The organism is Sinobaca sp. TMA16-18 (assembly GCF_059510535.1).
The window spans coordinates 342,209-398,558 of the sequence record NZ_JCAKFM010000001.1 but is presented as its reverse complement, the minus strand read 5'-3'; the positions used below and the strand labels follow the sequence as shown (position 1 = coordinate 398,558).

The 56,350-nt window shown below is 42.1% G+C and carries 58 protein-coding genes, 1 tRNA gene and 1 pseudogene (2 of these 60 cut by a window edge); 40 read left to right on the top strand and 20 right to left on the bottom strand.

Features of this window, described 5'->3' with window-relative positions; all coding sequences use genetic code 11:
* Positions 1-46 carry the start of an alanine/glycine:cation symporter family protein gene (locus AC5W14_RS02050; RefSeq protein WP_496193585.1) on the bottom strand. 1,301 nt of this gene lie to the left of the window's left edge, so only the first 46 of its 1,347 coding nucleotides appear in the window; the start codon lies at positions 44-46; the stop codon falls past the left edge of the window.
* A gap of 269 nt (positions 47-315) precedes the next feature.
* Here AC5W14_RS02050 and AC5W14_RS02045 point away from each other — a divergent pair, with 269 nt between their 5' ends.
* On the top strand, positions 316-870 hold the full coding sequence (locus AC5W14_RS02045; RefSeq protein ID WP_496059262.1) for an NADPH-dependent FMN reductase: 555 nt from the start codon (positions 316-318) through the stop codon (positions 868-870).
* A gap of 42 nt (positions 871-912) precedes the next feature.
* Here the strand turns inward: AC5W14_RS02045 and mbcS are convergent, their stop codons facing one another.
* Together mbcS and AC5W14_RS02035 are read right to left on the bottom strand one after the other, a co-directional pair.
* Complete coding sequence (gene mbcS, locus AC5W14_RS02040) at positions 913-2,487, bottom strand: acyl-CoA synthetase MbcS (RefSeq protein ID WP_496059263.1); 1,575 nt, start codon at positions 2,485-2,487, stop codon at positions 913-915.
* 147 nt (positions 2,488-2,634) lie between these two features.
* Positions 2,635-3,018, bottom strand: a complete 384-nt coding sequence (locus tag AC5W14_RS02035; protein WP_496193584.1) for a hypothetical protein — start codon at positions 3,016-3,018, stop codon at positions 2,635-2,637.
* Positions 3,019-3,203: 185 nt separating this feature from the next.
* Between AC5W14_RS02035 and AC5W14_RS02030 the strand changes: the two genes are divergently transcribed.
* Complete coding sequence (locus tag AC5W14_RS02030; protein ID WP_496059265.1) at positions 3,204-3,536, top strand: metal-sulfur cluster assembly factor; 333 nt, start codon at positions 3,204-3,206, stop codon at positions 3,534-3,536.
* A 102-nt stretch (positions 3,537-3,638) separates the two neighbouring features.
* On the opposite strand, the gene AC5W14_RS02025 is transcribed toward AC5W14_RS02030, so the two are convergent.
* Both AC5W14_RS02025 and AC5W14_RS02020 read right to left on the bottom strand, forming a co-directional pair.
* The gene (locus AC5W14_RS02025) at positions 3,639-3,785 is read right to left on the bottom strand and encodes a hypothetical protein (protein ID WP_496193583.1); all 147 of its coding nucleotides are present in this window, start codon (positions 3,783-3,785) and stop codon (positions 3,639-3,641) included.
* Between the two features lie 63 nt (positions 3,786-3,848).
* Positions 3,849-5,075, bottom strand: a complete 1,227-nt coding sequence (locus tag AC5W14_RS02020) for a DNA polymerase IV (protein ID WP_496193582.1) — start codon at positions 5,073-5,075, stop codon at positions 3,849-3,851.
* Between the two features lie 147 nt (positions 5,076-5,222).
* Between AC5W14_RS02020 and AC5W14_RS02015 the strand changes: the two genes are divergently transcribed.
* From AC5W14_RS02015 to AC5W14_RS01990, 6 genes and pseudogenes are all read left to right on the top strand, one after another.
* Positions 5,223-5,417 (top strand): hypothetical protein, encoded by a 195-nt coding sequence (locus AC5W14_RS02015; protein ID WP_496193581.1) that lies wholly within the window; start codon positions 5,223-5,225, stop codon positions 5,415-5,417.
* 21 nt (positions 5,418-5,438) lie between these two features.
* Positions 5,439-5,687 (top strand): annotated as a pseudogene (locus AC5W14_RS02010) (OsmC family protein); the annotation flags it as partial.
* 213 nt (positions 5,688-5,900) lie between these two features.
* Positions 5,901-6,836 (top strand): YsnF/AvaK domain-containing protein, encoded by a 936-nt coding sequence (locus AC5W14_RS02005; RefSeq protein WP_496193580.1) that lies wholly within the window; start codon positions 5,901-5,903, stop codon positions 6,834-6,836.
* A gap of 194 nt (positions 6,837-7,030) precedes the next feature.
* A complete protein-coding gene (gene purT / locus AC5W14_RS02000; protein WP_496193579.1) occupies positions 7,031-8,212 on the top strand; it encodes a formate-dependent phosphoribosylglycinamide formyltransferase in 1,182 nt (393 codons plus the stop codon).
* 103 nt (positions 8,213-8,315) lie between these two features.
* The gene (locus AC5W14_RS01995; RefSeq protein ID WP_496059271.1) at positions 8,316-8,510 is read left to right on the top strand and encodes a hypothetical protein; all 195 of its coding nucleotides are present in this window, start codon (positions 8,316-8,318) and stop codon (positions 8,508-8,510) included.
* 68 nt (positions 8,511-8,578) lie between these two features.
* Complete coding sequence (locus AC5W14_RS01990) at positions 8,579-8,764, top strand: hypothetical protein (protein ID WP_496193578.1); 186 nt, start codon at positions 8,579-8,581, stop codon at positions 8,762-8,764.
* Here AC5W14_RS01990 and AC5W14_RS01985 read toward each other — a convergent pair.
* On the bottom strand, positions 8,761-9,582 hold the full coding sequence (locus tag AC5W14_RS01985; protein WP_496193577.1) for a YihY/virulence factor BrkB family protein: 822 nt from the start codon (positions 9,580-9,582) through the stop codon (positions 8,761-8,763). The two genes, AC5W14_RS01990 and AC5W14_RS01985, sit on opposite strands and share 4 nt — an antisense overlap.
* A 348-nt stretch (positions 9,583-9,930) precedes the next feature.
* Between AC5W14_RS01985 and AC5W14_RS01980 the strand changes: the two genes are divergently transcribed.
* Positions 9,931-10,593, top strand: a complete 663-nt coding sequence (locus AC5W14_RS01980) for a M50 family metallopeptidase (RefSeq protein WP_496059274.1) — start codon at positions 9,931-9,933, stop codon at positions 10,591-10,593.
* Between the two features lie 322 nt (positions 10,594-10,915).
* Positions 10,916-11,857, top strand: a complete 942-nt coding sequence (locus tag AC5W14_RS01975) for a nucleoside hydrolase (RefSeq protein WP_496193576.1) — start codon at positions 10,916-10,918, stop codon at positions 11,855-11,857.
* A 38-nt stretch (positions 11,858-11,895) separates the two neighbouring features.
* On the opposite strand, the gene AC5W14_RS01970 is transcribed toward AC5W14_RS01975, so the two are convergent.
* The gene (locus AC5W14_RS01970; protein WP_496059276.1) at positions 11,896-12,240 is read right to left on the bottom strand and encodes a hypothetical protein; all 345 of its coding nucleotides are present in this window, start codon (positions 12,238-12,240) and stop codon (positions 11,896-11,898) included.
* Positions 12,241-12,431: 191 nt separating this feature from the next.
* On the opposite strand from AC5W14_RS01970, the gene AC5W14_RS01965 reads away from it, so the two are divergent.
* The 3 genes from AC5W14_RS01965 (at position 12,432) to AC5W14_RS01955 (ending at position 15,571) form a co-directional block, all read left to right on the top strand.
* Entirely contained in the window at positions 12,432-13,889 is a 1,458-nt protein-coding gene (locus tag AC5W14_RS01965) for a phospholipase D family protein (protein ID WP_496193575.1), read from the top strand.
* 59 nt (positions 13,890-13,948) lie between these two features.
* A complete protein-coding gene (locus tag AC5W14_RS01960) occupies positions 13,949-14,794 on the top strand; it encodes an N-formylglutamate amidohydrolase (protein ID WP_496193574.1) in 846 nt (281 codons plus the stop codon).
* Positions 14,795-15,127: 333 nt separating this feature from the next.
* The gene (locus AC5W14_RS01955) at positions 15,128-15,571 is read left to right on the top strand and encodes an SgcJ/EcaC family oxidoreductase (RefSeq protein ID WP_496193573.1); all 444 of its coding nucleotides are present in this window, start codon (positions 15,128-15,130) and stop codon (positions 15,569-15,571) included.
* Between the two features lie 272 nt (positions 15,572-15,843).
* Here the strand turns inward: AC5W14_RS01955 and AC5W14_RS01950 are convergent, their stop codons facing one another.
* On the bottom strand, positions 15,844-16,383 hold the full coding sequence (locus tag AC5W14_RS01950) for a cupin domain-containing protein (RefSeq protein WP_496193572.1): 540 nt from the start codon (positions 16,381-16,383) through the stop codon (positions 15,844-15,846).
* Positions 16,384-17,038: 655 nt separating this feature from the next.
* Between AC5W14_RS01950 and AC5W14_RS01945 the strand changes: the two genes are divergently transcribed.
* From AC5W14_RS01945 to AC5W14_RS01935, 3 genes are all read left to right on the top strand, one after another.
* Positions 17,039-17,395, top strand: coding sequence for a helix-turn-helix domain-containing protein (locus AC5W14_RS01945; protein WP_496193571.1), 357 nt, complete (start codon positions 17,039-17,041; stop codon positions 17,393-17,395).
* A gap of 147 nt (positions 17,396-17,542) precedes the next feature.
* A complete protein-coding gene (locus AC5W14_RS01940) occupies positions 17,543-19,465 on the top strand; it encodes a site-specific DNA-methyltransferase (protein ID WP_496193570.1) in 1,923 nt (640 codons plus the stop codon).
* Complete coding sequence (locus tag AC5W14_RS01935; protein ID WP_496193569.1) at positions 19,462-21,798, top strand: DEAD/DEAH box helicase family protein; 2,337 nt, start codon at positions 19,462-19,464, stop codon at positions 21,796-21,798. The genes AC5W14_RS01940 and AC5W14_RS01935 overlap by 4 nt, the downstream gene beginning before the upstream one ends.
* Positions 21,799-22,234: 436 nt before the next feature.
* Here the strand turns inward: AC5W14_RS01935 and AC5W14_RS01930 are convergent, their stop codons facing one another.
* Entirely contained in the window at positions 22,235-23,233 is a 999-nt protein-coding gene (locus tag AC5W14_RS01930) for a hypothetical protein (protein WP_496193568.1), read from the bottom strand.
* A 225-nt stretch (positions 23,234-23,458) separates the two neighbouring features.
* Here AC5W14_RS01930 and AC5W14_RS01925 point away from each other — a divergent pair, with 225 nt between their 5' ends.
* The 3 genes from AC5W14_RS01925 to AC5W14_RS01915 are packed head-to-tail and all read left to right on the top strand — an operon-like array spanning position 23,459 to position 25,395.
* On the top strand, positions 23,459-24,043 hold the full coding sequence (locus tag AC5W14_RS01925; RefSeq protein WP_496193567.1) for a helix-turn-helix domain-containing protein: 585 nt from the start codon (positions 23,459-23,461) through the stop codon (positions 24,041-24,043).
* Positions 24,036-24,227: a helix-turn-helix domain-containing protein gene (locus tag AC5W14_RS01920; protein WP_496193566.1), complete on the top strand. Its 192-nt coding sequence runs from the start codon at positions 24,036-24,038 to the stop codon at positions 24,225-24,227. The genes AC5W14_RS01925 and AC5W14_RS01920 overlap by 8 nt, the downstream gene beginning before the upstream one ends.
* 19 nt (positions 24,228-24,246) lie before the next feature.
* Positions 24,247-25,395 carry a tyrosine-type recombinase/integrase gene (locus AC5W14_RS01915; RefSeq protein WP_496193565.1) on the top strand — a complete coding sequence of 383 codons (1,149 nt, stop codon included), beginning with the start codon at positions 24,247-24,249 and terminating at the stop codon, positions 25,393-25,395.
* A 137-nt stretch (positions 25,396-25,532) separates the two neighbouring features.
* Here the strand turns inward: AC5W14_RS01915 and AC5W14_RS01910 are convergent.
* Positions 25,533-25,608 (bottom strand) — tRNA-Val (locus AC5W14_RS01910).
* Positions 25,609-25,722: 114 nt separating this feature from the next.
* On the opposite strand from AC5W14_RS01910, the gene AC5W14_RS01905 reads away from it, so the two are divergent.
* Both AC5W14_RS01905 and AC5W14_RS01900 read left to right on the top strand, forming a co-directional pair.
* Positions 25,723-26,868, top strand: coding sequence for an amidohydrolase (locus tag AC5W14_RS01905; protein ID WP_496059299.1), 1,146 nt, complete (start codon positions 25,723-25,725; stop codon positions 26,866-26,868).
* Positions 26,869-26,970: 102 nt separating this feature from the next.
* Entirely contained in the window at positions 26,971-28,116 is a 1,146-nt protein-coding gene (locus AC5W14_RS01900; RefSeq protein ID WP_496193564.1) for a mechanosensitive ion channel family protein, read from the top strand.
* Between the two features lie 48 nt (positions 28,117-28,164).
* Here AC5W14_RS01900 and AC5W14_RS01895 read toward each other — a convergent pair whose 3' ends face one another.
* Positions 28,165-29,037, bottom strand: coding sequence for a LysR family transcriptional regulator (locus tag AC5W14_RS01895; RefSeq protein ID WP_496193563.1), 873 nt, complete (start codon positions 29,035-29,037; stop codon positions 28,165-28,167).
* 122 nt (positions 29,038-29,159) lie between these two features.
* On the opposite strand from AC5W14_RS01895, the gene AC5W14_RS01890 reads away from it, so the two are divergent.
* Together AC5W14_RS01890 and aceA are read left to right on the top strand one after the other, a co-directional pair.
* Positions 29,160-30,374 carry an MFS transporter gene (locus tag AC5W14_RS01890; RefSeq protein WP_496193562.1) on the top strand — a complete coding sequence of 405 codons (1,215 nt, stop codon included), beginning with the start codon at positions 29,160-29,162 and terminating at the stop codon, positions 30,372-30,374.
* 184 nt (positions 30,375-30,558) lie between these two features.
* Positions 30,559-31,851, top strand: coding sequence for an isocitrate lyase (gene aceA / locus AC5W14_RS01885; protein ID WP_496193561.1), 1,293 nt, complete (start codon positions 30,559-30,561; stop codon positions 31,849-31,851).
* Positions 31,852-31,916: 65 nt separating this feature from the next.
* On the opposite strand, the gene rraA is transcribed toward aceA, so the two are convergent.
* Positions 31,917-32,396 (bottom strand): ribonuclease E activity regulator RraA, encoded by a 480-nt coding sequence (gene rraA, locus AC5W14_RS01880; protein ID WP_496193560.1) that lies wholly within the window; start codon positions 32,394-32,396, stop codon positions 31,917-31,919.
* A gap of 142 nt (positions 32,397-32,538) precedes the next feature.
* Between rraA and dapD the strand changes: the two genes are divergently transcribed.
* The 3 genes from dapD to AC5W14_RS01865 all read left to right on the top strand — a co-directional run bounded on the left by dapD (position 32,539) and on the right by AC5W14_RS01865 (position 35,678).
* Positions 32,539-33,261 (top strand): 2,3,4,5-tetrahydropyridine-2,6-dicarboxylate N-acetyltransferase, encoded by a 723-nt coding sequence (gene dapD / locus AC5W14_RS01875; RefSeq protein WP_496193559.1) that lies wholly within the window; start codon positions 32,539-32,541, stop codon positions 33,259-33,261.
* A gap of 99 nt (positions 33,262-33,360) precedes the next feature.
* Positions 33,361-34,572 carry an aspartate aminotransferase family protein gene (locus tag AC5W14_RS01870; RefSeq protein ID WP_496059306.1) on the top strand — a complete coding sequence of 404 codons (1,212 nt, stop codon included), beginning with the start codon at positions 33,361-33,363 and terminating at the stop codon, positions 34,570-34,572.
* Complete coding sequence (locus AC5W14_RS01865) at positions 34,563-35,678, top strand: N-acetyldiaminopimelate deacetylase (protein WP_496193687.1); 1,116 nt, start codon at positions 34,563-34,565, stop codon at positions 35,676-35,678. Before AC5W14_RS01870 ends, AC5W14_RS01865 begins: the two co-directional genes overlap by 10 nt.
* Positions 35,679-35,733: 55 nt before the next feature.
* Here AC5W14_RS01865 and AC5W14_RS01860 read toward each other — a convergent pair whose 3' ends face one another.
* Positions 35,734-36,588, bottom strand: a complete 855-nt coding sequence (locus AC5W14_RS01860; RefSeq protein WP_496059307.1) for a mechanosensitive ion channel family protein — start codon at positions 36,586-36,588, stop codon at positions 35,734-35,736.
* 181 nt (positions 36,589-36,769) lie between these two features.
* On the opposite strand from AC5W14_RS01860, the gene AC5W14_RS01855 reads away from it, so the two are divergent.
* A complete protein-coding gene (locus AC5W14_RS01855; RefSeq protein WP_496193686.1) occupies positions 36,770-37,315 on the top strand; it encodes a peroxiredoxin in 546 nt (181 codons plus the stop codon).
* A gap of 143 nt (positions 37,316-37,458) precedes the next feature.
* Complete coding sequence (locus AC5W14_RS01850; protein ID WP_496059309.1) at positions 37,459-38,124, top strand: potassium channel family protein; 666 nt, start codon at positions 37,459-37,461, stop codon at positions 38,122-38,124.
* A gap of 86 nt (positions 38,125-38,210) precedes the next feature.
* Here the strand turns inward: AC5W14_RS01850 and rnjA are convergent, their stop codons facing one another.
* The 3 genes from rnjA to def all read right to left on the bottom strand — a co-directional run bounded on the left by rnjA (position 38,211) and on the right by def (position 41,010).
* Entirely contained in the window at positions 38,211-39,878 is a 1,668-nt protein-coding gene (gene rnjA, locus AC5W14_RS01845; RefSeq protein ID WP_496059310.1) for a ribonuclease J1, read from the bottom strand.
* Between the two features lie 3 nt (positions 39,879-39,881).
* Positions 39,882-40,091: a DNA-dependent RNA polymerase subunit epsilon gene (locus AC5W14_RS01840; RefSeq protein WP_496059311.1), complete on the bottom strand. Its 210-nt coding sequence runs from the start codon at positions 40,089-40,091 to the stop codon at positions 39,882-39,884.
* A 400-nt stretch (positions 40,092-40,491) separates the two neighbouring features.
* Positions 40,492-41,010: a peptide deformylase gene (gene def / locus AC5W14_RS01835; protein ID WP_496059312.1), complete on the bottom strand. Its 519-nt coding sequence runs from the start codon at positions 41,008-41,010 to the stop codon at positions 40,492-40,494.
* 258 nt (positions 41,011-41,268) lie between these two features.
* On the opposite strand from def, the gene AC5W14_RS01830 reads away from it, so the two are divergent.
* The 5 genes from AC5W14_RS01830 to lpdA all read left to right on the top strand — a co-directional run bounded on the left by AC5W14_RS01830 (position 41,269) and on the right by lpdA (position 47,313).
* The gene (locus AC5W14_RS01830) at positions 41,269-41,919 is read left to right on the top strand and encodes a YkyA family protein (RefSeq protein ID WP_496059313.1); all 651 of its coding nucleotides are present in this window, start codon (positions 41,269-41,271) and stop codon (positions 41,917-41,919) included.
* Positions 41,920-42,443: 524 nt separating this feature from the next.
* Entirely contained in the window at positions 42,444-43,484 is a 1,041-nt protein-coding gene (gene pdhA, locus AC5W14_RS01825; protein WP_496193685.1) for a pyruvate dehydrogenase (acetyl-transferring) E1 component subunit alpha, read from the top strand.
* 3 nt (positions 43,485-43,487) lie between these two features.
* The gene (locus AC5W14_RS01820; protein ID WP_496059314.1) at positions 43,488-44,465 is read left to right on the top strand and encodes an alpha-ketoacid dehydrogenase subunit beta; all 978 of its coding nucleotides are present in this window, start codon (positions 43,488-43,490) and stop codon (positions 44,463-44,465) included.
* Positions 44,466-44,581: 116 nt separating this feature from the next.
* Positions 44,582-45,898: a dihydrolipoamide acetyltransferase family protein gene (locus tag AC5W14_RS01815; protein ID WP_496193558.1), complete on the top strand. Its 1,317-nt coding sequence runs from the start codon at positions 44,582-44,584 to the stop codon at positions 45,896-45,898.
* A 2-nt stretch (positions 45,899-45,900) separates the two neighbouring features.
* Positions 45,901-47,313: a dihydrolipoyl dehydrogenase gene (gene lpdA / locus AC5W14_RS01810; RefSeq protein WP_496059316.1), complete on the top strand. Its 1,413-nt coding sequence runs from the start codon at positions 45,901-45,903 to the stop codon at positions 47,311-47,313.
* A 101-nt stretch (positions 47,314-47,414) separates the two neighbouring features.
* Here lpdA and AC5W14_RS01805 read toward each other — a convergent pair whose 3' ends face one another.
* The gene (locus AC5W14_RS01805; protein WP_496059317.1) at positions 47,415-49,004 is read right to left on the bottom strand and encodes a glycine betaine uptake BCCT transporter; all 1,590 of its coding nucleotides are present in this window, start codon (positions 49,002-49,004) and stop codon (positions 47,415-47,417) included.
* A gap of 294 nt (positions 49,005-49,298) precedes the next feature.
* On the opposite strand from AC5W14_RS01805, the gene AC5W14_RS01800 reads away from it, so the two are divergent.
* Together AC5W14_RS01800 and AC5W14_RS01795 are read left to right on the top strand one after the other, a co-directional pair.
* Positions 49,299-50,111, top strand: coding sequence for a polysaccharide deacetylase family protein (locus tag AC5W14_RS01800; protein WP_496193557.1), 813 nt, complete (start codon positions 49,299-49,301; stop codon positions 50,109-50,111).
* Positions 50,112-50,254: 143 nt separating this feature from the next.
* Positions 50,255-50,380, top strand: coding sequence for a GapA-binding peptide SR1P (locus AC5W14_RS01795; RefSeq protein WP_496059319.1), 126 nt, complete (start codon positions 50,255-50,257; stop codon positions 50,378-50,380).
* Positions 50,381-50,406: 26 nt separating this feature from the next.
* Here AC5W14_RS01795 and AC5W14_RS01790 read toward each other — a convergent pair whose 3' ends face one another.
* Positions 50,407-51,357: a DMT family transporter gene (locus AC5W14_RS01790; protein ID WP_496193556.1), complete on the bottom strand. Its 951-nt coding sequence runs from the start codon at positions 51,355-51,357 to the stop codon at positions 50,407-50,409.
* Positions 51,358-51,427: 70 nt separating this feature from the next.
* On the opposite strand from AC5W14_RS01790, the gene AC5W14_RS01785 reads away from it, so the two are divergent.
* On the top strand, positions 51,428-52,003 hold the full coding sequence (locus tag AC5W14_RS01785) for a helix-turn-helix domain-containing protein (protein WP_496059321.1): 576 nt from the start codon (positions 51,428-51,430) through the stop codon (positions 52,001-52,003).
* 25 nt (positions 52,004-52,028) lie between these two features.
* On the opposite strand, the gene AC5W14_RS01780 is transcribed toward AC5W14_RS01785, so the two are convergent.
* A complete protein-coding gene (locus AC5W14_RS01780; RefSeq protein WP_496193555.1) occupies positions 52,029-53,504 on the bottom strand; it encodes an aminotransferase class I/II-fold pyridoxal phosphate-dependent enzyme in 1,476 nt (491 codons plus the stop codon).
* A gap of 95 nt (positions 53,505-53,599) precedes the next feature.
* On the opposite strand from AC5W14_RS01780, the gene AC5W14_RS01775 reads away from it, so the two are divergent.
* Together AC5W14_RS01775 and AC5W14_RS01770 are read left to right on the top strand one after the other, a co-directional pair.
* Positions 53,600-54,562 carry an NAD(P)H-dependent flavin oxidoreductase gene (locus AC5W14_RS01775; protein ID WP_496193554.1) on the top strand — a complete coding sequence of 321 codons (963 nt, stop codon included), beginning with the start codon at positions 53,600-53,602 and terminating at the stop codon, positions 54,560-54,562.
* A gap of 1 nt (position 54,563) precedes the next feature.
* The gene (locus tag AC5W14_RS01770; RefSeq protein WP_496059324.1) at positions 54,564-54,842 is read left to right on the top strand and encodes a UPF0223 family protein; all 279 of its coding nucleotides are present in this window, start codon (positions 54,564-54,566) and stop codon (positions 54,840-54,842) included.
* A 43-nt stretch (positions 54,843-54,885) separates the two neighbouring features.
* On the opposite strand, the gene AC5W14_RS01765 is transcribed toward AC5W14_RS01770, so the two are convergent.
* A complete protein-coding gene (locus AC5W14_RS01765; RefSeq protein WP_496059325.1) occupies positions 54,886-55,527 on the bottom strand; it encodes a YktB family protein in 642 nt (213 codons plus the stop codon).
* 198 nt (positions 55,528-55,725) lie between these two features.
* Between AC5W14_RS01765 and AC5W14_RS01760 the strand changes: the two genes are divergently transcribed.
* Together AC5W14_RS01760 and AC5W14_RS01755 are read left to right on the top strand one after the other, a co-directional pair.
* The gene (locus AC5W14_RS01760; protein ID WP_496059326.1) at positions 55,726-55,914 is read left to right on the top strand and encodes a YkzI domain-containing protein; all 189 of its coding nucleotides are present in this window, start codon (positions 55,726-55,728) and stop codon (positions 55,912-55,914) included.
* Positions 55,915-56,098: 184 nt separating this feature from the next.
* On the top strand, positions 56,099-56,350 hold the beginning of the coding sequence (locus tag AC5W14_RS01755; protein ID WP_496059327.1) for an inositol monophosphatase family protein. 546 nt of this gene lie beyond the right edge of the window; the window shows 252 of its 798 coding nt (coding positions 1-252); it begins with the start codon at positions 56,099-56,101; its stop codon lies beyond the right edge, outside the window.

Sequence of the window (56,350 nt, the reverse complement as noted above, 5' to 3'; positions counted from 1 at the left end):
CCCAGACATATCCGCCGACGGTTGCTAAAAAATCGTTAATTCCCAACTATAACCCTCCTATGTATTATTTATTTCTATTTAACGGGCCATTTGGGTAAAATACTATGTAGGCCCGTAGGAATAGCGGTAATTGTGATATTATTCAGATAAAGTGATTAGAACAAATTAAGTATAGCAGATGACTATTATCATAACAAAGAAATTTTTGCAATATATGGTACCTTGTTACTATTTCTTTCATAGTTTTTTTCAATCAGCATTGTTGCGGGGCAGAATGTAAATCTGTAATGTAGAAATGACGGGAGGAATGTAAAAATGAAAATAAAAATCGCTGCAATTGCCGGGAGTCTTCGCAAAGAATCTTTAAACAAAAAAGTGCTGCATCACATGATAGAACAGGCAGACAGCAAAGTAGAGTATGAATGGATTGATCTGGCAGATATTCCTCTTTTTAATGCGGATGAAGAAGTAGGCGGAGATCCCGACCACCCGGCCGAAATGAAAAAAAAGCTCAAACAGGCAGACGGTATATTGATCGTAAGTCCGGAATACAGCCACGGCATGCCGGGAGTTATGAAGAATGCGCTGGATTGGGCGGGCAGTGTAACAAATGAAAACGTTCTGGATAAAAAGCCTGCCTTTGTTTTAGGTGCTTCTCCTACCATTCTGGGCACGGCTTTAGGACAAGTACAGATAAAGCAGACGCTGGCTGCGTGCGGCAGTTTGGTATTGCAGCAGCCGGAAGTATTTATAGGCGCTGCTCCTAAAAAAATCGATGACAACGGAGTTATTACGGATGAACGGCTTCAGAGGACGTTAAAAAAAGCGGAAGCTGCTTTTATTGAATGGATCAAACAACAGCAGACATAAAAAAAAGCAGAACCCCTGCAGGGGTTCTGCTTTTTTTGTGACCTAGCGGCTCTGCTTGCGCAGGTCCACTCTTCTGATTTTACCAGACGTGGTTTTTGGCAGTTCTTCTATAAATTCAATGCGACGCGGGTATTTGTAAGGCGCTGTCATTTGTTTAACATGGTTCTGCAGCTCTAGTACAAAATGATCTTTATCCGCTGGCTGATCACCTTTTATAACAACAAATGCTTTTACGATATTTCCTCTGACTTCGTCAGGGGCAGCCACAACGGCGCATTCCTGCACCTGTGGATGCTTAAGAAGAGCGTCTTCAACCTCGAATGGCCCAATCGTATAGCCGGAGCTGATAATAATATCATCACTGCGGCCTTCAAACCAGTAATAACCGTCCTCATCCATAGAGGCCTGATCTCCTGTTAAATACCAGTCGCCTCTGAATGAGCCTGCTGTTCTTTCCGCATCTCTGTAGTAATGTTTAAAAAGAGCCGGGCAGTCTTTATGCACCGCAATATCGCCTACTTCTCCGATGCCGGCAGGTTCAGCCATATCATTAATAATAGCGACCGGATTCCCGGGTGTCGGCTTGCCCATCGAGCCGGGCTTTACGTCCATACCTAAAAGTGTTCCGACCAGAAGGGTATTTTCCGTCTGGCCGTAACCATCTCTTACGTCTACATTAAAAGCCTGTTTAAACGCTTCAATCACTGGTCGGTTCAACGGCTCTCCGGCTGATACGGTGCTCCGGAGATGAGGGAGGCTGTATGAGCCAAGGTTGTCGACTTTTGCCATTAAGCGGTACTCGGTAGGCGTGCAGCAAAGTACTTGAATATTCTCTTCCTGCAGAAGCTGTAAATAAGTATCCGGCTTAAATCCGCCATGATAAACAAAAGCAGTAGCCCCAAGCATAACGGTAGAAAGAAATGGGCTCCATACCCACTTCTGCCATCCCGGCGCTGCAGTGGCCCAGACGATATCATTTTCCCTGACACCAAGCCATTCTTTAGCTGCAGTCCTTACGTGGGCATATGCCCAGGCATGAGTATGGATAACGCCTTTAGGATTTCCGGTTGTACCGGAAGTGTAGGATAAAAAGGCTACATCACTGCTGTTTGTATCTGCTGTAGGAAGATTCTTTTCTTTTGTTTCAGCAAGGGCATCTGCGTGAAGCCATCCGTCCACCGCACCTCCAAGGGTCATCTTAAACTGCAGGTGAGGCAGCTCTTCAGTGATAGCATCCACTTCTTCTGTCGAATGATGATGTGCGATAATTCCGACAGCTTCAGAGTGATGGAGACGATAAATCAGATCTTTGGAACGAAGCATTTCCGAACTCGGAATAGCGACCGCTCCGACTTTCAAGCAGGCAAGATACATCATATAAGCTTCTGGAAGCCTCGGAACAATAATAAGGATTTTATCGCCTTTTTCTATTCCCTGCTCGAGAAGCACCCCGGCAAACTGGCTGGCTTTTTCCAACAGGGTTTTGTAGGAAACATCACGCCGTTCTTTTTTTTCGTTCATCCACCGAATGGCGGTTTTCTGATCATCATTTTTGTATGCGTCCAGCTCATTTACGATATTGTATTGAGCCGGTGCAAGTAGATCCTCTCTCTTCATATGTGCGGCCTCCTTTAGTGGAATTAATGCAAGTATACTAGAATAGGTAAAAGAAAGGTAGAGAATAATGAACAGCTGTTCATTTGTATAACGAAAAAAGAAAACAACTGAGTAATTAGCTGCTTTCTATTGAAAGTATTCGTGATACTAATTACATGGAGCTTTAAGCGGCTGTCCTCCATGTGTGCTGCGCTCCACAATGGTATAACGGGCAACATGTATATTATTTCTGCGCAGCATCCGAATAGCGAGGTTTTTTGAAACCTTGTCTGGAGCTATTAGAAAAACATGCTGCTTTTTAATAGTAGGCAGATACCTTTTTAAATACGGATAAGGAAGCACCTGTGCCTCGGATACCGGATTGTGTGCGGCATCCTGATATTCCCGGATATCTAATATAACAGTATCTCCTGAAAGAAGAGCCTTGTCCGGGAGATCGGTGCAGGATGCCCGGCCGGCTGGAACCCATCGGGCCGATAAGTGATAAGCGGCCGCGAGGCCAAGGATAATGGCAGTAATCCATAGCAGCATGATGGTTTGTTCTCCTTTCATTAAGGAATAAGTGCAAAATACAAATGCAGGCTTTTAAAGTACATGATGAAGTATACTATAAATAAGCCGGTATTGAACAGTTATCTGCTGGCCAAAAGCAGAAATTTGTTCTATTCAGCTGGATTTTGTTATACTTTTTGTAGAAAGAACGGGAGGTAGATAACATGACAGATGAAAAACAGGAAATGATTGACCGCGTCTATGCAGAACTCGAAAACGTTATTGACCCGGAACTGGATATTGATATAGTCAATTTAGGCTTAATATACAATGTAGACCTTGATAATGAAAACAATGTTAAAATCACCATGACATTAACCGCGATGGGATGTCCTTTAGCAGCCACGATAGTAAGCGACATAAAAAGCTCGCTGGAAGAGCTGCAGGAATTCGGTGAAATCAAAGAAGTCGACGTCGACATTGTATGGAGCCCGCAGTGGGATAAGAGCATGATGTCCCGTTACGCAAAAATTGCGTTAGGAGTCCACGAATCGTAAGAAACAAAAGAAAGCCAGGCAGCTGCCTGGCTTTTTCTATGGAAAGATATGGTGCGGTTACATCGCATAAATGTAGTATAAAAATGAGGGCGGTCATACAAATCAGCGGATAATTTTACGAATCAATCTTCCAGCCTGTCTTCCAACAAGACGGCGGGCAATTCTTTTTCCTATGGTACCGTTGCGGACGGCCTGGGCATCACCCATCGTTCTTGATGCCCTGAAAAGCAGACGGCTCAGTTTATGCATACAAATTCCTCCCTTAGCGGCTGATGTCTACTTATACCACCTTTTATAATAGAAGAAACAAAATTATTTATAATGGCCGCCGATTTTTTTGGCACGGATCACAGCCTGTCCGGCAGGAGAAAGAGAGGAAGCGTAGAGAACGGCATCCATTCCGTACTTATCTTTCAGCTGATCAATGGTATGATACAGAACTTCCGGAACCTCTTCACTGTTAAATAAACTTAATTGCTTATACTCATCCGGCTGAAGGGCACTCAAGGAAATACCGAGGCTTCTAATCGGGGTGCCGTCCCAATAATCTTTAAATAAAGCGGACGCTGTTTCAAAGATAACCTTCCCGCTGTTTGTCGGTTCAAAAAGGCGCTGCTGCCGCTGGAAAGACCGTGGAAACCCATGTTCCTGCCCGACGGCTCCTGTACTGACTACCTGCCCTAAGGAGGCCTGCTGCCTGCACCGTCTGCTTACTTCTTCACTCAGTTCCCGAAGCACTACTTTGACTTCCGACCAGTGGTAATAATCGCGCGGCAGAGTCATATGATGGCCGATGGATTTTCTTTTTTGATGAGTAGCAGGGGAAACCGGGGAAGCGTCCCGGCCGTGTGCGGTCTGCCAAAGCAGTTCTCCGTTAATACCCCATCTTTTCTTTAAGTCGTGGAGCGGAAAACCGGCCAGCTGGCCGATGGTACGAATTCCCATATTAAGAAGGTGCGCTTCCCTCCGGCTGCCTACGCTGAACAATTTTCTTATTGGAAGAGGCCACAGCTGTTCGGCGACATTCGCATCGCATAAAACAGCGGTACCTGTTTCGTTTTCTTTCGCAAAATGATCGCAGGCCATCTTGGCATAAACCTTTGTCGGGCCAATGCCAATACGGGCCTGAACGCCAATTTCCCGAAGCAGGCGCTGCTTTATGTGCCGGGCAAGCAGTTCAGCTTTTTCGTAAGACATGGCGGGAAGATCAAGAAATATTTCATCAATACTGTAAGGCTCGACGGCCGTGCTGTACTGCTCCAGAAAAGTGGAAATCGTAACGGATACATCAACGTAAAACTGCATATGGGGCTTGAGTATATGTACGTGCGGACACTTGTACTGCGCCTGCCAGATTGGTTCCGCGGTTTGAATTCCGTAGGATTTAGCAGTCGGACAGGCAGCTAAAATAACACCACTCCGAATAGAAGGGTCTCCGGCAACCACGACAGGCTGTTCTGTTAATAAAGGATGGGCCAGCTTTTCCAGGTTGGCATAAAAAGACTGCATATCGATTAAAAAAATAATCCGCTCATCCACCGCGCAGCACCCCTTTTCCGATATGGAATAGAAACGTTTGTTCGTATAAAAGTATAGACTACTTTATCAGCAGAAAAAAGAGGCTATGCTTAAAAGAATGATAAAAAGGGAACAGTTGATCACCACCAACTTCAAGGAGGGAAATCAATGAGTAAGCCTATTGAATTAACGACAATTAATATTGAGCAGCATGAACCGCCTCACCGTAAAGCTTATATTGAAGGATTCGAGGCGCCGTTTCATTACGGCGTGCATGGAGGAGTGAAAGAGTTTTACGGTGTTTCTCCTGAAACCGAATATCCATCAACACTCGATCATATTGTTGCCTCAGCAGGAGGCTGACTTACCGGCACTTTATCCGGCGCGCTGGATGCGCGCGGTATACCACCTTATCCGAATAAATTAAAAGCTGTTGCCAAAGGAACAATTGAAGCGCCGGAAGGCGTACTGAAAATCACAAAAATTGACGTCCATTTTGAACTAAGCATTCCGGCAGGCAAAAAAGAGCCGGCTGAAAGAGCACTTCAAGTGTTTGACAGAGGCTGTCCGGTAGCCCAGACATTAAATGGATGCATTGACTTCCGCTATACATGGGACATAACGGAAGAGTAACAGCTGTTCGAGGTTCTCCTATAAAAAAGGAGGACCTTTTTACGTTTTACTAGGCCGTAGGATAGAGATTGTTTCCAGAAGGAATAGTCTTTTGTCTTGAGTTTGCTGTGATACAAGAGAATTTAGTTTCAAAAAGCCTTAGAAGGGAAGGTAAACCATAGCATACTAAATAAAGAACAAACAGGTACCTACATTAAACGGAGGTTTTATAAAATGGAAACAAGAGTAATTGGATCTTACCAGAACGAACAACAGGCTATTGGTGCAGTAGCCGGACTAAAAGAACAAGGACTTGAATCCAATGATATTTCGATTGTATTGAACAACAAAGACAGCGCTACTTATCTTTCCAAAGAAACAGGAGCAAATATTCATTTAGAACATACAAAAGAAGGCAGCAGCGGCAGAGGCCTTGTAGAGAACTTAAAAGAAGCGCTCTCTCCAGAACATCAGGCAGAAGAATCAGATGTCACCTTAATCCGTCTTGGGCTTACAGGAGAAGAGGCTGAAAAATACGACACGGACATTAGAGAAGGCAATATTATTGTCGTGGCTCACGAAGGCACAGCCGTTACATCGAGAAGCTTTACCGAACATACAGCGACTGCGTCATCAGCACAGGAAAAAGAAACGCATACAACAGAAAAAAGATCTCCATCTTTAAAAGCGGTCCCATCCGAGAGCAGACCTGCAGCACAGCCTTCGGAAACAGCTTCTTCAAAACGTGAAGGCGATGCAGAAACAGAAGAACAGCAGGCCCTGCGTCTGCATGAAGAAAAGCTGGATGTGAGCAAGAAAAAGGTAGAAAAAGGCGAAGTAGAAGTTAGAAAAGAAGTAGTAGAAGTTGAAAAAACGATTAAAGTACCGGTACAGCGTGAAGAAGTGTATATTGAAAGACGCGCGGTTTCCGAAGCAGATCAAGATGCAACAGGCACAAAAATCGGAGAATTTTCAGATGAGTCCGAAGAAATCCGGGTGCCTATTGTAGAAGAACAAATTGAAATCAAAAAAACGCCGGTCGTAACAGACGAAGTTGTAGTCGGCAAAAGAAAGTACCAGGAAACAGAGGAAACAACTGAAAAAGTAAAGCGTGAAGAAGCCCGTATTGAAGGGGAAGAAAATATTAAGCCGGAAAACAGAGAGAAGTAATAGAACAGAAACTGCCTGTAATGAGGGATAGTCCTCCTTGCAGGCAGTTTTTTGCAGGTAAGGAGAAAAACACGATATAGCCCCTCAAAAACGAATAATAAGTAAATAATTTTAAAATTTGTTCGTATTCTTGTTGAAAAAAACACAGAACAGGTTGTAAGATGGGAAGGACTACGATTTCTGGGAGGAAACGCATGAATATAGGAGCACCTTTACAACAAAAAGGAATAAAGTTAATGATTTTAGGATCCGGTGAACTCGGAAAAGAAGTTATTTTGGAGGCCCAGCGTTTAGGTATAGAAACGATCGCCGTGGACAGGTATGATGGAGCTCCGGCAATGCAGACTGCCCACCGCTCTTACGTCATTAATATGCTTGAAGGTGACAAATTAAAAGAAATTGTACGCTGGGAAAAACCGGACTACATTGTTCCTGAGATTGAAGCGCTGGCAACAGAAGCGTTGATTGAGCTCGAAGAAGAGGGGTTTCACGTTATTCCAACAGCCAGAGCTGCCCATTTGACGATGGATCGGGAAGGCATCCGCCGTCTGGCAAGTGAAGAACTGGGGATACCTACAGCTTCTTATCAATTTGCAGATAATCTGGAAGAACTTGAACTGGCAGTAAAAGAAATCGGCACGCCCTGCGTGATTAAACCAGTAATGAGTTCTTCAGGGAAAGGGCAGACCGTGTGCCGTTCTGAGTCAGACACAGAAAACTCCTGGGAGGAGGCGGTCGGCAGTGGAAGAGGGAAGAAAAATCGAGTGATTGTCGAATCGTTTATTCCCTTCGAGTCGGAGATTACACTATTAACCGTCCAGTCTGTTTCCGGCACGTCTTATTGTGAACCTATTGGACACGAGCAGAAGGATGGAGACTATATTCAGTCCTGGCAGCCTCACCCAATGCCTGATTCCCAGCTGGAAGAAGCAAAAAGAATAGCTGAAAAAGTAACCGCTGCTTTAGGCGGGTACGGATTGTTTGGCGTGGAGCTCTTTTTGACGAAAGACGGCGTATATTTCAGTGAAGTATCGCCTCGTCCCCATGATACCGGAATGGTGACGCTGGCTACCCAGCATTTATCAGAATTTGCCCTTCATGTCCGTGCCGTGCTCGGTCTTCCGATTGAAGATATTGTATTTCACCGTGCCGGAGCTTCTTATGTAGTGAAGGCTGAAAAAGAATCCAAAAACTATCATATTGAAGGTGCCGCGGAAGCGCTGCGAACCGCGGAAACCGAGCTTCGGATTTTTGGTAAGCCGGAAACAAAGCCGGGACGGCGGATGGCTGTAACAATAAGCCTCGGCGCCGATGTGGAGGAAGCTAAACGGCGTTCTAAACAGGCAGCAGAAAAAATAACCATTGTGGAAGAATGATATTGCAATCAAAACGTAATAGTATTTTTTGTTATAAGGTCTTCTTCTCTTAAAAATATGTGGTATTGTAAAAGCATAATCGAGCAGAATGGGAGAGGAACACATGCTTAAATCAATATCAGCTCTGGGCCTGGCTGTCGTAATCAGCGCAGCAAGTGCAGCAGGAGCATCTACAGTAACCGCTTTGGAAAAAGATGGCGACAAGAATATAAAGCAGGCAGCGGAAAGCGTTCCTTACGAAGTGGATGTTGATATTTCATCGGATGAAATAACTGCTTCTGCCAAGAAAAAACTATAAATAGACGAAAACCCCCGCGTTCCAGAGGAACATGGGGGTTTTGGCCATACAGGGAAAGGAAGAGGCCTGTGGATGTTGAACAAAAGTATCACTGTTGTGCTACGTGCAGATGGTTCCGGATAGAAAAAAAGCCCGGGCAGCCTTCGCTGAAAAGCTGCATCCGGCTTGGATTTGAAACAAAGCCGCACTACCAATTCAACTGCTGGGATCCGCGGGAAGACATTAAACAGAGGATAGCGGAAGAGAGCTCCTAGGAAAAAGAACGCTCGGAGCGGAAAAGTTTGCTGTGGCGGTGCAGAATAGCGTTCACTTCGCCGCCTATAATAAATGTAAAACCGGTTAAATACAGCCAGAGCATTAAGACGATGATACCGCCGAGACTGCCGTAAGTAGCCGAGAAGTTTCCGAAATTCGAAATGTAGATGGAGAAGCCGAAGCTGACTCCCTGCCACAGGATGGTTGCTACGAGCGCCCCGGGGATAACGTGGCGGAGCGGAAAACGCATCGACGTGGCAAAGTAGTAAAGAAAAGACAGCATGGTGGAAACAATAATAATTAACAGCGTCCATCTGAACACATTAAGCAGTAAGGCGGTACCCTGTTCAATATTGAGCCAGTTGGTCAGCGTTTCAATAATCAAGTTGCCGAATACGGACAATACTAATGTAACCACAAGCGCAAGAATCAAGGCAAGGGTCAGCGCGATGGAAAGCAGGCGCATCATAATAAAAGAACGGGTTTCTTCTAAATTAAAGGCTGTGTTGGCGGCTTCCATAAAGGCATTTACCCCGTTCGAAGCTGTCCATATCGTGCCGATAATGCCAAAAGTAAGCAGCCCTCCCTGAGGAGTTGTAATAACATCAATAACGTTATCCTGTATCAGCTGTAAAAAAGATTCGGGGAGCGCACTGCCAAGTAGTTCAAATACCTGATCAACATCAAGATTGAGGTAAGGGAGAATAGATAAAACAAGTATGATCATAGGAAATAAGGACAAAAGATAGAAAAAAGCCTGCTGGGCGGCAAGGCCTGCAGCCCGGTCATTTATTATTTCCTGAATCAGTGTTTTCATAAAGTGAAAAAAACGGCCCATAATGGCTTTCTCCTCCTGCTGTATTAAAAAATAAACGCATTGATGATAATTATTCGACAAAATCAGCAATAAGGGTTTTAAAGGGCTGACTAATAGGGAATACGTTAATAGTGCCTATTATAGAAGGGGTGAAGAATATGATTAGAACGATTTTAATGATTGTTGGACTTGTAGTAGTAATTAGTATCATCCTATCGTTTATCTAAATGATATAAAATTATGTATAATGACATCATGAATAATATCATACTTAAAAGTTCCCTAATCGTTTAGGGAGCTTTTTCATATAGAAAAAAATAGAAGAGAGGGCCGCTTATGTATGAAGGAATGCTCGTATTATTTCTGCTCGGATTCACAGCGATGCTGCTGCGTCTCCCTGTTCTTGGTTCCTTTTTATCATTATTTCATACATTGATCCATGAAAACGGCCATGTGGCAGCAGCCAAATGGACGGGCGGCAGAGCCCATGCTGTCTCGTTGTTTTACAACCGCAGCGGCCTGGCTTTGACGAGCCACCAGGGGAAAGTAGGAGCCGTGCTTACAATCGTGGCAGGGTATGTATTTGCTTCTGTAGTGAGTGTCCTGTACATTTACGCTTTAATGATGCAGTGGTACACACCGATGATGATTGCACTGTGTTTACTGCTTCTCTACAATATCATGTTTCTTGTAAAGAACATAGTTGGCATCCTTTGGCTTGTTAGTGTATTTTTATTAATTGGCGTTTTGTATGTGAATCAGGCGTATGAAGCGAGCGTTTATCTGCTGTACATTATTGGCGCTACACTTCTTGTTCAGGCTTTTTTATCGAGTTTATTTGTATGGAAAATGAGCAGATATCATGCTGCAGCTTCCGGAGATGCCGTTCTTCTTGAAAAAGCTACCAGAATCCCGGCTTCTTTTTGGGGGTTTTTCTTTTTTGGGCAGGGAACGGTGTGCTTTATCGCGGGAACATGGATGCTGATAAGAGAGGGACTGCCTTTTTTATAAAAAGCATCTTGATGCTGATAAAGAAAAAGCTTCCACCTTAAGGCGGAAGCTTTTTATATTGTATTTAATTCATCAAAAGGAACGTTCCAAGACCTATAATAATGAGAATAATAAATGCTATAATCATGTAAGTCGTTAATCTGCTCATGTCATCACCCGAACTTTCTATAAGGAAGTTACTGCATCACTGTAATGATATAAATATATCCCTATATTATAGCGTATATGCAGAAATCAAATAAGAAATTTTCTTATATTTAGAAAAAGTTTCGAAAAATGTCATAAAAAAGATATAATAGAGTCACAAAATGAGGTGATTAGTATGAAAAGCTCAAGAAAAATTATTATGGATATGGATCCGGGGCATGATGACGCAATGGCTCTCATTGTGGCGGCTGCCTCCCCGGTGCTTGATATTCAGGCGATTACTACTGTCTCCGGAAATGTTTCAGTAGACAAAACAACAACTAATGCCCGGCGTATCTGCGACTTGATTGGGCTTAGTCATGTGCCGGTGTATAAAGGAGCCTCCAGACCGCTTTTCCGCACGCCGGAGGCTGCGGAAACCATCCACGGTGAATCGGGTCTGGACGGCCCTGAGCTTCTGGACCACCCGAAAAAAACCATTGAAAAAGAGCATGCATCAGATGCGATTATACATATTGTGCAGCAGTCAAAGACGCCTATAACGCTTGTTCCTACCGGACCGCTCACGAATATTGCGCTTGCGCTTATAAAAGAACCTTCTATTGCGGGCAATATAGAAGAAATTGTATTAATGGGAGGCGGTACTTTCGGCAATTGGACTCCTACAGCTGAATTTAATATATATGCTGATGCAGAAGCAGCGAAAGTCGTTTTTGAAAGCGGCGTTTCTATCGCTGTATTTGGTCTGGATGTGACGCATCAGGCACTAATTACATCGGAGATTCAGCAGTATATAAGCAGCCGCCGTCATCCGACCGGCCGATTTGTGTTCGATATGCTGGATTTTTTTATGGAAGCCTACAACAGCACATTTCAAATGAAAGGGGCACCGCTTCATGACGTCTGCACGGTCGCTTATTTAATTGATCCGGAGATGTTTACAATGGAGCATGTCCACGTTGGCATTGAAACAGCCGGCGAATATACATACGGCGCTACTGTGATTGACCTGCTGCATGTTACCGGAAGAAAGCCGAATGCCTGGTTTGCCAGAACTCTTCAGCCGGAGGCTTTGTGGGAGCTTATCAAAGAAGCAGTGGATTCGTATGAACAATAAAAAAAAGAGACTGCCGTGGCGGTCTCTTTTTGAAACAATTAGTATAAAGAAAAATTCCCCGCCCGTATGTCTGATTTCATTGATAGTTTTTTAGCCTGGACGACTTTATAGTAAGATTCCAGAATGCCAATCTCGCGGTAAATTTCATCCCGCGTTGTTTCCGGTTTAAGAAGACCGGACCAGAATACAGCGCCGATATCACTTTGAAATAACAGGGTGAATTTTTTCTGGCGGTTAAACATATCCGATTCCTCATCAAAGTCAAGAATGTTAGACCCTCTTGCATCTACTAAATGAAGAAGAATAAGACCTTTAGCGTCTACATCCTTAGCTTCTCTAATATATGTTTTAAAGTCTTCAAACGTTTTAATTTCAATATACAAGAATGACACCTCCATGGTTGCTGTACTGCATATAGGGGAAATAAGAAACGAGATGGGCACGCTATAGCAGCATACTTCTCTATTTTAGCAAAAGCGGGACAAAGTTACGAGTTCAATTTACATTGGGAAGGAAAAAGGAACAAGCCCTGCAGACGCTCCTGTCACATAAATGGAAATAGGAGGGATACGCTGTGTTAACAAAAAGACTGGAACAAAAACCTTTAAAACGATACCAGGCCGCTAAAATAGTCGGCGTGCTTCTTGCAGTCTACGGGGCCGTAATGATCTATCATTTATATAAACCGCTGCCTGAAGGCATTTCCTACAAAGGAAAAGAGCATACAGGTATACAGTCAGAATTTCTGTTTGATCTTACATATGAAGAGGAAGACTCTGTTCAAAGAGACCAGGTTATATTTGATACTATTTTTCAAATGATTGAAGAGGCCGATGATTTTATCGTTATGGACATGTTTTTGTTTAATGATGAATACCCAGGCGGCCTTGAATTTCCGGAGCTTTCACAGAAACTCGCGGATGAATTGATACAAAAAAAAGAAGCAAGGCCTGATATGCCTGTGTTTTTTATAACAGATCGTATAAATAGTGTATACGGCTCAAGAACGCCCGGGCATATCCAACAGATGGAAGAGGCGGGAATTGAAATCATATGGACCGATATGAAGCCGCTGCGGGATTCCAATCCGATATACAGCGGTTTATGGCGGACGGCCCTGCAATGGTTCGGCACGCCTGAAGGAGGATGGCTTCCGAGTCCATTTTCTGATACAGCGGATTCTGTGACACTGCGCTCTTATTTAGATTTACTAAATTTTAAAGCAAACCACCGCAAGACGGTCATTACCGAACAGGAAGCACTCGTTACATCTGCCAACCCGCATGATGCAAGTGCTCATCATTCCAATACCGCCTTTACTTTTCAAGGGGAGATGGTGGAAGAGTTGTTAAAAACGGAGCAGGCAGCAGCGGAAATGTCCGGAGTCGATCCCGCTCTGTTTGAAGATTTGGTCAACCGGATAGAACCTGCAGAAGCGGAAGGCGGGATTCACGGGCATTTAGTTACGGAAAAAGAAATAAAAAAGCAGCTGCTTGATGACATATCTGCTGCACAGGCCGGTGATAACGTCTGGATGGGAATGTTTTATTTATCGGACCGGGACGTTATCGAGGCGCTTAAAGATGCCGGGCAGCGTGAAGTGAACGTCCGGCTCATACTGGATATTAATCAAGATGCCTTTGGCCGGGAAAAGATAGGCATCCCCAACAGGCCGGCAGCAGATGAATTAGTAAACAGTTCGGAGCATGTGCAGGTAAAATGGTACCGGACCCACGGGGAGCAGTACCATGCAAAAATGACGTATATCGAAAATGAAGAAAATGCTGTTATAAATGGTGGGTCTTCCAACCTTACAAGACGTAATCTGGATGATTTTAATTTGGAGACAAATATAGTGCTCCGGGGATCAGTGGATGAGCCGCTTCTGATAGAAGTGGAAGAGTACTTTCAGAAAATATGGAATAACGAAGGTGCTCTTTATACAGATGAGTACGAAGAACATGCAGAGGATACGGCCTGGAAATACTGGCTGTACCGTTTTCAGGAAGCTACAGGTATGTCTTCTTTTTAAAAATTTCCAAGGTTGTTTCACTGCAGCAAACGATATATTCCAGAGAAGGTCGTGTCACAATGAAATCAATAACGTATCTCGTGCTGCCGTTTTTATTTATGAACGCCCAGCCGGCAGAAGCAGTAGATGCATTTAAGGAATCTACTATTGATAGGGAGCAGGAATTTGCCGAAAATCAATATGAAGGAAGCGGAGAACCGGTTGTTTATATAGAAGGAACGTCTCCTTTTGTTATTACAGTACCGCACGCGGTCAAACATATCCGCGGAGGTTCCCCTAAAGATGCAGAGATTTATACAGGCGCTCTGGCCAAATGGCTTCATGAAGAAACCGGTGCCCATATTGTTTACAGCTCCAGCATGACCGACGATCCACATGACAATATAAATAGCGCCTTTAAAAAGAGGCTGGCGGATGTTGTGAACAGCCATGCTGTAGAAATGGTTATCGATCTGCACGGAGCTTCCGGAGAACGGAATTTTGATTTAGATATTGGTACGATGGGCGGGGAAAGCATAAGCCGCCAGGTGATGGGGCATCTGCGGGCCTCTATGAACGAAGCGGGAGTAAAAGATATAAAAGAAAATCATACGTTCACCGCCGAAAGTCCGTTAACGATTACAAATTATGCCTATAAAGAGCTGCAGGTGCCGGCTGTACAGATAGAAATTAATCAGCAGTTCCGTGATCCAAGGCATGACATAACGTCTTTTCAGAAGCTGTATAGTGGTCTGCATGCTTTTTTGACAACGTATGAAGCCCAGTATTTTTACCAGCCGGTTTCTCCCTGCCATGATGGGGAGCTGTCTTCTGCTGCCTGGAAGAACAGCTACTACGACAGCATCAGCTTCCAGTTATTAAACCGGGCTTACTTTATGGCGGAGAGGGAATGCAGTGAAAATTGAACTAATAAGCAAAACAACATATTAAAAAGCATAAAACAATGGCCTCTGCGCTTCAAGAACATATCGAGCAGGCTTTGGAAGAACAGAATATATAAAAGCGACTATAAACCCCCTTCTGTTGAAGGGGTTTTTATATGGATAAGAACTTTTCTTATAATTTCATTTACTATATTATTTTATACTATTTAAATCATCATAAACATTTAGAAATGATTATGTATAATCGAAAACATGGGAATAGGTGTCCAAAGTTACAAGAGTGTCCTTCTTAAGGTTTAGCTGTGTAGTGACGGTGTAATAGGAGCTTTATTACATGAAAAAGGAGTGTTATTTATGGATAAAGAGGCGGGTGTTAAGAAAGTATACGGACAGTTAATCAGAGCATGGAACGATCGTGATGCAGAAAAAATGGCGGATCTATTCACTGAAAGTGGTAATATAATAGGGTTTGATGGAAGTCTGTCCAAAGGCCAAGAAGAAATTCTTACTCACTTGAAGCCTATCTTTAAAGACCATCCTACGGCGCCTTATATTTATAAAGTAAAGGAAGTAAAATTCATTGGAGGTCAAGCAGTGATTTTAAGAGCCATTGCCGGGATGATTCCACCTGGTAAGACTGATATTAAATCAGATGTAAATACGTACCATACTCTCGTTTTAGTACACGAAGGAGAGAAATGGAAAATAGAATTATTTCAAAATACACCTGCACAATTTCATGGAAGGCCCGAATTAGTGGAGGAGATGACAGAAGAATTGAGAGAAGCAATGAATTAACTTTATGTCTGATTAACAGCGGACACCGTATTACAAATATAAACGAAAGCTTTATAAGAATGACAACGAAGATTTTCTAAAGCATAAGACAAACCCTTCCTCCCGGAAGGGTTTGAATGATTATATAATTTTGCCCCAGTAACAGCGAAAGAAAAGTCTTCTATTGAAAAAAATAAAAGTAATCCAACAATGAAGTGACCATATTTTTTTGGAAGTATACGTTGGAAGGAAAACGAATGATGAAATTGGGTCAAATGGATGCCGTAAAAATGTTACAACTCATACTCCTTCGAATTGCCAAAAATTTTCCCAATAAGTGCAAGTATTAAATAGAAAATTTTTTGAATCATCCAGGGCGGTTTCAGAATACGGATATCATTTTGATGCCTTAACCCTAAACGGGCTAGGGGCAGCAGAGACGGAATACCTTTGTTATTTAGCTTTCCGGCTTGTGCTAATGCAAAATACGACTTAAAAAAACGATCAATAGTTTGCGCTGGGAAAAAATAGTTAATCGCATGGGCTTCGAGTGGACCATCATTCCAAAAGAAATGTGGTACCCCAGGAGGAATTATTATTTTTTCCCCTGGTCCGACGACACGAATTTTTCCATCAATTGAAAAATGCAGAAATCCGGAAAGGACTTCTGTGGAACTTTCTTGTTTAGGATGAATATGTTCCGGCTCTTTTATATCGGAAGGTGGATTAAATGATTCAATTTCGAGAAAAGCTCCGTTAGTGTCTTCTGCAGTTTTACGGAAAATCATCCTTTGGCCGCTGCGAGGGTTGGTAATGGTTGGAGTCAAAGCCATGTTAACAACCTCCCTGTAAATTTAATGGATCGGCATTATGCTTATTAGCCATTCAACTAATAAAAATAGAAAGGGATGGCATGTTCATCGAGCCAGATTGTCGGAAAAGGTAGTTTTTAATTCTGTATAAGTTTATTATAGGACGGTTGTTCCAGCATTTCTATAGGATTCCATCTTATACATGGATTATTCCCTGTTTTTTTAGATCTAATATATTTCGATATCGGATTCTTACAAAAAGAAACATATACAAGAATTACAAAAAAGTAATAATTCTTTATCGGATTGATTGTATACATATGAAAGAAGTATACATTGTGATAATTTCACAAGATTTCTCCACGATTCCCCCCAGTTAGGCTGTATCAGTCAAAAATTCATCCACTGTATTGGTTTTAGACATAAAAAAAGCCCTCTATACGAAGGCTTGTAGCGTTTGTGTTATGGTGCCCCGTACTGGGCTCGAACCAGTGACCTCCACCCTGTCAATTCTAATTGAATGTATCCTGCAATTTCCGATAATGATTGGATATCCTCTCTTGTCAGTATGAAAGAGGATTTCATGTGCCTTTAATACACTTTGATTTCCTAAAGTTATCAAAGGTATGTGACCAATAAGTGACCATTCAAATTATCAAATCAGGAGGGATACATTATGCTACAGAATAGGGGTAGAATACCAGATCATGTCTCAGATGAAGAATTGATAGACATCATGGGAATTGATGAATTTTTAGATAGAAAGCATAATAAGAAAGGGATACATGAATTTGAAATCTATCATGATGAATATCGCCCTCATAAAGATGAACTTCGCGATTTCCCGCCAACTTTGCCAATCTCTGAACTGTTGTTCGAAAAAAGGAATGCAGAGATGTTGACTCAAAAAGATTTATCGGAGCTTATCGGATTGAGCGTTAGTTCAATATCGAAAGTCGAAAAAGGTGAAACGAACTTAACCAAAAAAGTTTTGGAAAAGGTAAACGGATTTTTAAACAGCGAAAAATACTGAAAAGTACGAACATGAGGGCACAGTTAATGTGTCCTTTTTTATATTTGTTTAGCTGCATTTACAAGTAAGGATATGAGTAGAACAAATAATGGTATAATTTATGATAAAATATAAAAGATTGTAAATGAGCATTTTGGAGGTAATAGATTGGAAAAGTATCAGGATTTGTCAAAAGAAGAATTAATTAGATTAATCATTGAAACAGAAGAAGAATTGAATTTGAATAAAGCATTCAATAATATATCAACAGAGGATTCGAGTTTTGATAGCAATTTAGAATGGAAAGGAAGACAAAGGTTTCTTGCTGAGAAAGCTTTACCAGTGAATTTAAAGCCGTTACCAGAAAAATCCTACAAACCAAATGAAGGACCGCATCAAATTATTGATGGAGATAATTTATCAGTGATGGCTTCATTATTAAAAGATTATAGAGGCAGAACCGATGTAATATATATGGACCCGCCATACAACACTGGTAGTGATGGTATTCCTTATAATGATAATTTCATGCTTTCAAAAAAGGAAGTTCAAAACAATAGAAAACAAAAAGGAAGAAGCTATGAAATTGTATCTTTGGACGACCCTAGCAGGCATACAAAATGGATAAACCACATAGCTCCACGTTTATGGGCTGCTAAAAAACTGATGAAACAAACAGGTATTATTATTGTTTCAATAGATGAACATGAACTGCCAAGGTTGTGGATTTTAATGGAAGAAATATTTGGTGCTAAAAATAGATTGGGTACTTTGATTTGGCAAAGGTCCAGGAAGAACGATGCAACGTATTTTTCAGAAGGACATGAATATATGTTGGTTTGGGCCAGAAACATTAATGAATTAGATAGTCTTGTAAAACAAAAAGGAAAGTGGAGAACTGACAAAGCAGGTACTGATATGCTTCTATCAGAATACTGGCGTTTAAGAGAAGCACACGAGAATGATTACATAGCGATTACAAAGGGATTAAAGCAATTTGTAAAAGGAATAAAAAAAGATCATCCATTATGGTCAGTAAAACAATATGTTGGAGTCGATAACAAAAGCGATGAAATTGGACCATTTAAAGAAGACGATCCTTCATGGCCAGGCGGTGGCGGTCCAGAATATGATGTTTTGCATCCTAAAACAAAAAAACCTGTTAAAGTTCCTCCAAAAGGATGGGTCTATTCTAAATCGGAAGATATGAAAAGATTAGTAGATGAAGATCGTATTATTTGGAAGCAAGTCGATAAAGGAATGCCAATGATAAAGAAATATTTACTAGAAGGAAGAGATAAAGAAGTTTTTACCTCAATTATCGATAAAGACGCTAGAAGTTCAGTTATGATGATTAAAAAAATGTTTGGTAAAGAGAAAGCATTTAAACATCCTAAAGATCATACAATTTTAAAAAAGTTAATTAATTTAGTTACGTGGAATGATCAAAACAGTATTATATTAGATCCTTACGCTGGATCAGGAACTACAGGTCAAGCGGTTATCGAACTCAATGAAGAAGATAAAGGAAATAGAAAGTTTATACTAATCGAAGGTGGATATGTAGGCAATAAATCTATAGTAAATCAAAAAGATTATACTAACGAGATAACTGCAGAAAGAATTCGGCGAGTAATAACGGGAAAATGGGAAGATGAAAAAGAGCATGAAACGTATAATACAGGATTTACTTTTTACAATGCCGACAAAGCTATAACAAAATCCGATATATTAGCATCTGATAGAGAAAACCTTGCAGATATAATTTTACAAGTAGCTGATGAAGAATCGAATAGGATTGATTGTAGAGTCAATGGCTATAGATATCTAATTGGCAGAACTTTATCGAACTTCGGTATCGCTCTTGTATGGGAATCGGGAAAAGAAGGAAGTAAACTTACAGTGGACGTATTGAAAACGGTTATAAAAGAAGCAAATGAACAAAAATGTCTTAAACCAATTCATATCTACGCAGCTTCTAATGAAGGGCCTGCGACAGAACATATTTATAAGTTTCATCAAATTCCTGATGCCATTCTAATAAGGTTAGGTATAGACACCGAAGATCACGAAAAGGAGACGGATATATGATACTTAAACAAAATGATTTAAAAACTTTCCAAGTCAAAGCTGCCAGTGAGTTATCTACTATGGTAGTAAGTTATCCATCCGATAAATACGAAGCTGTTTACAATAGATCAACTGGAGAATTGGAACCATTTGTTTGTAGATTAAAAGCAATCACTGGAGCAGGGAAAACTCCCGTTTTAGCAAAAACAGCTAACGAATTAAAAACGGGAATAGTATTGTGGACGACTCAACGAGGTGCGGTTGTTTCGCAGACTTACAACAACCTAAAGCCTGGAGGGAAGTATTCAGAGTTATTACCTGAGGATACCGATGTATATATGTTAAGCGACATGAGTTTGAGTGATTGGGAAAGCATTCTGGTTAAAGAAAAAGGGATAACAATACTGTTGTCTACAGTAGCTTCTTTTAATCAAAAAGGCGACAATTTAAAAATTCATCAAAGAGATATTTATGGGAGTTTATCTAGATGGGAAATGCTATCAAAGTATAAAGAAGGAATAGAATCTAGATCGAGAAAACTTTATGTTTTTTACGATGAAGGCCATGGTGCTACAGAAAGTCAATTTCATAGGCTTTCAGAAATAAATCCAACTGCTTTTATTATGGCTTCTGCTAGTGAATTTCCTGAGGATTTAATTTATCTATTGAATGGCGAAACCAGAGAATCAAAAGAAATTTCTTTAAAAGCAAGAACAGCAACTATACCTACTAAGTGGGTAGTGAAAGCTGGCCTATTAAAAAAACGTATCTACTTTACTGAATGTGATACTACTGTTAGCGATGCAATAAAAGAAACACAGTCTAATTATATGAACTTGAATTCTAAGCTTAAAAAAACAGGAAATAAACCAATAGCATGCTTTATTGTGAATAGCACTAAAAGAGGCTTAGACATATGGAAGCATCTAGTTGAAATGAATGTTCCAAAAAATAAAATAGCAGTGCATCTCAATGGTGCAAAAGAAACAGCAAATGAACAAATAGATCGAGATAAATATGAAGGAATGATTGATACATATTCAGGAAAAAAACCTGAAGACAGATCTCCAGAGATTCTTAAAAAACACGGGTATACACATCTAATTTGGAATTTAACGTTAAGAGAAGGATGGGATGAACCATTTGCATATATTGCATATATTGATGATCGCGGCAGATCAAATAATGATATAGTGCAAAAAATTGGTCGTTTTATTAGACAGCCTAACGCTAAAGAATTTGATGATCCTGATTTGAATGCAGCATATTTTTATTTTAATCTGCCTGATGATGCTTTTTCTAGAGTACTGGAAGATACACAACGAGAATTAGAAGTAGAAGGGTACGAGGTTTTAAGAACGAAGAAAGATCAGTTAATTCCACCAAGTGTAGAATCACCAGTACGAATTAAAGCGACTATTCCAACGATAAATATAACAAGAGGAAACCCAGAAGAAAATAATAAAATAGTGCTTAACGAGGTTAAGCTACTAGATAATTCTGAAAGAGTCGCGTCAGGGAAAGTTACCACACGAGTGTACAATGTAGCTCATGGAGAAGACGAATCGATGAGGTCAGAAATTGAAATGGCTGAAAACGATAGTATAAGTGCATGGGAATTTTTGAAGACAAGACTACAACGAATTGACACTAGAATAATAGATTCATCGGGTACAATTTTTACAAATGATCTAAAGTATAAGCCTGCTATGTTACAGGAAATACAATGGGGATCATCGGCTATTACTCAATTAGAATCAGCTGTAAGAAATATTAAAAACGAATTGGAAGAAAAAATTGATCTAGTTTCATTAGAGGGAATTGATGAGCCTTATGAAGTTCCTGGCTTTAGATTAATCTCTCCAGATATAAAAGGAGTAGGTATTGCCAAAGAAGAAAAGTATAAAGTAAGAAGATTTAAAAATGCTGTTCATAGTGAATACAATGCTCTGAATCCATTCGAAATTTCAGTAGCTACAGCATTAGATAATACTGGACTTACTTGGTGTCGCAATCCTAGTAGCGATAAAGGATATAATATACCCATCCCAGTTTATGGATCAGAGAGCAGACATTTTAGACCAGACTTTCTATTGTGGAAAGAAGGCAAAGTATGGGCTATTGATCCGAAAGGGAAGCATCTTATTGAAGGAGCTTTAACAACTAAAATGTTAGATATAAGAGATATGGGCGTTAATATAGCCTTTATCCTAGACGGGCAATATATTAGAAGCGGAGAAGCTTGGACAAAAACTGGAAACAGTAGCGGTTATACCTTAATAAAAAAGTTTAAAGGTGGAGTGAAAGCGAAATCTTTCAAGAAATTAGACGATTTATTAGCAGAACTAAATTAATTGAAAAATTTAGCATAAAGCCTTCGGCAAAAATATACTATTGAACCCAGTTCTTCTGGGTTTTTTTGCTGTTTAAATATAATTGGGAAATAAAGGGAAACTATAGCGTGTTTTTTTTTCGTGAAAAAATCAACCACACATTATATATACACATAATAATAGGCAGATTTTGAACGTGCCCACCCCCCTTTTACTAATTATATAGTTTGAGCAAAAAATTTATTTGCTTATTAATAATTGAAATTTTCTTGTAATACACCACAAAAAATAAAAAAAGATGAAAAAGGCTCTATATAAGCGTATATATAATGAAAGGCGACGAGGTGCTGTTTTTAACATTATCGTACATGTGCTCTGTGGGTAATAGGCAATCAATCCTTTTTGTTAATTTGATCCTTTAAATCGGTCCACATTTAGCAAAAAACATCTCATTACTCTAATCATCAGAAAACACATCGTTATACTCTTCAATTATAAGGTCAAGATTGTATTCTGGCTTAATTGAATAAGGAGGCTCCTTTTCTATCTCTTTTACTCTTTCGAGTATTTCGGTTCGATCCTCCATCTGTGGTTCTTCCAATACTGTTGTTTTCTCTTTGCTGTGAATTTTTTCCTTTTCCATTCTTTCTATTTTTGTTTTGCGATTGTTGCTTTGCCTAATTTGTATTTCATTAAGCACGTATTTCAAATTATAAGTTTCGAAAAATATCTTTTTTGCATATTCAATATCTGCTGTCCAATTATCTGTTAATTGATTTTTGTAAGCTATTTTATAGTTGTAGATATTTAATTCTTTTCTGATTACGAAGCGGTAAAAATTGACGATATCTTTTCGAAATATAGAGGGAGGAAGGGATTGAGCATTGGGATCAATCTGGCGATATGCTTTCAATTTATTGTTAATGAATTTCCGCCACGCCTTTCTAGCAAGTGCATCATATAATAGAGCTTCTTTATCATTGAGCCACTCATTATCGTAGCTTTTTTTCACGCGATGTGTTTTCGAGCGGGAGTATTTTCCCTCCATTACATAATCATGCGTCCTCAGGTGCCTTTTTATTCTAGTACAAGTAGTTTTGACCTTCTCATACGGTAACTCATACTTATCAGATATCTCTGTGCAAATTTCAGAATCAAATTTGATAATTGTACCTTTTTCGTTTCTGTATGAGTCATAGCCATACACATAGTAATTCAAGTAATCCGCTCCAATTACTGAATATGATATATCAGGGATAAGCAGCATATTCCAAAATTCTTCTGTTAATAGTATGTCGAACTCAGCACGCCGCCCACGACCGCTTATTTGCACGTTGCTGACTCCCATATTGATTAGTTTCTGCGTTCTGTCAGTCTGAGTCTTATTGATGTAATTGGATGCGCTCCACCCAGTAAAATTTAGATACTGCTCATGATTTAATTTTGCTCTGTCCATTACAATAGCTCCTCCTCGTAATCCCCCCCTGTATTGACGCTCATCTTAATACAGTAGTTTTCTTTTTTAACAGAGAGATGTAAGCGTCAAAATAGGGGGGGTTTTATATAATTGCAAATTGTCAAAAAAACAGTTGGTTAACTTAATGGAACTAATTTTTAATATTACTTGCATTAATGGTATAACGATGCTAATATAAAATCAAGACGAAAGGGGAAATTATATATGAAAACATTGAATAGTTATTTAACGAGCAGTGAGGATCTAACAAATTTGAAGCGGAAAGAAATTGGTTCACGCATCAAATGGATCAGAGAAAAAGCGAACGATCTTAATCCTGGAGTTTTTACTATTTATCGCGTAGCCGAAAAAACTGGAATATCGCAATCGACCATTGGAAGAATAGAAAATGGATTTGTTAAAAATCCGCAATTACCAAAACTGAAAAAAATTGCTGAATATTTGGGCGTTTCAATGGAGGTTTTTTTAGACGAGTATTATGAGGGGAGACTAGGAAGTTTCGTAATATGCGAATTTAATCAAGAAGAAAAAATTAATGAAGATCAATACAAAACATTCGATCCAATGGATGTTGCATATAAAATGACCATACAAGTCAATATTGAATCCACCAATTCTGAGTTTTCAAATGTTCCGTTATTGGAAACAATAGAGCTAACGCCTTTAGATTACGAAGAAACAATTGAAGAAGTTAATGCTTTGGTAAAGAAAATAAATAAAAGGCGTCTTGAATGGAAGAAGAAACAGAATATTTGGAATAAAATTCCGAAAGGAGAACCTCATGAATAATTTTGAATCCATTTACGAAAGATTTGGCGATACATTGGATGTTAACGATATACAAAATATACTCGGCATCGGAAGGAGGCAAGCATATGAATTGGTTAACTCTGATAAATTTCATGTAATAAGAATTGGAAGGCGAATTAAAATATCCACAGCTGTATTTTGTCGATGGCTGAATGGAGAATAATAATTACAGGAGGGGTAGTATGCATTATTCAGGATCTGTACGAAAGGAAAATGGTAAGTGGTATTATGTAATCGAGATGGGCAGAGGAGAAGACGGAAAGAGGAAACAAAAGAAGAAAAGGGGCTTTAAAACGAAAAAAGATGCTAATATCGGACTTGGAAAAATGTTACATGAATTGAATACAGGTACCTATATAGAGCCTTCAATTGAAAGCTTATCGGCTCATATGGATCAATGGCTGCTTTCAAAGAAACATCAAATTGAGAGCAGCACTTACAGCAACTATGTTAGCAATCTACAGGTGCATATAGTACCTTCTCTTGGAGAAGTACTGTTATCAAAATTGAGACCAGATCAAATAGAAAAATTTTATAATGATCTTTTGCAAGAGAAGGGGCTCTCCCCTAGTACTGTTAAAAAGATTCATAATATGCTTTCTAGCGCCTTAGATAAAGCTGTGAAACATGAAAAGATCGTAAAAAATCCTGCTAAATTAGTCACTTCACCTAAAGAAAGAAAAAAAGAAACAGAAGTATGGGAATTAGATCAGGTAAAAAGATTTATCGAAGTAAGTAAAGAAAGCCCATATCATACGATTTATTTAATTGCTATAAATACGGGAATGCGCCAAGGGGAAATATTAGCTCTTTCCTGGAACAATATCGATTTCGAAAAAAACATCATAAGGGTAAGCAAAACTCTTACTGATAGTGGAAAAAAAATAAAACATTCTACTAAAAGCATTGCAGGTATGAGAACTATCAGTATACCTGGTGAATTAACAGCGGTGTTAAGAGCTTATCAGATGAATAAAAAGAAAGAAAAGCTCTCACAAGGACAGATTTATAGGGATAGTGATTTAATAAACGCATCATATTCAGATACTCCAATTAATCCAAGTAATTTAAGACGAAACTTCTCAATGCTAATAAAAAAAGCTGAGCTGCCACCAATCAGATTTCACGATTTACGGCACACCCATGCAACATTATTATTATCACAAGGTGTACACATCAAAATTGTGGCTGAAAAATTGGGTCATGCTGATGTTCGTATGACGATAGAAAGATATAGTCATTTATTACCGAACATGCAAAGAGAAACAGCTGACAAATTTGGAGAGTTGCTTTATGGTAAGCAGATTTCATCCCAAATAAAAAAGGTGTGATTGTAAAATGAGCTAAAAAGTAAGCTGTGGTGACCATTATGTGACCAAAAGGATACTTTCAAGTGCCATCTTGAGATGGTGGATGTAGCTACATTAAAAAAAAGCCCTCTATAAGAAGGCTTGTAGCGTTTCTGTTATGGTGCCCCGTACTGGGCTCGAACCAGTGACCTCCACCCTGTCAAGGTGGCGCTCTCCCAGCTGAGCTAACGGAGCAGCTGGATAGATGAACCTTTATTAATTTACCTTGTACTGGCAGGGTTTGTCAATACAAAAAGCAAATATGCTATAATATTTAGTGAATCGAAGTACTTAGGAGGCAGGTTTTGGATGAATAAAGCATACATAGGAGCCTGTATCATGAATCAGAATGGTGTTTTCATCGAGCATGCTGTACTTCTTGTTAACGGCGCCCAAATTGAAGCAGTAACAGACGAAGATCACATACCAAAAGACTATAAACAGATAAACGTACGGGGAAAATATATTACTCCGGGTTTGATTGATGTGCATACCCATCTTGGCGTACACGAAGAAGGCATCGGACCGCAGGGTGCTGATTTTAATGAAACAAGCCAGGCCGTCACGCCTGCTGTGCGTGCAATCGATGGAATTCATCCGTTGGAGGAAGGCTTTGAGCTGGCACGCCGGTCTGGAGTAACTACCGTACAAATTCTCCCTGGAAGTGCCAATGTAATCGGCGGGGAAATGGTCATTGTGAAAACAAGCGGACGGATTGTCGATGAGATGGTGTTGATATCACCATCTGGTATGAAAGCAGCGTTTGGAGAAAATCCTAAACGTATACACTCCAAAAAGCCCTCCGGTCCGGTTACACGAATGGGAAATGCGGCGTTGTTTCGGGAAACCATGATAAAAGCGCAGAATTACAAGGATAAATGTAATAAAGACCCAAAAACGCCAAGAGACCTTGGTCTGGAACAGCTCGTTTCTTTACTGGAAAAGCGTATTCCACTCCGCGCTCATGCGCACCGGGCCGATGATATTGCTACTGTTGTCAGGCTTGCTGAAGAATTTGATCTCCGCTACACGATTGAACACTGCACGGAAGGTCATTTAATTGCTGAGTTTCTCGCCCGCCATCAGGTGACAGCATCGGTCGGCCCTACGATGTCCACGAAATCCAAAGCAGAGTTGTCTAATAAAAGCTGGGAAACACTGTCCGCTCTCGAAGAGAATGGGATCGATTACTGTATCACAACCGATCATCCGGTAGTCGGCATCGACCACCTGCTTACTTCGGCAATGATGGCGCATAAAGAGGGACTAAGTGAGGCAAAAGCTTTGTCTTCCATTACGTTGTTTGCTGCGAGGCATCTGGATATGGCAGAAACGAAAGGATCACTTGAAAAAGCCAAAGATGCAGACTTTGTTATATGGAGCCATCATCCTTTTAATGTACAAAGTCTGGTGGAGCAGACTTTTATAGAAGGAAAGCCGGTATATTCAAGATAGGACACACAAGCTTTTCAGATCTTTCATAGGAACACTAGAGAAACGTTGACCGATGTGTTAAGATTTGATTTATTCAACAGTAAAAACATCCGGAGGGTACCTATGATAGATTTTTGGATGAGAACGCAGGAGTTTTTCATAAACCTGCCCTGGATTGATATAGGATTTGCTATATTAATATTTTTTCTCATATTCTTTTTAAGACGATATTTAACCACATACATTTTCAGACTGCTGATTCGCATAGCCAAAAAAACGCCGACTGATGTGTTTACAAATGTAATTATTGCATTTGAAAAGCCGCTTCGGTTTTTCTTTGTCATACTCGGTTTGTATTTAGCGCTGCTTTCCCTTCCTATACAGGGGGAATACATGGGAATCGTTAACCGATTTTACCGTACAGCTATTATTATAGTAATGGGCTGGGGGCTTTTTAATTTCACGGCAGCTTCTTCTTCCATGTTCTATAAACTTTCCAGTAAAATGGACGACGGGGAAGACAGTATGCTTCTGCCGTTTCTCTCCCGCATCGTCCGCTTTGTAATATTGGCCCTTACGATTACCATTATCGCCCACGAATGGAATTATGACATTAACGGCCTGATTGCCGGTCTTGGCCTGGGCGGCCTCGCCTTTGCTCTTGCAGCCCAGGAAACGCTCAGTAATTTTCTCGGAGGTATTATTATCGTAACGGAACGTCCTTTTAAAAAAGGAGACTGGATTGCTTCTGCTACGGTGGAAGGGTTTGTAGAGGATATTAATTTCCGGAGCACAAAGATTCGAACCTTTGAAGATTCGCTCGTAATTGTTCCTAACAAAACCCTGGCCCATGAAGCTATTACCAACTGGTCGGAGATGGGAAAGCGTCAGATTACCTTTAATGTAGGCGTGAAGTACGGAACGCCGAGAGCAGACGTGCAGCGGGTAGTAGAACGTATAGAAGATATGCTTCGGGAAAATACCAAAATTGATAATGAACTTATTATCGTCCGCTTCAGCGAGTTTAACTCTTTTTCCCTTGATATTTTTGTGTACTTCTTTACGAAAGCGACGGGCTGGGTTGATTGGTTTGAAGCAAAAGAAGACATTAATTTTGAAGTGATGCAGATCTTGGAAGAAGAGGGCGTGGAGATCGCCTTTCCTTCCGAGTCGGTTTATATTGAAAATGCTTCTGCAGAGGCATGGCCTGATTCCATTAAGCAGGAAATTGCAGAAAAAACAAAGCAGGCAGAGCATTCTAATAGGTAACAAAATCCCCCGGCTGCGCAGCCGGGGGATTTTAATGCATAGAAATCTTTAAGCAAGCAGAAACTGAAGAAAAGCTTTGTTGGCAGCGGACAGCGATTCTTTCCGGCGGTGGGCCAGAGCAAGCGTCAGTGATATAGGCGGATCGAGAGGTATACCTGCCAGTTTTTCATCATCCTGTATGACCATCTCCAAAAAAATAGTGATACCAAGACCCCGCTGCGTCAGGGACTTGGCCATGGAAATCTGATTGGTTTCAAATGCAAGGTGAACGGGACGACCTGCTTTTTCACTTATTTGATCGACTACTTTCCTCTGATAGTATCCTTCTTTAAATAAGATGAGCGGCTCGTCTGCCAGCTCTTCATGGGATAGGGAAGTTCTGGATGCAAAGGGATGATCAAGAGGAACCACGGCTACCATCTGTGCTGTAAGAAACGGATGTATGCTTAGCAGGCTTGACGATTTCCGGCCTTCTTCCGTCACAATCGTACCGAGTTCAATTTCCCCACTGATAACAGCTTCTTCAATGGCAGAAGTGCCGGCTTCGTAGATGGAAACGGTCAAGCCGGGATAAGCTTCCAGAAAGCGCATAATCTGGTCAGGGAAATAATAAGAACCGGCCATGGATGGCAGACCGATCTCTACTTCTCCCTGAGTAAGATCCTGCATATTTATCACTTCACTTTTCGCTTTTACGAGCAGACGGTGCATTTCAACAGCATATTCGTATAACTTTTCACCGGCTTTCGTCAGGCGGATCTGCCGCTTATCACGGATAAGAAGAGACACACCGAGCTCGTCTTCAAGCTGCCGAACCGCACGGCTGACGGCGGGCTGGGCAATGCGAAGGGAATCAGCGGCTTTTGTAAAACTGCGTCTGGCTGCTACTTCCCGAAAGTATTCGAGGGCTCTGCTTTCCATAACATTCTCCTTTCATAACAAAAAAGCATAATTATTATGTTTATTATATATTTTATTTATCAATAAACCCATGATAGCATACAAGCAGTAGACAAAGTGTTCAGGAAAGAAGGATACCTCCCATGATAGAAGCAAAAACAGCGTCGTTCTGGAAAGCGACAATGGCGCTTGGAGCCGCCTCTTTTTTAATATTTGCCAACCTATACTACCCTCAGCCGCTTCTTCCGATGCTGAGCGAAGAGTTTCAAGTATCAGAAGTTGCTTCGAGCCTGATTATTTCTATCCCATTAATTGTGCTGGGAATTACTTTTTTTGTATACAGCGCCCTGTCTGATGCTTTTGGCAGGCGGAATATCTTATTTATTTCAATGGCACTTGGCATTGCAGGAACGATTCTTATCAGCCTCGCACCAAGTTTTGGCTGGCTGATGGCTGCCAGGGTGTTTCAGGCAGCTGCTCTTGCAGGAGTGCCGGTGGCTGCCATGGCCTACCTCAGTGAAGAATACTCCAAAAAAGCGATGACAGTAGCAGTAGGGATTTATATTAGTGCCAACAGCCTTGGTGGAATGAGCGGCCGCGTGGCAAGCGGTATCATTGCAGATGCCTCAGACTGGCAGCTGGCTTTTATTATCATGGCAGGGGTAAGCGTAGGTATCGGTATTTTTGTCTGGTTTATGCTTCCGGATTCTACACAGTTTACGGCCAAACCATTCCACCTTAAAGAAACACTGCAGAATAATTGGATGCACCTTAAAGATAAAAAAATGGCGCTGGCCTATGTGATCGGCGGGCTGCATTTTTTCGTATTTATCGGCGTGTTTAACTTTATTACGTATCTATTAAATGGAGAACCGTTCTTTGTGTCTGCTACAGTGCTCGGTCTGCTGTTTCTAACTTACGGAGCAGGGACCTTCAGCTCGACGCTGGCCGGAAAGATGGCACAGGTACGGAATCAGACAAGCTGTATGCTGATTGGAATAGCTCTAATGGCAATAGGAATTGTATTAACAATTGTGCCGTCTTTTCCTGTCATACTGCTAGCACTGCTGACGTTGAGCTTCGGCTTTTTCTTCGTTCACTCCAGCTCCAGTTCCTGGGTTACAAGGCATGCGTCAGAAGCGAAGGCAAGCGCCTCCGGACTATATTTAACCAGTTATTATTTAGGAGGAGGGCTAAGCAGCATCTATTTTGGCTGGCTGTGGCCGGCATTTGGCTGGCCGGGTGTTGTAACAGGAGCTGCGGCCGTGCTGATTATTACGCTGAGCTGCACGCTTTCTCTCCGAAAAATTGACAGAGCCGAGCAGAAAGAAATTTCCACCGCCTTTGTTACAAATTAATAAAATAAAGCCGGGCCCTTTATGGGTCCGGTTTTTGTTATGTAACAGATTATTAATAATGAGTCTGTACTAATAATTTTTCAGAAAAATTAATGAAAGGGGTTGCAAAAACGATTTTACTGTTATAACATAAGGTCATACTAAATTAACTGTTATAAAACAGTAATACAAGGGAGAGATAAAGATGGGATCAATTCAGGAAGACGCAAAAAAGCTTGAACAACAATGGAAAGATGACAGCCGATGGGAAGGGATTGAAAGACCCTACAGCGCGGAAGACGTAATAAAATTAAGAGGGTCTATTGAAATTGAGCATACATTAGCAAAACGAGGGTCGGAAAAATTGTGGAAGCTGCTGCATGAAGAGCCTTATGTGAACTCTTTAGGAGCACTAACGGGAAATCAGGCTGTGCAGCAGGTAAAAGCTGGTTTGAAAGCGATTTATTTAAGCGGCTGGCAGGTAGCGGCGGATGCTAACCTGGCCGGACAGATGTATCCGGACCAAAGCTTGTATCCGGCCAACAGTGTACCGAGCGTCGTACAACGTATTAACCAGGCATTGCAGCGTGCAGACCAGATCCAGCATATGGAACAGGAAGGGGATACAGATTTTTTCGCCCCAATCGTTGCCGATGCCGAGGCAGGATTTGGCGGGCAGCTGAACGTATTTGAATTAATGAAAAGCATGATTGAATCCGGTGCATCCGGCGTTCACTTTGAGGACCAGCTGGCGTCAGAAAAGAAATGCGGCCATTTAGGCGGAAAAGTACTGCTTCCAACGCAGAACGCTGTGCGCAATCTAATATCTGCACGTCTTGCAGCTGACGTAAGCGGAACGAAAACGATTATCCTTGCCAGGACAGATGCTGATGCAGCCGACCTTATTACGAGCGATATCGACCCTTACGATAAAGAATTTATTACAGGAGAGCGTACGGCCGAAGGGTTCTACCGTACAAAACCCGGTATTGATCAGGCGATTGCACGAGGCCTGGCATATGCACCATATGCTGATTTAATCTGGTGCGAGACGTCCAAGCCAAATCTGGAAGAAGCCCAGAAGTTTGCTGATGCCATTCACGAAAAGTTTCCCGGAAAGATGCTTGCATATAACTGCTCGCCTTCATTTAACTGGAAAGCGAATCTGGATGACGATACCATTGAAACATTTCAGCAGGAAATTGCGAAAATGGGCTATAAATTCCAGTTTGTTACGCTTGCCGGTTTCCATGCATTAAACCACAGCATGTTTGAATTGGCTAAAGGCTACAAAACACGTGGGATGGGAGCTTATTCTGAACTGCAGCAGGCCGAGTTTGCCAGTGAAGCTAAAGGCTACACTGCGACACGCCACCAGCGTGAAGTAGGGACCGGCTATTTTGATGAAGTAGCGCAGGTGATTACCGGTGGAACATCTTCCACCACGGCTCTTAAAGGTTCTACAGAAACAGCGCAGTTCCAGAAAACAAAGTCATAAATAGTCGATAAGAAGAGCCGGTCTCCTATAATGGGAGGCCGGCTTTTTTATGAAGTTATGCTCTTTTATAAATTTAGTTCATTCGCTGATATAAGAATCCCATCATTATCAGCATAAACCCATTCTCCGGGCTGCCATGTGACGGAGGCAAAGGCAACTGGAATATTTGCATCTCCTTTTCCATTTTTCACTGATTTCACCGGATTGGTTCCAATGGCAAAAACCCCGACATCCATTTGGGCTATTTCATCTGAATCACGGATACAACCATAAATAATAACGCCTGCAAGCTTCCGCTCTAAGGCAATCTCTGCTAGGTTATCACCCATCAGCGCGCAGCGCGAAGATCCGCCGCCGTCTACTACAAGAACAGACCCTTCCGGAAGCTCCTGCAGCGCTTTTTTTACAAGTACGTTATCTTCAAAAACTCGGACGGTGGCCACCGGTCCGGAAAAATGTGTTTTCTGTCCGTACAGTTTAAATAATGGGTCGGCTACGGTCACTACTTCTGAATAATCATCACAAATGTCTGCTGTAAATCCCATCTCATCACTTCCTTTTTTAGTCATCCCTGTATAATATTCGATATGTAGTGAAAAAATCCTTTCCGTGCGCAATGGTTTCCTTCAAAGGCTTGATATGATACTCTATGTAGGAGATTGTTAAGATTCTAAGGAGGATACGTCAATGAAACAAATGGATGCAAACGAAATTATCGCTTTTATTTCAGAAAGTAAAAAATCAACACCGGTGAAAGTCTATATTCAAGGAGATCTGGACTCTATCGGTTTTGGAAACGAAACAAAACGCTTTATCGAAGGGAATACAGGAATTCTTTTCGGAGAGTGGAGCGATATTGAAAAAGGCATTAAAGACAACCAGGATAAAATTACAGATTACGTAGTGGAGAGCGACCGCCGCAATTCCGCTATTCCTCTGTTAGATACAAAAGCAATAGAAGCCCGCATTGAGCCGGGCGCGGTTATCCGCGATCAGGTAGAGATTGGCAAAGGTGCCGTTATTATGATGGGTGCTTCCATTAATATCGGTTCTGTAATTGGAGAAGGCACGATGATTGACATGAATGTTGTCATGGGAGGCAGAGCAACAGTAGGAAAGAACTGCCACATCGGTGCAGGATCCGTACTGGCCGGCGTTATTGAACCGCCATCCGCACAGCCTGTTATTGTACAAGATGGCGTTGTTGTTGGAGCAAACTGCGTTATTCTTGAAGGAGTAACGGTAGGAGAAGGTGCTGTAGTTGCCGCTGGAGCGATCGTAACAGAAGATGTTCCACCAAATACGGTAGTTGCCGGCACACCAGCCCGCGTAATTAAAGAAATCGATGAGAAAACAAAAGGCAAAACAGAAATCAAGCAGGAACTTCGCCGTCTAAATGACGATAACTAAATAAAATTCCTTTCCAGGCCGTCCGGTGAAAAGTGTTTAGCCGGACGGCCTTTTTATATTATAATAAAAAGATCACGGAAGATAGAAAGGATAGAGTACATGAATTGGATGGAACGAGATCAGAACGCTATCATGTCTACATATCAAAGACTTCCGATAGCAGTGGAAAAAGGAGAAGGCAATTATCTATTTGATACGGAAGGAAAAGCCTATTTGGATTTATTTACAGGGCTGGCCGTCAATCTGCTCGGCCATTCGCACCCTTATCTGTTAAAAAAGCTGGGTGAACAATCACAAAAATTTCTTCATATTTCCAACATATTCTTAAATCAACCGGCGATCGAGCTGGCGGAACGAATGATAGAGCAGTCCATTCCCGGAAAAGTCTTTTTTGCTAATTCGGGTGCGGAAGCGACGGAAGCGGCAGTAAAGCTCGTGCATAAATGGAAAAAAGAGCAGAGCGAAGAGAAAAACGGAATCGTCGTACTGGAAAAAAGCTTTCACGGCCGGACGCTTGGGGTCGTAAAACTAACAAGACAGCCTGGTATTTATCAGGACTTTCCAGCAGCCGATTATCCCGTCTTTGAAACAGTGCCGGAAGACCTCAACCAGCTGGAGTCGGTATTGATGAAAGAAAAACCGGCAGCTTTTCTGGCAGAACCAATTCTCGGTTCAGGTGGTATTACGCCATTGTCCAAGAATTATCTGCAGGGCGCAGAAGCACTCTGCAAAAAGTACAATGTTCTTTTTTGTATAGATGAAATTCAAACAGGAATCGGACGCACCGGAACGTTTTTTGCATATCAGCAGGCAGACGTAGTGCCGGACATGATCTTATTTGCCAAAGGAATTGGAGGAGGTCTGCCGTTAGGGGGTATTATTGCTGGTGAAAAGCTGAAAAATAAATTTGTGCCCGGGGATCATGGTACTACCTTCGGCCCGTCTCCACTGAGTGCGGCTCTTGGGAATGCTGTCATGGACGTATTGTTCGAGCAGAATGGATTAAAAGAAGGCAGGGAGCGGGCCGGCTATTTCAGACAGCAGCTTGAAGCCTTGCAGCTGGAGCTGAAAAACGATATACAGGAAATCAGGGGAATGGGAATGATGCTCGGCGTAAAGCTGGATGCAGAGGCTGATAAAGTGAAAAGCATTCAGGAATCGCTGCTGCATCGAGGCTTTATGGTCAATATTGCCCAACAGACAATTATCCGGCTGCTGCCGCCCCTTACCCTGCAGAATAAGGAAGCGGATAGTTTTGTCCAGGCATTTAAAGAAGAACTAATATCCAGACGTCAGGAGGCATCCGTGTGAACGTAACCACCATCCGGCGGGAGCTTCATCAAATCCCGGAACCAGGATTCAAAGAATGGAAAACGCAGGAATACCTGCTTGAAAAAATAGATTCATGGAAAACAGACTATATGGAATGGAAAACCTGGCACACTGGTATTTTTTTATTTATTCGTGGGTCAGAACCTGTTAAAACCGTGGCGTACCGAACAGATATGGACGGACTTCCTATTGAGGAAAATACCTCCTATCCCTTTTCTTCTCTTCATCCGGGAATGATGCATGCCTGCGGACATGACCTTCATATGTCTATTGCGCTGGGACTTGTGCATTCCTTCTCAAAAGCTCAGCCAAAAGAGAACCTGCTGTTTATATTCCAGCCGGCTGAAGAAGGACCGGGAGGGGCAGAACCGATGCTGAACGCCGCACCGTTTTTGGAGTGGAAGCCGGACGAAATTTATGCCCTTCATGTAGCACCGGAACGAAAAGTAGGGGAAGTATCCTCCAAGCCCGGTCTTTTATTTGCCAACACGTCAGAGCTGTTTATTGACCTTAAAGGCACAGGAGGGCATGCAGCCAGGCCCCATCTGGCCAATGACATGGTAGTCGCTGCAAGCCATCTTGTTACGCAGATTCAATCTGTCGTAGCAAGAAATGTAGATCCTCTTGATGCTGCCGTTGTAACGATCGGAAAAATAACCGGCGGAACGAAGCAGAATATTATTGCCGAGACGGCCAGGCTGGAAGGAACGATACGCACGCTCTCGGAAGAAAGCATGCAGATGGTAAAAACAAGAATCAGGCAGCTCACGGCCGGCATTGAAGCAGCTTTTGCCTGCGAAGCCACCATTGATTGGGGAGCAAACTACTGCCAGGTGTACAATAATCATGAACTTGCGGCTTCTTTCCGAAATTTTGCCGAGCAGCACGAAGAAGTAACCTACGTGGAGAGCGGAGAAGCAATGACCGGAGAGGATTTCGGCTACTTCCTGCGCGAAGTGCCGGGATTGATGTTCTGGCTTGGCGTGGACACACCGTTCGGGCTTCATGATTCGCGGCTGGAACCTAAAGAAGAAGCAATGAATACCGCCATTGCATTTATGGAAGATTTTCTAAAAAGCAGATAAGAAAAAACGGCGCTCTTTTAAAGAGACGCCGTTTTTTATAATAGAAGTGCACGTGTTATTTGTTTACGGAAGCGGACTCGTGTTTATCGATATACACCTGATGAGGAAAGGGAATTTCAATTCCGTTTTCTTCGAGCGCTTCTTTGCAGGCTTTTAATATCTCGCGCTGCATGGACCACTGCATCATATTTTCTGTTTTCCCGATAATACGGAGCACTACTTCAGAATCTCCAAGCGACTGGACGCCTACGACATCAGGCCCTTCTACAATTTCAGGGTGTGCAGAGGCAACCTTGTTACAGGCTTCCTGAAGGACCGATATCGCTTTATCAATATCATCATTGTATGAAATGCCAATATCAATAAGCGCCTGCATGTTCCCTCTGGAATAGTTGCTGACCGTAATAATCTCCCGGTTGGGGATAAAATGAAGGACCCCGTCAAAGCTTCTGATCTGTGTCGTACGGAGACCAATTTCTTCCACCACGCCGTCAAGCCCTGCCACAGAGATGTAGTCATCTACATCCACCTGTTTTTCTATCAATAGAAAAACACCTGTGACGACGTCACTGACAAGTCCCTGGGCACCGAAGCCGACGGCGAGGCCTACCACCCCGGCTCCGGCAATTAAGGAGGCAATAGGCAGATTGAAGATGCCTAATATAATGGTAATAAGCACAAAAATAAGAACATAGGAAAATACATTAACAAGCAGTCTTGAAATGGTTTTTATTCTTCCCGGATGCATGTTGCGCTTTTCCTGCATTTTGGTAAAACCGCGTGTGATGATCCGTTTTCCGACGGCTCTTGCAATAAAGTAGCCGATCACAGCTAATATAATTTGGATGACAACCAGAAGGGCGGCACTCAAGACCCCGGTAAGTATTGTTTCGTCGATAAAACCCGGCATAGACGGATCTCCTTTCATTCATAAATAGTAGAATAAAGCACGATAAAGAGTATACCATACGTCATCGGAGTTGAAAAAACATTATTACAATAAATGGTGGATCAACTCTGTTTGACTTTCAAAACAGCTCCATATTACAATTAAATCCGTGAAAAGCTTTACACAGGGAGTGGAACAAAGCATGAGTGAAAAACGAATGGTAGGCAGGCAGGCACCAAGATTTGAGATGGATGCTGTAATGCAAAATAAAGAGTTCGGCAAAGTAAGTCTGGAAGAGAATGTGGAGAAAGACCAATGGACGGTATTGTTTTTCTATCCAATGGATTTTACTACTGTCTGCCCGACTGAAATCACTTCGTTGAGTGACCAATTTGATGAATTCGAAGAATTGGATACAGAAGTAATTGGCGTATCCACAGATACGATCCATGCCCATAAAGCCTGGATTAACACATCGCGGGACGATAACGGACTGGGTGAACTGAACTATCCGCTGGCTGCAGATACCAATCATAAAGTAGCACGTGAATACGGCGTGCTTATGGAAGAAGAAGGAATAGCGCTGCGCGGATTATTTATTATCAGCCCGGAAGGCGAATTGATGTATTCCGCGGTTAATCATAATAATGTCGGCCGCGATGTAGATGAAACACTTCGTGTGCTTCAGGCTCTTCAAACAGGCGGATTATGCCCGGCTAACTGGAAGCCGGGTCAGGAAACCCTTTAAACAGAAGCGGTAACCCTGTCATGCGTAAAAGAAAAGCACAAAATAAACAGCTGCAGTACGTACACGAAATCTTCATTTCGTGTGCTTCTTCATGTAAAATTGAAGAAGAACAACCGGTTTAGATGATGAGTGGAGGAAAAGGCATGAAAAAGCAATTTGCGGTTATCGGGCTTGGCCGGTTCGGCGGCAGCATCTGCAAGTCCCTTATGGATGAAGGTATGGACGTACTGGCTATTGACCAGGATGAAGAAAAAGTAAATGAATTTGCCTCTATTGCCACCCAGGCAGTTATTGCAGACAGCACAGATGAAAAAGCGCTGAAAAGTCTGGGCATACGAAACTTTGACCATGTTATTGTAGCAATTGGAGATAACATTCAGGCAAGTATTTTAACAACACTTATTCTAGATGAAATGAAAATTAAGCATATTACGGTAAAAGCGCAGAATGACTATCATGAAACAGTGCTCAGTCGAATCGGCGCCCATGAAATTGTCCATCCGGAACGAGATATGGGTATTCGGATTGCTCACAATGTTGTATCAGACAACGTACTGGATTACCTGGAACTGTCAGATGAGCACAGCATCGTGGAACTTGTCGCGGGTCCTACGATTGATGGAAAAAGCATCGTGGACCTGGACGTTAGATCGACGTACGGGTGTAATATTCTGGCAATCAAACGAGGCGAAGAATTAACCGTTTCTCCCGAACCTGAGGTAAAGCTCTATGACGGGGATATATTAATTATTATAGGTGCAGATGCGGATATAAGCCGGCTGGAAACCTATTGGATTGATGATAATTAAAAACGATTGTCCATATAAAATATATGTATAGTGTTCCATTAACGTAAAAAGGAGTCTCCATTTAATAATGGAAACTCCTTTTTTTATTACACTTCCATAATGATAGGAAGAATCATAGGCTTACGTTTTGTTTTTTCATATAAATAAGGGGAAAGCTGGTCAATAATTTCGTTTTTGATTTCGGCCCACTGTTTTGTTTTACGCTTCATGACTTCATCTAAATGAGTAGACAGCATCTTTTGTGCATCGTTAATCATGTCGCTTGATTCTCTCATGTATACAAAGCCTCTGGAAATGATATCAGGTCCGGCAGAGACAGTGAAATTTTTCATATCAATACTTACGACAACCACGACAAGTCCTTCTTCTGAAAGAATGCGGCGGTCCCGCAGTACGATATTTCCGATATCACCGATACCGTTTCCGTCTACATATACAGAGCCGGATGGTACTTTGCCTACAATGGAGGCTGAATCCTTTTTCAGGGCGAGGACTTCCCCTATTTCCATTACGAACGAATGATCCAATGGAACATCACAGTCTTCAGCGAGTTTGGTATGCATTTTCAGCATCCGGTACTCCCCGTGAATGGGCATAAAGTATTTTGGTTTCATCAGACGAAGCATTAATTTCTGCTCTTCCTGTGCGCCGTGGCCGGAAGTGTGAATATTATTTAATGAGCCGTGGATAACTTTTGCGCCGGCTTTTAGAAGCTGATTGATAATTTTATTTACAGATAAATTATTTCCTGGAATAGGAGAACTTGAAAAAACAATTGTATCTCCCGGAATAATTTGAATCTGGCGGTGCGTTCCGTGGGCTATTCTGGAAAGAGCTGCCATTGGTTCGCCCTGGCTTCCTGTACAAAGTATCGCGGTTTCGTTGTCAGGCATCCGGTTCAGCTGGCCGGGCTCAATAAATGTATCTTTTGGGGCTTTAATATAGCCGAGCTCCTGGCCGATATTGATTGCGTTATCCATGCTTCGTCCGAACACAGCAATTTTTCTGCCATGATGAACAGCGGCATTGACTGCCTGCTGCAGACGATAAATATTGGAAGCGAAGGTAGCGAATATAACCCGGCCTTCAGCTTTCTGGAATATATTATCAATACTTTTACTTACTGTTCTTTCGGACATACTAAATCCTGGTATTTCACTATTTGTGCTGTCGGATAAAAGACAAAGAACGCCTTCATCCCCGATTTGAGCCATTTTGGACAGATTCGCCGGCTGGCTTACCGGAGTGAAATCAAATTTAAAGTCCCCGGTATGAACGATATTGCCTTCGGGTGTTTTTACAACAACGCCGAGGGAGTCGGGGATACTGTGTGTTGTTTTGAAAAATGAGATGGAAAGATTAGCAAAGCTGATCACATCTTCTTCCTTAATAACGTGCAGCGTTGTCTTGCGAAGAAGGCCGTGCTCCTCCAGCTTTCTTTTCAGAAGGCCGAGTGCAAGCTGTCCACCGTAAACGGGGATGTTCATTTCGCGAAGGAAATAAGGAATGCCGCCAATGTGATCTTCGTGTCCATGCGTAATAAATAAGCCCTTTATTTTATGCTGATTTCTAACGAGGTACGTGTAATCCGGAATAACATAATCGATACCGAGAAGTTCATCTTCCGGAAACATAATGCCTGCGTCAATAACAATAATTTCGTCCTTATATTCAATTGCATACGTGTTTTTGCCGATTTCCCCAAGTCCTCCAAGGGCAAATACAGCTACCTGGTCGTTTTGTAGTTGTTTCATATGTTAGATGTTCTCCACTTTGAAGTCTTCTTTTTGTTTTTCAAAAGCGAGAAGAGCATCTGAAACAGGCTGGACGAATTCAATATTGTAAGGACGATCTTTTAATTTAATTCTAACATCCATTTCTGAATCTGCTTCTATATACATAGATTCTGTGTTCTCGCGGACTGCTATTTCTGTTGAATCCTTTTGATATAATACTTTGTAAATCATAGGTATAGTCTCTCCTTTGTATTGGGTGATTTCTATTAAACAGAACACATATGAAATTTCTTGCTGCTTTATATGACGAAAAGGAAGACATAAGGACCTGCTTCCTTAGATATCCGAAAAAAACATGAAGAAATAAGCATAGCTGTCCTATTGTAAATGAAGAAAAGGGCTTCAAATATTTATACGCAAAGCGGAACGGGCGGACAGTCCACTTTGATAAAACACTCGATTCTCAAATTGTAATCGATTTAAAGCTTTTTTTCAATAGACGAAGCTATCTCAAAGACAGGTGAAAACGGCTTGAAACAATTAAATCTCTCAAAAAAAAAGAAAATCCCTTTCACTGCTCTCCCCCGGCGCAGTGTGAATAGCTGCGGGGCAGAAATGAAAGGGGTCTTGGTTAATTGGACTCTTCTTCAATTCTGTCATAAAACATGATGCCGTCAAGGTGGTCCAGCTCGTGCTGAAAGGCAATAGAGGGAAGACCTCTGAGCCGAAGGCGGATTTTTTCATTATCCATAGTATACGCTTCTATTGTAACACGGGAATAGCGGGGAACCTCTCCCTCTATTTCTCTGTCAACAGAAAGGCAGCCTTCTCCCCCTTCTAAATGATTGAGTTCCACAGAATGGCTGACAATTTTTGGATTAACTAAACCGTAGCTGTATAATTTATCTTTATCATCAGTAAGATGAAGGGCAAACATACGTTTATTAATTCCTAATTGAGGAGCGGCGATGCCTACTCCGGAACGCAGATCGTATTTCTCTGCAATGTCGTCATCCTGCGAGTTTTTGAGAAACTCAAGCATGTCTTCCAAGGTTTTTTTGTCTTCAGCTGACAAGGGCAGCTGAACAGGCTCTGAAATTTTGCGCAGAGCAGGGTGACCTTCACGGACTATGTCATTCATTGTTATCATTATTTGTGCCTCCTGCGTGAACTGTCCCCATTAAATGAAGAGGACCCGCTGATTTATCTATAGAATAGTATAGCAAAACAGACCCTATTACAAAAGAAAAATCATTTCCGGGCAGATCGTTCGAAAACAATAGTATATGAAGAGATACGTTAAGAAATGTGGAATACAGGGGGTTGTGCCTTTGATTTATTGATTTCCCTATTTTTTTCCTATATGATAAATAAATAGCAGAAATTTAAAGGATAGAAAGGAAAGATTATGCCCTTACATAAAAAAACAGCAGTTACGTACACGGCTTTAGGCGCAGCTTTATTACTAGGAGGCTGCGGAGGGAGCTCTGAAGAACAAATGCAGAACAGCCTGGAAGGGGCAGCGGAAGCAGAGGAAGAATTTGCAGAGCAGCAGCAGCCGATGATGGACCTTCACGAAGAGGAGCAGAGTTTGTTTGCCTCCATGCAGGAGCTTACAGTAGACGAGATGGATGAAATAGAATCGCAGTCTGAAGAAGCTGTCAACCTGGCTGATGAACGGGAAGGTCATCTTGAAACAGAAAAAGAGAGTATTGAGAATGCCTATGATGAATTTCAGCAGGGAATAGAAAACGGGGAAGATGCAGAGGCGGATCTAAGCTCTGAGCTTGCTGCCGCCCGTGAGTCCATGGAAGGACGCTACAATGCCTACCAGGAACTTCATGACGCGTACTCCGAAGGTATTGAGCGCGACAAGGGGTTGTATCAGGCGATGACTAACGAAGACCTTACAATCGACGACCTGCAGGAGCAGATTGACCAGGTGAATGAATCCTACACGATCGTTACCGAACAGCAGGAGCAGTTTAACACTTACACGGACCAGTATAATGAAGCGAAAGCATCCCTTTATGAAGCTGCTGACCTGGAGCAGGAATAAAAAATCAACCTGAATGGACGATGCATTCAGGTTTTTTCTATAGAATATCGGGGAATGAGAAAAGTTGAATATTGTTGCCTATCTGTATTAACACCTAAAAAAGAATATATCGCTCTTAATCGGAAAACCTGTTAGTGTCGGGGAAGGAAATGATATATAACAGTTTGTAAAAAGACGCATTGAGGATAATTGGAAATTGTGCTGAAAAGCCTATAGTTAAAAAGGATTGACTAACCTTTTTAATATAGTATATTCTATCAATATAGCGTTATTGTTATAATCCTTATTTCTTTTCTAGTGAGACAGTTTCCGTAAAATGATAAATGCAATAACAGGTTATCTTTTCTTCGAAGTAGGGTAGTAAGTTTAGAGTTAAAGCATCTAATAGATACAGGCTTCAATGACGGCCGCCTATTTGGAATGAAGAGGAAATTGTTTTAATAGAAAATAATCGAACAATTAGGAAGGTAGAGGTGACTGCAGTGGCTGAAAAAACACTGGCAAATATCGAAGATCAATTCGAAATGTTTCAAATCCTCAATGAAGAAGGCAAGATTGTAAACAAAGATGCTCTTCCGGATTTATCAGATGAAGAGCTTCAGGAATTAATGAGAAGAATGGTTTATACAAGAATATGGGATCAGCGTGCCATCTCTCTTAACAGACAGGGTAGACTGGGATTTTATGCGCCGGTAGCGGGGCAGGAAGCATCCATGCTTGGTTCACAGTTCAGTCTTGAAAAAGAAGACTGGATTCTGCCTGGATACCGGGACATTCCACAGATGGTATGGCACGGTATGTCTCTTCATCAGGCATTTCTTTTCTCCCGTGGACACTTTAAAGGCGGCCAAATGGCAGAAGGACTTAACCTTGTTATGCCTCAGATCATTATTGGAGCGCAGATTATCCAGACTGCCGGTGTAGCATTAGGCTTAAAGCGCAGAGGCAAAGATAACGTTGCAATTACTTATACCGGTGACGGCGGAGCCTCTCAGGGAGACTTCTACGAAGGTATGAACTTTGCAGGAGCATATAAAGCTCCGGCCATTTTCGTTGTACAAAATAACTACTTCGCTATTTCTGTTCCTGTAGAAGAGCAGTCTGCTGCTAAAACAATTGCCCAAAAAGCAGTTGCCGCAGGAATCAACGGTATTCAGGTAGATGGCATGGACGTTCTTGCTGTATATGCAGCAACGAAAGAAGCCCGCAAAAATGCATTGGAAGGCACTCCTACTCTTATCGAAACGCTTACGTACAGATACGGACCGCATACGATGGCTGGTGATGATCCTACAAGATACAGAACATCCGAGCTTGACAGCGAATGGGAAAAGAAAGATCCTATTGTACGCTTTCGTAAATACCTGGAAGGCAAAAAGCTCTGGTCGGAAGAAGACGAAAATAAAGTAGTCGAAAAAGCTAAAGAAGAAATCAAAGCAGCAATCAAAGAAACAGATGAAGTAGCTCCTCAAAAAGTAACAGACTTGATCGGCAATATGTTTGAAGAGCTTCCAGCGAACCTGCAGAAGCAGATGGATGAATATAAAGAGAAGGAGTCGAAGTAAGCTATGGCGCAAATGACGATGATTCAGGCTATTACCGATGCGATGCGTACGGAGCTGAAAAACGACGAAAATGTCTTAGTTTTCGGCGAAGATGTCGGCAAAAACGGTGGAGTATTTAGAGCAACAGAAGGACTTCAGGATGAATTCGGCGAAGAGCGTGTATTTGATACACCTCTTGCTGAATCCGGAATCGGCGGGCTTTCAATCGGCCTTGGACTTACCGGTTTTCGTCCAGTAATGGAAATCCAGTTTTTTGGATTTGTATTTGAAACAATGGATGCCGTAGTAGGACAGATGGCCAGAATGCGTTATCGTTCAGGCGGTCATTACAACATTCCAGTAACAATCCGCTCTCCTTTTGGAGGCGGCGTAAAAACACCTGAGCTTCATGCGGACAGCTTGGAAGGCCTAATGGCCCAATCACCAGGTGTACGTGTTGTAATTCCTTCCACTCCTTACGATGCGAAAGGACTTCTTATCTCTTCCATTCGTAATAATGACCCTGTCATATTTTTGGAGCACATGAAGCTGTATCGTTCTTTCCGTGAAGAAGTACCGGAAGAAGAGTACACGATTGACCTTGATAAAGCTGACATCAAGCGTGAAGGAAAAGATGTAACGATTATCGCTTACGGCGCAATGGTGCACACGTCCCTTAAGGCAGCAGAAGAGCTTGCCGAAGAAGGCATTGAGGCAGAAGTGATTGACCTTCGTACGATCAGCCCGATTGACATGGACACCATTCTTGAGTCCGTGAAGAAAACAAACCGCGCGGTCGTTGTACAGGAAGCACAAAAAATGGCCGGTATTGCAGCAAACGTAGTATCAGCTATTACAGACGAAGCAATTCTTCATCTGGAAGCACCTGTTCTCCGTGTAGCAGCTCCTGATACTGTATTTCCATTTGCCGCAGCAGAGGACGTATGGCTGCCAAATGAAACAGATGTTAAAGAGCGCGTAAAAACAGTTATTAACTTCTAAATAGAGCAATTTCAAGAAAGCAGGCTGAAAAAGAAATCAGAAACAAGGTTTCCTTTTTCAGTCTCTTTTATCCTTTATATAAAAAATGATAGGTAGCAGAAAGGGAGGCAATTATAGTGGCTTTCGAATTTAAATTACCAGATATTGGTGAAGGTATCCATGAAGGCGAAATCGTAAAATGGTTCGTCAAAGCAGGAGATACCGTCAAAGAAGACGATATACTCGTTGAAGTACAAAACGATAAAGCTGTAGTAGAAATTCCTTCTTCAGTGGACGGAACGGTTAAAGAAGTAAGAGTAGATGAAGGTGTGACAACTACTGTAGGTGAAGTCATTCTTGTAATAGACGATGGCAGTGAAGATGCACCGGCAGAAGAAGCACCTAAAGAAGATAAAGGCAAATCAGGTGAAGAACAGAATGCAGAAAATCCTGCAGACGAAACAAAAAAACAGCCTGATGAACAGCCTTCCGAACAGCCGGCGGCTGAAAAAACAGAAGAAGACGACGATTCCAGAGTAATCGCGATGCCTTCTGTACGTAAGTTTGCCAGAGAAAAAGATGTTAACATCCGTAAAGTCAGGGGAAGCGGCAAAAACGGACGCGTATTAAAAGAAGATATTGAGTCCTACTTGAGCGGCGGACAGGAAACACAAGACACATCATCAGAGTCTGCTGAAGCGAAAGAAGAAAGCAAGCCGGCTTCTAAAGCACCTGTTTCTCAGAATACAACAGAACTTGAAGAGCGTGTACCAATGAAAGGCATTAGAAAAGCTATTGCCAAAGCAATGGTTAATTCTAAGCACACGGCTCCTCACGTAACGCACATGGATGAAATTGATGTAACCAATCTTGTAGCAAACCGCAAAAAGTTTAAGCCGATTGCAGCAGATAAAGGTACAAAGCTTACGTATCTGCCATATGTCGTTAAAGCACTAACTTCTGCTCTAAGAGCATATCCTTCATTAAATGCATCAATTGATGACGAAAACCAAGAAATTGTTTACAAAAACTATTATAATATAGGTATTGCTGCAGATACTGAGCAAGGACTAGTTGTTCCTGTAGTAAAAGATGCGGATCGTAAATCAATTTTCATGCTTGCTGACGAAATTAATGAACTGGCTGTAAAAGCCCGTGACGGCAAGTTGAGCTCTGATGAAATGAGAGGCGGCACCAGTACTATTTCCAACGTAGGATCTGCTCAGGGTCTTTGGTTTACTCCAGTTATTAACCACCCGGAAGTAGCTATTCTTGGTATTGGTCGTATCGAAGAAAAGGCCGTTGTACGTGATGGAGAAATTGTCGCTGCTCCAATGCTTGCTCTTTCATTAAGCTATGACCACAGATTAGTGGACGGCGTTACAGCTCAAAGCGCATTAAATCACGTGAAGCGTCTATTGAATGATCCAGAACTAATCATCATGGAGGGATAAGAATGGTAGTAGGAGATTTCGCAGAAGAAGTAGATACACTGATAGTAGGTTCAGGTCCAGGGGGCTATGTGGCAGCAATTCGTGCAGCACAGCTCGGACAAAAAGTAACAATTGTAGAGAAGGGTGAAATAGGCGGTGTCTGCCTTAACGTCGGATGCATTCCTTCCAAGGCATTGATTGAAGCCGGCCACCGTTTTCATGCTGCAGAACACGGCAGTGAAGATATGGGTATCGCTACAGAAAAAGCGACAGTAGACTTCTCTAAAGTCCAGGAATGGAAAGCCGGCGTAGTGAAAAAGCTCACAGGCGGCGTTGAAGGACTTCTAAAAGGCAATAAAGTCAACATCGTACAGGGAGAAGCATACTTTTCTGATAAAAATCAGGTTAAGGTTTCTTCTGATGAGTACAACTCGCAGACGTACAAATTCAAAAATTGCATTATTGCTACGGGTTCGAGACCAATTGAGATTCCAACCCTTAAGTATACGGATCGTGTAATTAATTCCACAGGTGCCCTTCAGCTTGAAGAAATTCCTAAAAAGCTGGTTGTCGTCGGTGGAGGATATATCGGTGTTGAGCTTGCTACAGCGTATGCAAACCTTGGCTCTGAAGTAACTATTCTTGAAGGCGAAAAACGTATCCTCGGCGGATTTGAAAAGCAGATGAGCCAATTGGTTGACCGTCGTCTGAAAAAGAATGGTGTTACTGTGGAAACAGAAGCATTTGCTCAATCTGTTGAAGAAAGCAAAGACAGCGTTAAACTTACAGCTGAAGTAAAAGGCGAAGAAAAAACGTTTGAAGCAGACTATGTACTTGTTTCTGTCGGCCGCAGACCAAATACAGAAGAATTAGGTCTGGAGCAGATCGGCGTAGATATTACAGATAGAGGACTTATTAAAATTGATAAGCAGGCCCGTACAAGTGTAGATAACATTTATGCTATTGGCGATATTGTAGATGGTCCTGCTCTTGCTCATAAAGCTTCCTACGAAGGTAAAGTAGCAGCAGAAGCTATCTCCGGCGAAGCTGCTGCTATTGACTACCTTGCTATTCCACTTGTGGCCTTTACAGAGCCTGAGCTGGCAAGCGTTGGTTATACTGAGGATGAAGCAAAAGAAGCTGGTTATGATGCAAAAGCATCCAAGTTCCCTTTCCAGGCGAACGGAAGAGCGCTTTCTCTTAATGATTCAGAAGGCTTTATGAAGCTTATTACCCGTAAAGATGATGGACTGGTAATTGGTGCACATATTGCGGGTCCTAATGCCTCTGATATGATTGCAGAACTTGGTCTTGCCATCGAAGCTGGAATGACAGCTGAAGATGTAGCAATGACTATCCATGCCCACCCAACCCTTGGGGAAATCACTATGGAAGCAGCAGAAGTTGCTATTGGACTGCCTGTACACATTAAATAAAACAGTTCCAGTTAAAGAACGTCCGCTGAACAGCGGGCGTTCTTTTTTTATGCCATAAAAAACCCCGGTGCCTCATAAAGGCACCGGGGTTAAAATGGGTATTATTTTTTTCCTGCACTAAGATCTTCTTTTTCTTTTTTGATCTTTTCTCTTTCTTCGCGGAGACGTCTGCGTTCGGCCTGATTATTTAATTTATCAGCCTGCAGAATTTCATGTTCCGACTGGAGCGCTTTAAAGAGCGATAGCATCATTGCCAGCATAATGAATGTAAACGGCAGAGCCGCTATAATCATTGCCGTCTCGAGACCGCCTATACCGCCTGAAATTAAAAGCACGGCGGCAGCAGCGGAAATAATGATACCCCATGTAAATTTGACAGAGTTGGAAGGGTTGAGGCTTCCGTTCGTCGTCAACATACCAAGTACAAACGTACCAGAGTCTGCTGAGGTGATGAAGAAAGAAATAATAAGCAGAATGGCGAGAATAAGCGTTATTTCGCTCAATGGGAATTGATCCAGCAAGGAGAATAAGGCAATTTCATCACCCTGATCCACCATGAGGCTGTATAATCCTCCATTATTCTCTCCATCAAGAAAGATAGCTGTTGAACCGAATACAGAGAACCAAAGGCCGCTGAAAATAGTCGGTACAGCAAGAACGCCAATGAGAAACTCACGAATGGTACGACCTCGGGACACCCGGGCAATAAATGTACCAACAAAGGCAGACCATGCAATCCACCAAGCCCAATAGAAAATGGTCCAGCTTTCCAGCCATTCGCGGTCACCGCTGAATGTATTCGTACTGAAACTCATGCTTGGAAGGTTTTGAATGTAGCTTCCAATCGTAGTCGTAAAGGAATCCATAATATATACGGTAGGCCCTAAGATTAATACGAACAGCATAAGCAGAATAGCAAGCACAACGTTTGTCATACTTAAAATTCGAATTCCCTTATTCAAACCAGTCATGGCTGAAGTAAGAAACAGCACGGTAATAACGATAATAACAATAACCTGGGTGGTGGTAGTATTTGTAATGAAATCAAATGTGTACCCCAGACCTCCGGTAACCTGCACGGCACCAAAACCAAGTGAAGTAGCGATACCGAATATTGTCGCAAATACAGCAATTACATCAATCGTCGTCCCAATTGGACCATTTACTTTATCTCCAATTAATGGACGGAAGGTGGCACTAATAACGCCGGGTGCATCTTTTCTAAACTTAAAGTAGGCCAGTGTGAGAGCAACGATAGCGTATATGGCCCACGGATGAAGTCCCCAGTGGAAGAAGGAATACTGAAGGGCAGCGGCAGCTGCTGCGGTACTTTCTGCTTCCTGGTCAGGAGGACCATAATAATGATACAGTGGTTCGGCTACGCCCCAGAATACAAGGCCGATACCCATACCGGCTGTAAATAAAAAAGCAAACCAGGTAAAATAACTATACTCAGGCCGCTCATCCGGTTTTCCTAATCTGATTTTTCCATACGGGCTGACAATAAGAAATAAGGCAAACAGCAGAAAGATTGTTGCTGCGATTAAGTAAAACCAGCCAAATCGTTCTGAAATATTCGCCTGGATTCCAGTTGTAATGGTATTCACATTTTCAGGAGCAATTACACCCCATAATATGAAAGCAAGTGCAATTGCCAGGGAAATAAAGAACACGGGTGTTAATTTTTTCATAACGGAAGTCAACCACCTTTCTTCATTTTTAGTGTTTCAGCTCGTAATATTATTCCGATTTATGCAAGTATCATGCAAAATCCCTTTAAAGCCACAAAGATTATTATAACATGGCACGGGTATGTTGCAAGCTTAGGACTATGCAGATATGTTCCTGAAAATGTTCAATGCGGAACATCGAAAAACGAACCTACTACGTACTATCTATATATTTAACAATTTATTCCTAAATGATATAAATAAGCCAGCGGGTTTGATATGATGTAGGTATTCTACAGGCTGGAGGCATACATATTGAAAAAGTTCATGATGATTAGTTTTACGGTGCTTGTTATAGCCGGTTGTTCCAATGGCGATCAAGGAAGTTCTGAAGCAGAAGAGACAGAAGAATCAGAAGAAGAATCAGAAGCCGCAGTACAGGAAGAAGAGGCTGCAGCGCAGGAAGAGGATTCAGAACAGGAAGAAGCGGAAGATACAACGGTGTATCATGTTAATGAAGCAGATGCTTCGCTTCAGGCGGATGCAGAAACGGAAACCCCCGCTGTTCTCGTAACAATTGATGACGCGCCGGATACATACGGGGTGGAAATGGCTGAAAAGCTGAAAGAACGGGACGTGCCGGCCATCTTTTTTGTGAACGGCCATTTTATTGATGATGAAGAAGGAAAAGAAGATTTGCAGGCAATATATGATATGGGATTTGACATCGGCAATCACACAATGTCCCATCCGGACCTGACCTCTATTTCGGAAGAGGAACAAAGAGCGGAAATTGTAGAGTTAAACGATAAGATAGAAGATATAACTGGAGAGAAGCCGCAGTTTTTCCGTGCCCCGTTTGGCATGAATACAGAGTATTCACAAGCGCTGATGGAAGAAGAGGATATGATCTGGATGAACTGGACATATGGATACGACTGGGAGCCTGAATACCAGAATGCGGAAGCTCTTGCAGACATTATGGTTAATACAGAATTAGTAAGAGATGGGGCTAATTTGTTAATGCATGATAGAGAATGGACTAATGAAGCCATTCCGGAAATTATCGACGGTTTTGAAGAAAATGGCTATGATTTTATTGATCCTGCCACTATTGAGTCAAATTAAATAGCATTCAAGCTGCCCATTTTCTGGGGCAGCTTTTTTAATAAAATAAATAAGTTATACTATTTAGTGTTGACAAAGTAAATGTGACATACTAATATGGAGATACAGTAAATTAAACGCTTACAAAAAAAGGAGAGATAAGTATGGGAACGATTGTATGCCAGGTATGTAATGAAACAATTGAGCACTTTGAAGGTGAAAAGGTTGCGACGCTGTACTCATCTTGTTCTTCATGCGGATCTCAGAAGAAAAATCACGGCGAACGGTAAATATAATCAATTAAACCGGAGGTAACTTACTCCGGTTTTTTTATGTTGCCTTTTATAACCGCAGAAAAGCTGTGCATACTAATGCCTGCAATGATAATAAAAATCCCTATCCATGCGTAAACGTTCGGCATTGGACTGGCCAGAAGCAGCCATTCCCCAAACACAACAAACAAAATCTGCAGGGACTGGGTAGCTTCTACGGAAGCGAGTGCCATTTTGTTTTTTCTGGCCGCATTTGTTGCGATAAAAAATAATGTAGTCGCAATAACGCCGGAGCAGACAGCTACAATAAACGTTTGAGCCGTTTGGCTGGGAGAAGGCGGACCGGTGAGCACCCATTCGGTTCCCGCCAGTATAAGCCAGACCGGCATTGTACATATAAGCATTCCTAAAATACGCTGGAACGTATCGAGCCTGCCATCACAAAGGTCCATCATCTTCCTGTTTCCAAGAGGATAAGCAAAAGCCGCTGCCAGAACAGGCAGCAGAATGAACAATACATCCCGATAAGCTATGTAGGAAAAAGACTGTGCTTGAATAAGTGCAATGCCGGATAAAATAAAAAGAGAAATCCATAAAGAGCGTACCGGCCATTTGTCCTGCAGCTTTGCTTGACGACCGGAAGCAGAAAGAAAGGGCGCTATCAGCACGCCGGCTACGATCGTAATCTGCCACGCTCCTGCTACAAGCCAGCCGGGCCCAAAAGCGGCTGCATAGGTAAGAGGGGCATAGAACAAAACAAAGCCGACAAAGCTCCATCCTATCCAGGGAATCGGCCTGGCAGATATTTCAATGAATACTTGTTTCAATCCCCTGCGCAGAAGTACAATAAGAAGAAGAAAGGGAATCATAAATAAAAAGCGCAGGGACGCACTCCATACCCAGCTTCCTCCTTCGAGCTCCATGGAGCGGTTTAATATGAACGTAACAGCAAAAAATAAAGAAGCTAATAGTCCCAGCCCCATCTCGCGCATCATATCACCTCGTTCTGAAAGTTCATTATAATATATCATAAGTTAATTATAATTATAAGAGGGGGCTGAAATAATGAAAGAAGATCCGCTTAAGCTTTCCAAAAAGTTAGGTATAGTACTAAAAAAGCAGCGCAAGGAGCGGGGAATTGGGCTCCAGGAACTCGCAGATATGTCTTCCGTGAGCAGGCTTACGTTGATTAATATTGAGAAAGGGGAGGCCAACCCATCGCTGTCCATTATGTGGAAGCTGGCGAACAGTCTGCAGATTCCGATATCTTCACTGCTGGAGGAAGAAAAAAGCATTACGATATCGAGAAGCGGAAAAGGATACCAGATGCTCAGTGCCAATGAAGCTTGTACACTTGAAACCGTCTTTCACACTTCACATAGTGGAAAGATAGAAATGCACCGGGCTTTTTTGAAACCGGGGGGCAGCTATTTCTCTGAAAGCCATCAACCGGGCGTTACAGAATATGTAACCGTAATGAAGGGGTCTGCTGCAATAATGATAGGAGAGGAAATGGTTGAGCTGAAGCAGTGGGACAGTGTAAGCTTCACCGCAGACGTAGAGCATGGGTATGTAAACCGGGATCAGCAGGAGGAAACCGTTCTGCATTTTGTAATGACGTATGCAGGCAGTACTACATAAAAAAAAGAAGCACATTACTGTGCTTCTAACGAATCGGACGTGTTTCTTTTATAACGCGGATCTGTTCAAGGGTAGCGTCTTCCGGTCCTTGAACAGGGAGTCCTGCGGCTTCATTTTCTTTAATGTAAACAATATTTGTTTCTGTAATAACTTCTCCCGGAAGGAGAACGGGAATACCGGGAGGATAAATCATGACAAATTCAGCAATAATCCGGCCGGCGCTTTCGGCAAACGGAATGGCTTCCGTCGGCGCATAAAAAGCATCGCGCGGAGGGATCGCAAGAACCGGAATATCCGGCAGATGGATAGACACCTGATTTTCCGGCTTTTTCGCTCCAAGAAAAGTTTCCGAGAGGTGTCGGAGAGCTCTCAATAGAAAATCAAGATCATCCTGGTCATCCCCAAAAGAGATAATGCAGAGAATATTGTATAAGTCGGAAAGTTCAATTTCAATATTATACTGAGCGCGAAGCCATTTTTCTACTTCATAGCCGGTCACTCCAAGATTAGTAACGGAAATTAATATCTTGGTCGGATCGAAGGAGAAAGCCGCGTTTCCGTCAAGCATCTCCCGGCCGGGGCAGTAAAGTCCCGGAATGGCGTTAACTTTCTCCCTCACCGAGCCGGCAAGAGCAATCGTTTGTTCAAGCAGACGCTCACCTTGAGTCGCAAGGTATTTTCTTGCGGTATCAAGAGATGCGAGGAGAAGATAGGAAGTGGAGGTAGTAGTGAGCATGCTCATTACAGCCTGCACATGATGCGGATCTACAAGCCCTTTCTTAACGTTTAAAACAGAACTCTGCGTCATGGACCCGCCCAGTTTGTGAACACTGGTGGCAGCCAGATCAGCTCCGGCCTGCATAGCAGAAAGTGGGAGGTCCGGATGAAAATGAATGTGTACTCCATGCGCTTCATCCACTAAAACCGGGATTCCGGCCTGATGAGCTGTATCAACGATCCGCTTTAAATCAGCGGACACACCAAAATAAGTAGGATTGATGACTAACAGTGCTTTCGCATCGGGATGGGCGTTTACAGCCGTTTCTACAGAAGCGGCGGTAACGCCGTGCGAGATCCCGAGTTTCTTATCAAGTTCCGGATAAATAAATACCGGTACAGCCCCGGCGAAAATAATCGCTGACATGATCGATTTATGCACGTTGCGTGGTACGAGAATTTTATCGCCGGGAGCGCAGACAGATAATATCATTGTCATAATGGCTCCGCTCGTTCCCTGAACGGAAAAAAAGGTATAATCAGCAGAGAAAGCAGAGGCTGCAAGTTCCTGCGCTTCATGAATAATGCCATGTGGATGATGGAGGTCATCAAGCGGCTCAATGTTTATTAAATCTATAGATAAAGCATTTTGGCCGATAAAGTCCCGGAACTCCGGATTCATTCCTTTTCCTTTCTTATGCCCGGGGATATGAAAAGGTTTTGGTTCGTCAGCAGCATGCTTTAATAATGCATGAAATAAAGGCGTTTCCCATTGGTTGAGCATATGACGGCTCCTTCTATTAAAAATTCAAAACAAGAAAAAGTATACCAAACATACAGGCTTGTGCAAACAAATTCTATTTACCGGAGGTAGAGATAATGGAATGGACAACTCGTGTTACATCTATGCTGGGCATTGAATACCCTATTATTCAGGGGGGGCTTGCCTATTTAGCCTATTCCGATCTGGCGGCTGCTGTATCAAATGCCGGCGGACTCGGACAGATTACAGCTATGTCGTTAAATAATGAGGAAGAGCTGGTAGAAGAAATCCGGAAAGTCCGTTTGAAAACGGACCGCCCTTTTGGTGTGAATTTTGCTATCGGTCAACACGGCCGTCCTTTTGAGCATATGGTACAGGCAGCTATCGAGGAAGAGGTTCCTGTCATATCGATGACAGGGGGAAACCCAAAACCTATTTTGGATATGCTGGAGCATACAACCATCAAAAAGCTGGTTCTCGTAGCAGCTAAACGCCAGGCAGTGAAAGCAGAAGAACTTGGGGCAGACGCCGTGATGGTTGTAGGCCAGGAGGGCGGTGGACATCTTGGGCGGAATGATACAGGCACAATAGTGCTTATCCCTCAGGTCGTTGACGCGGTTTCTATTCCAGTTATTGCATCCGGAGGTATCGGAGACGGAAGAGGAATGATGGCTGCTCTGTCGCTGGGAGCTGAAGGCATTGAAATGGGTACAAGATTTATCGCTACTAAAGAATGTGTGCACGCTCATCAAACGTATAAACAAGCATTGATAGAAGCAGGTGATGGTGATACGGTAGTAATTAAAAGAACGCTCGGTACTCCTGCGAGAGCTCTCAAAAATACATGGACAGAACAAATATTAGAAGCAGAAAAAGAAACCCCGGCCTATGAACAAATCAAGCACCTGATCAGCGGGGAAGCAAATAAAGCCTATATATACGAAGGAAAAAAAGATAATGGGTTTGGATGGGCCGGCCAGGTTGCCGCTTCTATAGACGACTGTCCCCACGTGGAAACGCTGATTAATTCATTAATCAGTCAGGCAGAACAAATTCGGAATAAGTGGAAAGGAGAATAATATGGAAGAATCAGTAAATATTCCTATTTCAATGGATTGGTCCACAGAAGAAGTAGTGGATGTAGTGGAATTCTTTACAATTATTGAAAAAGCCTATGATAAAGGAGTAAAAAAAGAAGTGCTTCTGGATCATTATAATCGGTTTAAAAAGGTCGTTCCCTCTAAATCAGAAGAAAAGACCTTGTGCAGTGAATTTGAAGGAAAAACGAAAGTATCGTGCTGGCATACTGTACAGGCAGCCAGAAAAGCAGAAAGCGCAGCACTTATTAAAATGAGCTGATAAAAACCCTTCCGGTGTCGATACCGGAAGGGTTTTGTGTAAACTATTGATATTGTTTCTGCTTTTCGAAGGAAAGCTGGTAAAAGGGAATCAACTGCTTCATAACAGAAAGTGCTTCGTTGAAGAAGGCATCGCCGTCCTCGAGGATAGCATCACCTGCCTGATAATGACGGCCGATCAAGAACTCCCCTTTTTTTACATCGCGAAAACGATGCAGCATTTTCGACAGTTCTTCGTCGGACAAGGACTCAAGCGTGAAAGCCTCTTTTTTCATATGATCAGGAGAAAGAACAAAGTCCTGAGGAAGGTTATCAAACAACTCCCGCTGTTCCAGGAAGCGGTCTGCAGCCTTTGCTTTATCAGGCATTTCATAAATAAAAGCAAGCCATACGAAAACATGGTCGTCAAACATACCTACTTGAAAATGAGGATGTTTTTTGTAACCTCTTTTATTATCTGCAATGCCCAGCCAAGTATCGTTGGGTGGATTGACTTTGCGGCGGGCGTGTTTTGCAATATGCAGAAACATTTCTTTATTCAGCTCCATCGTCAGCTCTTCAGAAAGAGCAGTGCCAAGCTGCTGGAATTTAGGCTGAATCCGCTGTTGAATAGCTTCCATCCGGCCTTCGAGTCCTTCAATAGAAAAAGTATTAAAATCGTGTTGTGAGAATCCTGTAAAATCCATGCATACGTCCCCCTTTTTTTTCAATAAATCCATCATATCCGTTATTAAATAAAGTCGCAAACATTAACAGGAGATTTTTTGTTGCTTTTCATTAATCATGTGATATACTATCAGAAACAAAATATCTGAAAATTTTGTTATATGTGCCGATGCAGCCAGGTCCAGAGAATATCCATTTTAAAAAGGGGTGTGGAGACGATGGAACAAGTCATAGAAACGCTGAAAAGAAGAGATGCGGAAGAAAGGATTCCAGTATTGAAGCTTGAAATAGACTATGAACTCGTGACGCTGCATGATGCATTAATACAAAATTGTCTGGATGAAATCGCAAACTGTAAAGCCAGGCTGGAAAATCTTCGTCAAGAGCTTATACGACTTGAAGTGTAATATAGATATATAACCAATACGTTCAAACAGCACACTGAACAAACCTTTACGTAATTAAACTATTCAATAAATCAGAGTCCGCCTTAGGCGGGCTTTTCTTTTTTTGTGTACTGGAATGACAAGCGACATTTTTCGGGAAATAAGATAAGATGTAGAAACAGACACAATAGTAGGAGTGGTCAAGGTGAGTGTAAACTATTCAGAATTATTACATATAGTGAAAGAATGGGTGGAAGAAGCAGGAGAAACGATCAGGGTCTCCATGGATAAGCCTTTAAATATAGAAACAAAATCCAATGTAAATGATTTAGTAACTGAAATGGATTATCAAACAGAAGCATTTTTTAAAGAAAAAATAGCGACTCATTATCCGGACCATGAAATGCTGGGTGAAGAGGGAACTGGAGAATCACTTCATTCCACCAAAGGAGTGCTG

What these genes read in the sequence shown, in the direction of transcription:
- AC5W14_RS01850 (WP_496059309.1), top strand. Translation starts at nt 37,459, where the DNA reads ATGAAAAAGCAATTTGCGGTTATCGGGCTTGGCCGGTTCGGCGGCAGC.
- AC5W14_RS01830 (WP_496059313.1), top strand. Translation starts at nt 41,269, where the DNA reads ATGCCCTTACATAAAAAAACAGCAGTTACGTACACGGCTTTAGGCGCA.
- AC5W14_RS01770 (WP_496059324.1), top strand. Translation starts at nt 54,564, where the DNA reads ATGGAAGAATCAGTAAATATTCCTATTTCAATGGATTGGTCCACAGAA.
- lpdA (WP_496059316.1), top strand. Translation starts at nt 45,901, where the DNA reads ATGGTAGTAGGAGATTTCGCAGAAGAAGTAGATACACTGATAGTAGGT.
- dapD (WP_496193559.1), top strand. Translation starts at nt 32,539, where the DNA reads ATGAAACAAATGGATGCAAACGAAATTATCGCTTTTATTTCAGAAAGT.
- rraA (WP_496193560.1), bottom strand. Translation starts at nt 32,396, where the DNA reads ATGGGATTTACAGCAGACATTTGTGATGATTATTCAGAAGTAGTGACC.
- mbcS (WP_496059263.1), bottom strand. Translation starts at nt 2,487, where the DNA reads ATGAAGAGAGAGGATCTACTTGCACCGGCTCAATACAATATCGTAAAT.
- AC5W14_RS01785 (WP_496059321.1), top strand. Translation starts at nt 51,428, where the DNA reads ATGAAAGAAGATCCGCTTAAGCTTTCCAAAAAGTTAGGTATAGTACTA.
- AC5W14_RS01900 (WP_496193564.1), top strand. Translation starts at nt 26,971, where the DNA reads ATGATAGATTTTTGGATGAGAACGCAGGAGTTTTTCATAAACCTGCCC.
- aceA (WP_496193561.1), top strand. Translation starts at nt 30,559, where the DNA reads ATGGGATCAATTCAGGAAGACGCAAAAAAGCTTGAACAACAATGGAAA.
- AC5W14_RS01765 (WP_496059325.1), bottom strand. Translation starts at nt 55,527, where the DNA reads ATGGATTTTACAGGATTCTCACAACACGATTTTAATACTTTTTCTATT.
- AC5W14_RS01980 (WP_496059274.1), top strand. Translation starts at nt 9,931, where the DNA reads ATGCTCGTATTATTTCTGCTCGGATTCACAGCGATGCTGCTGCGTCTC.
- AC5W14_RS01915 (WP_496193565.1), top strand. Translation starts at nt 24,247, where the DNA reads ATGCATTATTCAGGATCTGTACGAAAGGAAAATGGTAAGTGGTATTAT.
- AC5W14_RS01950 (WP_496193572.1), bottom strand. Translation starts at nt 16,383, where the DNA reads ATGGCTTTGACTCCAACCATTACCAACCCTCGCAGCGGCCAAAGGATG.
- AC5W14_RS01840 (WP_496059311.1), bottom strand. Translation starts at nt 40,091, where the DNA reads ATGATTTACAAAGTATTATATCAAAAGGATTCAACAGAAATAGCAGTC.
- AC5W14_RS02035 (WP_496193584.1), bottom strand. Translation starts at nt 3,018, where the DNA reads ATGCTGCTATGGATTACTGCCATTATCCTTGGCCTCGCGGCCGCTTAT.
- AC5W14_RS01870 (WP_496059306.1), top strand. Translation starts at nt 33,361, where the DNA reads ATGAATTGGATGGAACGAGATCAGAACGCTATCATGTCTACATATCAA.
- AC5W14_RS01995 (WP_496059271.1), top strand. Translation starts at nt 8,316, where the DNA reads ATGCTTAAATCAATATCAGCTCTGGGCCTGGCTGTCGTAATCAGCGCA.
- AC5W14_RS01805 (WP_496059317.1), bottom strand. Translation starts at nt 49,004, where the DNA reads ATGAAAAAATTAACACCCGTGTTCTTTATTTCCCTGGCAATTGCACTT.
- AC5W14_RS01855 (WP_496193686.1), top strand. Translation starts at nt 36,770, where the DNA reads ATGAGTGAAAAACGAATGGTAGGCAGGCAGGCACCAAGATTTGAGATG.
- rnjA (WP_496059310.1), bottom strand. Translation starts at nt 39,878, where the DNA reads ATGAAACAACTACAAAACGACCAGGTAGCTGTATTTGCCCTTGGAGGA.
- AC5W14_RS01960 (WP_496193574.1), top strand. Translation starts at nt 13,949, where the DNA reads ATGAAATCAATAACGTATCTCGTGCTGCCGTTTTTATTTATGAACGCC.
- AC5W14_RS01925 (WP_496193567.1), top strand. Translation starts at nt 23,459, where the DNA reads ATGAAAACATTGAATAGTTATTTAACGAGCAGTGAGGATCTAACAAAT.
- AC5W14_RS01905 (WP_496059299.1), top strand. Translation starts at nt 25,723, where the DNA reads ATGAATAAAGCATACATAGGAGCCTGTATCATGAATCAGAATGGTGTT.
- AC5W14_RS01860 (WP_496059307.1), bottom strand. Translation starts at nt 36,588, where the DNA reads ATGCCGGGTTTTATCGACGAAACAATACTTACCGGGGTCTTGAGTGCC.
- AC5W14_RS01935 (WP_496193569.1), top strand. Translation starts at nt 19,462, where the DNA reads ATGATACTTAAACAAAATGATTTAAAAACTTTCCAAGTCAAAGCTGCC.
- AC5W14_RS01890 (WP_496193562.1), top strand. Translation starts at nt 29,160, where the DNA reads ATGATAGAAGCAAAAACAGCGTCGTTCTGGAAAGCGACAATGGCGCTT.
- AC5W14_RS01795 (WP_496059319.1), top strand. Translation starts at nt 50,255, where the DNA reads ATGGGAACGATTGTATGCCAGGTATGTAATGAAACAATTGAGCACTTT.
- AC5W14_RS02015 (WP_496193581.1), top strand. Translation starts at nt 5,223, where the DNA reads ATGAGTAAGCCTATTGAATTAACGACAATTAATATTGAGCAGCATGAA.
- AC5W14_RS01955 (WP_496193573.1), top strand. Translation starts at nt 15,128, where the DNA reads ATGGATAAAGAGGCGGGTGTTAAGAAAGTATACGGACAGTTAATCAGA.
- AC5W14_RS01820 (WP_496059314.1), top strand. Translation starts at nt 43,488, where the DNA reads ATGGCGCAAATGACGATGATTCAGGCTATTACCGATGCGATGCGTACG.
- pdhA (WP_496193685.1), top strand. Translation starts at nt 42,444, where the DNA reads ATGTTTCAAATCCTCAATGAAGAAGGCAAGATTGTAAACAAAGATGCT.
- AC5W14_RS02005 (WP_496193580.1), top strand. Translation starts at nt 5,901, where the DNA reads ATGGAAACAAGAGTAATTGGATCTTACCAGAACGAACAACAGGCTATT.
- purT (WP_496193579.1), top strand. Translation starts at nt 7,031, where the DNA reads ATGAATATAGGAGCACCTTTACAACAAAAAGGAATAAAGTTAATGATT.
- AC5W14_RS01975 (WP_496193576.1), top strand. Translation starts at nt 10,916, where the DNA reads ATGAAAAGCTCAAGAAAAATTATTATGGATATGGATCCGGGGCATGAT.
- AC5W14_RS01780 (WP_496193555.1), bottom strand. Translation starts at nt 53,504, where the DNA reads ATGCTCAACCAATGGGAAACGCCTTTATTTCATGCATTATTAAAGCAT.
- AC5W14_RS01945 (WP_496193571.1), top strand. Translation starts at nt 17,039, where the DNA reads ATGCTACAGAATAGGGGTAGAATACCAGATCATGTCTCAGATGAAGAA.
- AC5W14_RS01985 (WP_496193577.1), bottom strand. Translation starts at nt 9,582, where the DNA reads ATGAAAACACTGATTCAGGAAATAATAAATGACCGGGCTGCAGGCCTT.
- AC5W14_RS01760 (WP_496059326.1), top strand. Translation starts at nt 55,726, where the DNA reads ATGGAACAAGTCATAGAAACGCTGAAAAGAAGAGATGCGGAAGAAAGG.
- AC5W14_RS01920 (WP_496193566.1), top strand. Translation starts at nt 24,036, where the DNA reads ATGAATAATTTTGAATCCATTTACGAAAGATTTGGCGATACATTGGAT.
- AC5W14_RS02025 (WP_496193583.1), bottom strand. Translation starts at nt 3,785, where the DNA reads ATGCATAAACTGAGCCGTCTGCTTTTCAGGGCATCAAGAACGATGGGT.
- AC5W14_RS01775 (WP_496193554.1), top strand. Translation starts at nt 53,600, where the DNA reads ATGGAATGGACAACTCGTGTTACATCTATGCTGGGCATTGAATACCCT.
- AC5W14_RS01790 (WP_496193556.1), bottom strand. Translation starts at nt 51,357, where the DNA reads ATGATGCGCGAGATGGGGCTGGGACTATTAGCTTCTTTATTTTTTGCT.
- AC5W14_RS02045 (WP_496059262.1), top strand. Translation starts at nt 316, where the DNA reads ATGAAAATAAAAATCGCTGCAATTGCCGGGAGTCTTCGCAAAGAATCT.
- AC5W14_RS01930 (WP_496193568.1), bottom strand. Translation starts at nt 23,233, where the DNA reads ATGGACAGAGCAAAATTAAATCATGAGCAGTATCTAAATTTTACTGGG.
- AC5W14_RS02030 (WP_496059265.1), top strand. Translation starts at nt 3,204, where the DNA reads ATGACAGATGAAAAACAGGAAATGATTGACCGCGTCTATGCAGAACTC.
- def (WP_496059312.1), bottom strand. Translation starts at nt 41,010, where the DNA reads ATGATAACAATGAATGACATAGTCCGTGAAGGTCACCCTGCTCTGCGC.
- AC5W14_RS01895 (WP_496193563.1), bottom strand. Translation starts at nt 29,037, where the DNA reads ATGGAAAGCAGAGCCCTCGAATACTTTCGGGAAGTAGCAGCCAGACGC.